Source organism: Xenorhabdus thuongxuanensis, from assembly GCF_001908095.1.
Lineage (GTDB): Bacteria > Pseudomonadota > Gammaproteobacteria > Enterobacterales > Enterobacteriaceae > Xenorhabdus > Xenorhabdus thuongxuanensis.
The window spans coordinates 57,672-100,241 of sequence record NZ_MKGR01000013.1; the positions used below are offsets into that span (position 1 = coordinate 57,672).

The 42,570-nt window shown below is 39.0% G+C and carries 33 protein-coding genes and 2 pseudogenes (1 of these 35 cut by a window edge); 21 read left to right on the top strand and 14 right to left on the bottom strand.

Going from position 1 to position 42,570, the window contains the following annotated elements:
- A protein-coding gene (gene fadE / locus Xentx_RS10395; RefSeq protein WP_074020174.1) for an acyl-CoA dehydrogenase FadE crosses the window boundary here: on the top strand, positions 1 to 904 show its 3' portion. It extends 1,544 nt beyond the left edge of the window; only the last 904 of its 2,448 coding nucleotides appear in the window; its start codon lies beyond the left edge, outside the window; the stop codon is at positions 902 to 904.
- Positions 905 to 974: 70 nt separating this feature from the next.
- Here fadE and lysA read toward each other — a convergent pair whose 3' ends face one another.
- Entirely contained in the window at positions 975 to 2,237 is a 1,263-nt protein-coding gene (gene lysA / locus Xentx_RS10400; protein WP_074020175.1) for a diaminopimelate decarboxylase, read from the bottom strand.
- Between the two features lie 132 nt (positions 2,238 to 2,369).
- Between lysA and Xentx_RS10405 the strand changes: the two genes are divergently transcribed.
- Positions 2,370 to 3,299, top strand: coding sequence for a LysR family transcriptional regulator (locus tag Xentx_RS10405; RefSeq protein ID WP_074020176.1), 930 nt, complete (start codon positions 2,370 to 2,372; stop codon positions 3,297 to 3,299).
- On the opposite strand, the gene Xentx_RS10410 is transcribed toward Xentx_RS10405, so the two are convergent.
- Positions 3,282 to 4,196 carry a LysR family transcriptional regulator gene (locus tag Xentx_RS10410; protein ID WP_074020177.1) on the bottom strand — a complete coding sequence of 305 codons (915 nt, stop codon included), beginning with the start codon at positions 4,194 to 4,196 and terminating at the stop codon, positions 3,282 to 3,284. The two genes, Xentx_RS10405 and Xentx_RS10410, sit on opposite strands and share 18 nt — an antisense overlap.
- Positions 4,197 to 4,335: 139 nt before the next feature.
- On the opposite strand from Xentx_RS10410, the gene Xentx_RS10415 reads away from it, so the two are divergent.
- A complete protein-coding gene (locus Xentx_RS10415; protein ID WP_074020178.1) occupies positions 4,336 to 5,220 on the top strand; it encodes an MBL fold metallo-hydrolase in 885 nt (294 codons plus the stop codon).
- Positions 5,221 to 5,643: 423 nt separating this feature from the next.
- Here Xentx_RS10415 and Xentx_RS10420 read toward each other — a convergent pair whose 3' ends face one another.
- On the bottom strand, positions 5,644 to 6,078 hold the full coding sequence (locus tag Xentx_RS10420) for a prepilin peptidase (RefSeq protein ID WP_074020179.1): 435 nt from the start codon (positions 6,076 to 6,078) through the stop codon (positions 5,644 to 5,646).
- Positions 6,079 to 6,439: 361 nt separating this feature from the next.
- On the opposite strand from Xentx_RS10420, the gene rsmE reads away from it, so the two are divergent.
- From rsmE to ruvX, 4 genes are all read left to right on the top strand, one after another.
- A complete protein-coding gene (gene rsmE / locus Xentx_RS10425) occupies positions 6,440 to 7,171 on the top strand; it encodes a 16S rRNA (uracil(1498)-N(3))-methyltransferase (RefSeq protein ID WP_074020180.1) in 732 nt (243 codons plus the stop codon).
- 9 nt (positions 7,172 to 7,180) lie between these two features.
- Positions 7,181 to 8,140 carry a glutathione synthase gene (gshB, locus tag Xentx_RS10430; RefSeq protein ID WP_074020181.1) on the top strand — a complete coding sequence of 320 codons (960 nt, stop codon included), beginning with the start codon at positions 7,181 to 7,183 and terminating at the stop codon, positions 8,138 to 8,140.
- Positions 8,141 to 8,246: 106 nt separating this feature from the next.
- On the top strand, positions 8,247 to 8,810 hold the full coding sequence (locus Xentx_RS10435) for a YqgE/AlgH family protein (RefSeq protein ID WP_074020182.1): 564 nt from the start codon (positions 8,247 to 8,249) through the stop codon (positions 8,808 to 8,810).
- Entirely contained in the window at positions 8,810 to 9,232 is a 423-nt protein-coding gene (ruvX, locus tag Xentx_RS10440) for a Holliday junction resolvase RuvX (protein ID WP_074020183.1), read from the top strand. The genes Xentx_RS10435 and ruvX overlap by 1 nt, the downstream gene beginning before the upstream one ends.
- A 69-nt stretch (positions 9,233 to 9,301) precedes the next feature.
- Here ruvX and Xentx_RS10445 read toward each other — a convergent pair whose 3' ends face one another.
- Positions 9,302 to 10,300 carry a type IV pilus twitching motility protein PilT gene (locus Xentx_RS10445; protein WP_074020184.1) on the bottom strand — a complete coding sequence of 333 codons (999 nt, stop codon included), beginning with the start codon at positions 10,298 to 10,300 and terminating at the stop codon, positions 9,302 to 9,304.
- A gap of 22 nt (positions 10,301 to 10,322) precedes the next feature.
- Between Xentx_RS10445 and Xentx_RS10450 the strand changes: the two genes are divergently transcribed.
- The 5 genes from Xentx_RS10450 (at position 10,323) to hemW (ending at position 14,283) form a co-directional block, all read left to right on the top strand.
- The gene (locus Xentx_RS10450) at positions 10,323 to 11,018 is read left to right on the top strand and encodes a YggS family pyridoxal phosphate-dependent enzyme (protein WP_074020185.1); all 696 of its coding nucleotides are present in this window, start codon (positions 10,323 to 10,325) and stop codon (positions 11,016 to 11,018) included.
- Positions 11,019 to 11,083: 65 nt separating this feature from the next.
- Positions 11,084 to 11,905, top strand: coding sequence for a pyrroline-5-carboxylate reductase (proC, locus tag Xentx_RS10455; RefSeq protein ID WP_074020186.1), 822 nt, complete (start codon positions 11,084 to 11,086; stop codon positions 11,903 to 11,905).
- Positions 11,906 to 11,937: 32 nt separating this feature from the next.
- Complete coding sequence (locus Xentx_RS10460) at positions 11,938 to 12,501, top strand: YggT family protein (protein WP_074020187.1); 564 nt, start codon at positions 11,938 to 11,940, stop codon at positions 12,499 to 12,501.
- A gap of 65 nt (positions 12,502 to 12,566) precedes the next feature.
- Positions 12,567 to 13,160, top strand: coding sequence for an XTP/dITP diphosphatase (locus Xentx_RS10465; protein WP_074020206.1), 594 nt, complete (start codon positions 12,567 to 12,569; stop codon positions 13,158 to 13,160).
- Positions 13,153 to 14,283 (top strand): radical SAM family heme chaperone HemW, encoded by a 1,131-nt coding sequence (hemW, locus tag Xentx_RS10470; RefSeq protein ID WP_074020188.1) that lies wholly within the window; start codon positions 13,153 to 13,155, stop codon positions 14,281 to 14,283. The genes Xentx_RS10465 and hemW overlap by 8 nt, the downstream gene beginning before the upstream one ends.
- Positions 14,284 to 14,327: 44 nt before the next feature.
- On the opposite strand, the gene Xentx_RS10475 is transcribed toward hemW, so the two are convergent.
- Both Xentx_RS10475 and Xentx_RS10480 read right to left on the bottom strand, forming a co-directional pair.
- Positions 14,328 to 14,879, bottom strand: coding sequence for a LeuD/DmdB family oxidoreductase small subunit (locus tag Xentx_RS10475; RefSeq protein WP_074020189.1), 552 nt, complete (start codon positions 14,877 to 14,879; stop codon positions 14,328 to 14,330).
- Entirely contained in the window at positions 14,876 to 16,174 is a 1,299-nt protein-coding gene (locus Xentx_RS10480; protein ID WP_074020190.1) for a 3-isopropylmalate dehydratase large subunit, read from the bottom strand. Before Xentx_RS10480 ends, Xentx_RS10475 begins: the two co-directional genes overlap by 4 nt.
- A gap of 223 nt (positions 16,175 to 16,397) precedes the next feature.
- Here Xentx_RS10480 and Xentx_RS10485 point away from each other — a divergent pair, with 223 nt between their 5' ends.
- On the top strand, positions 16,398 to 17,315 hold the full coding sequence (locus tag Xentx_RS10485; RefSeq protein WP_074020191.1) for a LysR family transcriptional regulator: 918 nt from the start codon (positions 16,398 to 16,400) through the stop codon (positions 17,313 to 17,315).
- Between the two features lie 88 nt (positions 17,316 to 17,403).
- Here Xentx_RS10485 and Xentx_RS10490 read toward each other — a convergent pair whose 3' ends face one another.
- The 7 genes from Xentx_RS10490 to trmB all read right to left on the bottom strand — a co-directional run bounded on the left by Xentx_RS10490 (position 17,404) and on the right by trmB (position 22,824).
- Positions 17,404 to 18,183, bottom strand: a complete 780-nt coding sequence (locus Xentx_RS10490; RefSeq protein ID WP_074020192.1) for an L-threonylcarbamoyladenylate synthase — start codon at positions 18,181 to 18,183, stop codon at positions 17,404 to 17,406.
- Positions 18,184 to 18,224: 41 nt separating this feature from the next.
- Complete coding sequence (locus Xentx_RS10495; protein WP_139292478.1) at positions 18,225 to 18,710, bottom strand: YbhB/YbcL family Raf kinase inhibitor-like protein; 486 nt, start codon at positions 18,708 to 18,710, stop codon at positions 18,225 to 18,227.
- A 201-nt stretch (positions 18,711 to 18,911) separates the two neighbouring features.
- Positions 18,912 to 19,856 (bottom strand): siderophore ABC transporter substrate-binding protein, encoded by a 945-nt coding sequence (locus Xentx_RS10500; RefSeq protein ID WP_074020194.1) that lies wholly within the window; start codon positions 19,854 to 19,856, stop codon positions 18,912 to 18,914.
- 129 nt (positions 19,857 to 19,985) lie between these two features.
- Positions 19,986 to 20,723: a DUF2884 family protein gene (locus Xentx_RS10505; RefSeq protein ID WP_074020195.1), complete on the bottom strand. Its 738-nt coding sequence runs from the start codon at positions 20,721 to 20,723 to the stop codon at positions 19,986 to 19,988.
- Between the two features lie 37 nt (positions 20,724 to 20,760).
- Complete coding sequence (gene glsB / locus Xentx_RS10510) at positions 20,761 to 21,687, bottom strand: glutaminase B (protein ID WP_139292480.1); 927 nt, start codon at positions 21,685 to 21,687, stop codon at positions 20,761 to 20,763.
- A gap of 91 nt (positions 21,688 to 21,778) precedes the next feature.
- Entirely contained in the window at positions 21,779 to 22,105 is a 327-nt protein-coding gene (locus tag Xentx_RS10515) for a YggL family protein (RefSeq protein ID WP_074020197.1), read from the bottom strand.
- The gene (gene trmB / locus Xentx_RS10520; protein ID WP_074020198.1) at positions 22,105 to 22,824 is read right to left on the bottom strand and encodes a tRNA (guanosine(46)-N7)-methyltransferase TrmB; all 720 of its coding nucleotides are present in this window, start codon (positions 22,822 to 22,824) and stop codon (positions 22,105 to 22,107) included. Before trmB ends, Xentx_RS10515 begins: the two co-directional genes overlap by 1 nt.
- Positions 22,825 to 23,622: 798 nt before the next feature.
- Between trmB and Xentx_RS20105 the strand changes: the two are divergent.
- Positions 23,623 to 23,778, top strand: a pseudogene (locus Xentx_RS20105) (GNAT family N-acetyltransferase); the annotation flags it as partial.
- 219 nt (positions 23,779 to 23,997) lie between these two features.
- On the opposite strand, the pseudogene Xentx_RS10530 reads toward Xentx_RS20105, so the two are convergent.
- A pseudogene (locus Xentx_RS10530) lies at positions 23,998 to 24,162 on the bottom strand (IS1 family transposase); the annotation flags it as partial.
- 290 nt (positions 24,163 to 24,452) lie between these two features.
- Here Xentx_RS10530 and Xentx_RS10535 point away from each other — a divergent pair.
- From Xentx_RS10535 to Xentx_RS10565, 7 genes are all read left to right on the top strand, one after another.
- The gene (locus Xentx_RS10535; protein ID WP_074020199.1) at positions 24,453 to 27,542 is read left to right on the top strand and encodes a non-ribosomal peptide synthetase; all 3,090 of its coding nucleotides are present in this window, start codon (positions 24,453 to 24,455) and stop codon (positions 27,540 to 27,542) included.
- 56 nt (positions 27,543 to 27,598) lie between these two features.
- On the top strand, positions 27,599 to 29,389 hold the full coding sequence (locus tag Xentx_RS10540) for a non-ribosomal peptide synthetase (RefSeq protein WP_074020200.1): 1,791 nt from the start codon (positions 27,599 to 27,601) through the stop codon (positions 29,387 to 29,389).
- 31 nt (positions 29,390 to 29,420) lie between these two features.
- Positions 29,421 to 34,910, top strand: a complete 5,490-nt coding sequence (locus tag Xentx_RS10545; RefSeq protein ID WP_244149852.1) for a type I polyketide synthase — start codon at positions 29,421 to 29,423, stop codon at positions 34,908 to 34,910.
- A gap of 80 nt (positions 34,911 to 34,990) precedes the next feature.
- Entirely contained in the window at positions 34,991 to 39,064 is a 4,074-nt protein-coding gene (locus tag Xentx_RS10550) for a non-ribosomal peptide synthetase (RefSeq protein WP_074020201.1), read from the top strand.
- Positions 39,061 to 40,647 (top strand): DHA2 family efflux MFS transporter permease subunit, encoded by a 1,587-nt coding sequence (locus Xentx_RS10555; protein WP_074020202.1) that lies wholly within the window; start codon positions 39,061 to 39,063, stop codon positions 40,645 to 40,647. The genes Xentx_RS10550 and Xentx_RS10555 overlap by 4 nt, the downstream gene beginning before the upstream one ends.
- The gene (locus Xentx_RS10560) at positions 40,647 to 41,276 is read left to right on the top strand and encodes a hypothetical protein (protein WP_074020203.1); all 630 of its coding nucleotides are present in this window, start codon (positions 40,647 to 40,649) and stop codon (positions 41,274 to 41,276) included. The genes Xentx_RS10555 and Xentx_RS10560 overlap by 1 nt, the downstream gene beginning before the upstream one ends.
- Before the next feature lie 140 nt (positions 41,277 to 41,416).
- Entirely contained in the window at positions 41,417 to 42,424 is a 1,008-nt protein-coding gene (locus Xentx_RS10565; RefSeq protein ID WP_074020204.1) for an HlyD family secretion protein, read from the top strand.
- The last annotated feature ends 146 nt before the right edge of the window (positions 42,425 to 42,570 follow it).

Consider the following 42,570-nt stretch of genomic DNA (forward strand, 5'->3'; position numbering starts at 1 on the left):
TTGCCATCCTTATGTATTGGCTGAAATCGCCGCAGCAGAAAGCAACAATGTGAAACACTTTGACAAAGCTCTATTTGGTCACTTGGGCCATGTTGCCAGCAACACTCTGCGCAGCCTGTGGCTTGGTATTACTAAAGGCAGAACCAGTCGTTCACCAGTTAATGATGCTACTCGCCGTTACTACCAAAAGATCAACCGTTTAAGCGCTAACCTTGCCCTACTCTCTGATGTTTCAATGGGAATATTGGGGGGCAGTCTGAAACGCCGTGAACGCATTTCAGCTCGTTTAGGGGACATTCTGAGCCAAATCTTCCTGGCTTCTGCGGCCTTGAAACGCTATGAAGATGAAGGACGCCAGAAAGAAGATTTTCCATTGATCCAATGGGCAGTAGAAGATAGCCTGAATCAAGCGGAACAGGCCATGAATGACTTACTACGCAATTTCCCTAACCGTTTGGTTGCAGGTTTAATGCGAGTAATTATCTTCCCTCTGGGACGTGTACATACCGCACCATCTGATAAATTGGATCACAAACTAGCTCAGATATTACAGACTCCTTCCGCAACCCGTAGCCGGATTGGACGTGGGCAATATCTGACACCAAGTGAGCATAACCCTCACGGGTTACTGGAAGAAGCATTGCTTGATATCATCGCCGCAGAGCCAATTTATGTTCGCTTGAGCCGCGAGGCAGGCAGAAACCTAAGCTTCACACGTTTGGATGAATTAGCTAAGCAGGCACAGACAGAGAACAAAATCAGCCAGGAAGAAGCAGATATCCTGAAACGAGCTGAAAACAGTCGATTACGTTCAATCAATGTCGATGAATTTGAGCCAAATGCATTCGCTGTACCCAATCCAGCAAAAAAGCCTGAAAGTCAGCGTCAAAATAAAGCTGCCTGATGCTGGCCTGAAAGCCTAATTCATACAACATATGGGACTAAGAAGCGGGGCACCGGCGCCCCGTTTTTATTTAAATGGATTCTAGTGATAACAACTCTTCGATGGTCTGGCGACGACGGATCAAACGCGCCTCTCCCTCAGTAAACAAAATTTCAGGGATCAAAGGGCGGCTATTATAATTTGAAGACATAGAAGCACCGTAAGCGCCGGTAGCGTGAAAAATCAGATAATCCCCGACGTTAACATGAGGCAACATACGTGACACAACCTCCCCACCTTCCAACTGTGTAAACACATCGCCTGATTCACATAACGGCCCCGCAACGATGGTTTCTAACAATGTAGTCGCCGGCAGCGCATTTACCGGCAACACAGAAATACGGTGATAACTGCCATACATCGCCGGACGCATTAACTCATTGAAACCCGCATCCACCAGCACATAATGTCGATTACCCATAGATTTAACCGCCCGTACTTCCGCCAGCAAGATCCCTGCCTCAGCAACCAGAAAACGCCCAGGTTCAATTTCCAGCTCAATGTGATGCCCCAGATGTTGCTCAATACGTTGGCGAGCCTCATGCCACAAGCTGTAATAATGTTCGGTATCGACTGACTCTTCACCGTCCTTATAAGGAATAGATAAGCCACCGCCAGCGGAAATAGCTTGAATATCCACCCCACACAGCATGACCTGCTCCACCATAGCATTACAGACATTTGAGAGATGCTGATAATCTACCCCTGAACCAATGTGCATATGCAATCCCACTAACTTCAAACCATATTGATGAATTTTTGCAATTGCCAGAGGGAGATCCTGAAACCAGATCCCATGTTTGCTATTTTCGCCACCAGTATTGGTCTTTTGGCTATGCCCATGCCCAAATCCGGGGTTGATACGTAACCACACCGGATGACCAGACTGACGTTCACCAATTTGTGCCAACATATCAATAGAACCGGCATTGACCGGAATATCCAGCTCAATGACACGCGACAATGTTGCCTCATCAATCACATCCGCCGTGAACACAATCTCTGACTTATCGCGGCCAGGTTTAAAACCTGCATAAAGCGCCCGCTCGATTTCACCCAATGACACCGCATCAACTTTCACACCCTGCTCTCTTATCAAGCGTAAAATATGGGTATTGGAACACGCTTTCTGTGCGAACCGAATGACGTCAAACTGTTTTAATTTTTTGATTTGTTTGATGATGCTATCGCCATCATAAAGCCACAATGGTGTTCCGTACTGAATTGGCAAACGGAGTAGATTATCAGGGGTAAAATGTTTCCCCATACCATGAATTAAGGTCGATATAGTCATTGAAGCGTCTCACAAAATCAGCAGATTCTTTATTATTGACAATAACAAGACAGGAAGAAAAATATCCATTTAGCCATAGTCTATTCATTTGTGATATTGTTATGCGTATTTTTTATTCAATGAGATAAATCTATGCACTCCTGTTCATGGCGACACATTGAAATTTTCCATGCTGTAATGACCACTAAGAACCTGACTGATGCAGCGTTACTACTAAAAACATCCCAGCCCACGGTCAGCCGTGAACTTGCACGCCTTGAACAATTACTGAAATTTAAATTGTTTGATCGAATAAAAGGGCGTCTGTTTCCCACCGCGCAAGGATTACGGCTATTCGAAGAGGTTCAACGCTCTTATTATGGGCTGGAAAGAATAATCAATGCGGCTGGCAGTATCCGACAATTTGAACAGGCACAATTATCCATCGCTTGCCTGCCCATGTTCTCCCAATCTCTGCTGCCAAAAGCCTGTTGCAGTTTTATCGAACACTATCCTGAAGCCAGGCTGACCATCATTCCACAAGAATCTCCCCTTTTGGAAGAATGGCTTTCAGCACAGCGCCATGATATTGGCTTAACCGAACATTTGCAGACTCCAGCAGGTACTGAACGAGAAACGTTGATAACCTTAAATGAAGTTTGTGTCTTACCCATTAATCATCCACTCGGTCAAAAATCACAACTGACGCCAGCAGATTTTCACAATCAAAAATTTATCAGCCTCTCGATCACAGACAGTTACAGGCAACTCATTGATACAATCTTTACTGAGCATCAAATCAATCGCAAGATGGTAATGGAAACCCATAGCGCAGCCTCAATTTGTGCCATGATTAACGAAGGCATTGGCCTATCCATCGTAAATCCGCTAACTGCATTGGATTATTTAGATAACAGCGCAAAAATTTGCATTCGGCCATTCAGTATCGACATTCCATTCACAGTAAGTTTAATCAAACCCATACATCGCCCCTCCTCAGAGCCCGTCAAGGCTTTCATTACCCATTTAAAACAACAGGCTGCTCTATTTGCCGAAAAATTGACATTAGCGTTTCAACATTAATTGCTGCCAATGAGGTGATGTAGCAAACCAATCCACCAGAAAATCCAACAGTGCACGTAAAGTCGCTGGCATATTCTGGCGGCTGGTATAAATACCATAGATCCCCATTGCTTGAGGTTGGTAATCAGGCAGCAGCTCAACTAACTGCCCTGACATCAAATAAGAAGAAACTGAATAGTAAGGCTGCATTGCAATTCCAGCGCCCTGCAAAGCAGCTTCCATTAATACAGTTGATTCATTGGCACTTAACGTACCACTGACAGGGACTGAATAGTGCTCATGCTGTTTTTCAAATACCCACAAGCTTTTGCCGAAAAAGTTATAAGTCAGGCAATTATGTGATGTTAAATCCATAGGATTGTTGGGAATAGATTTTCCCGCTAAATAAGACGGCGCAGCACAAACGATGGAATGGCAAGTCGATAATGGGCGAGCGATCAGATTTGGCTCCAGATTATTGGTAATACGGATCGCCAAATCAATGCGTTCTTCTATCAAATTGACAACCTTATTATCCATTTGCAAATTGACGGCAATGTGTGGATACATCCGCATAAATTCAGGAATAGCAACAGTCAGCGCACTGATGCCTAACGACTGGGAACAACTCACTCGCAGCAATCCTCTTAGGGTTTGTGCTTCCAAAGATTGCTGTACAGGCATTCCTTCTGCTAATTCCATTAACTTAAGGCTACGTTGATAAGCACTCTCACCCGCCGAAGTCAGGCTAATTTTACGTGTCGTACGATGCAATAAGCGAACACCTGCCCACTTTTCCATTTCAGCCAAATATCGCGATACCATTGCCCTCGACATATCCAATCGCTCTGCTGCTGCAATTAGGCTGCCCTGTTCGACAATCGTAATAAACACTTGTGCTGCGGTGATCCTATCCATTTCGCCAACCTATTTTTCGCCCTAATTAGATCGATTTATGCAACAAATAGTTGCTGATTATGGGGTTTTTAAACCGGAATATGCAACTTATCATATATGCCATTCAAGCACATAAGCTTTTTGCTATAGGAATTCGACGATGGCTCGCAAAACAACATTAAACATCGCTCTGGCAGCGACACTCTCCTTGGGGATGGCCTCAATGGCTCAAGCAACCGATCTAAAATTGGATATCTACAATCCAGGTGAAAAAGGTGTCTTCCCTGTTTCTTCTGAAATTATCAGTGGTGATCATGAAGTTGTCCTGATTGATGCCCAATTTAAGAAAAATGATGCACAAGAGCTGGTAAAAATGATCCAGCAAACAGGCAAAAAACTGACAACAATCTATATCAGCCAATCCGATCCTGATTTTTACTTTGGTCTTGACGTGATCACCGAAGCTTTCCCTGACGCCAAAGTTGTCGCATCACCAGAAACCATCAAAGCAATCAATGAAACCAAAGATGGCAAGCTGGCTTATTGGGGTGGAATTCTTGCAGATCAGGCACCCAAAAAGATCGTCGTACCAGAACCACTAACAGGAAATTCCTTTACTGTTGATGGTGAAAAACTGATTGTTGAAGGCTTAGATGGCCCCGCCGCAGATCGTACTTTTGTCTGGGTTCCTAAATTGAAAGCGGTTGTTGGTGGTGTGACCGTTTCTGACCATATCCATATATGGATTGCTGATACCCAGACCAAAGCATCACGCCAACATTGGCAACAAACATTGGATCGCATCAAGAGACTGCAACCTAAAACTGTTGTACCAGGCCACTATCTAGGGAATTCATCAATGACGTTGGATTCAGTAACTTTCACACAGAATTATCTGACCACATTAGAAAAAGAATTGCCGAAAGCAAAAGATTCCAGTGCGCTAATTGCAGCCATGAAAAAACACTATCCGGATCTGGCTGACGAATCCAGCCTTGAGCTAAGTGCCAAAGTATTAAAAGGCGAAATGAAGTGGCCTCAATAAGTTAAAAATCATCACGGGCGTTGCGGATAGTAGCGCCCGTATAGCAATATTTGAAACATTATCTTAATGAAATTTCCCTATTTAATTTCAATGACTCCAATTCATTAAATACCCCCCCCCCCCAGCATTAATTATTAATAATACTTGTATCAAAATTCATTTTAATACTTTATGTTCACCTCCATAAAAAAACCAATTAAATTCTGGTCTTAAGCTTGAATAAAAATATCACTTTTTTTAATTTGCAGTCAGCGGAGAGGTAAGCCAGCAGCCTAAAGCTAACCAGATGCTTCCAACGTCTAGAATATGCAAGGCAAGCAGCTTGATACTTTTAACGTCTAGCATGTGCAGAATGCGTACCATAGATTAGGTTCTTGTTCTCTCCGCCATTTTTTATCCATTGTCCCACTTTGCAGGTGAATACTATGCTCTACCAATACCATACCCCAGCAATACTATCGCAGATAAACATAAATAAGGCCCAAATGCGATAAATTCAGGAAAAGATTTTCTTTTCACTCCAATTATTACAAAACCAAACAATCCAGACAATGAAGCCATCAGCATCAATATTGGTATCATTTCCACACCCAACCAGGCACCGATTGCTGCAGTTAATTTAAGATCACCATAACCTATTCCTTCCTTATTTAAGGTATATCGACATAACCAATACAAAAACCACAAAAAAAGATACCCTGATATGGCGCCGTATATTGCACTCTTTATCGAAACTAAATTACCATCAACATTAACCAAAAGCCCAAACCATAATAGAGGAAGAGTGATAATATCTGGTAAGCAATATGTTTTAAGATCGATAACAGTCAATAACAATAAGGTACTACAGAAAAACATAATTATTATATAATCCAAGTTAATTAAAATAGAGTTACTTCCTTTTTCTCATTTGTGAAAAATTAAAATCCATTTATAAACAACATCCCTGTTACTGTCTTCTTTCCTTATTTCCTGACATGAATCAGGACAAGATGAATACTAATTTTTCTTTCCGGTTATTGGCAATAAAAATCTAGCTAAAAAAGCAATTATAAAATAAATATGCGAACCAGCTCGCAAGGAGATCTCTTGTATTCCTTAAGTCAAGAGATAACTTGATCACGCAAACAGCGCTCATTTATCATGACGATGAATCAATTTTGTTATGTGGCTGTTTGCGCCATACCGGAAGCATCCGGAAAAAGAAGGAAAGAAGAATATGCGAATACCCCGCATCTATTATCCTGAACTACTTGCAACAGGAGCGGAAATTTATTTGAGTGATGATGCTGCCAATCACGTTGGTCGCGTGCTTAGAATGAGTAACGGGCAAGCATTACAACTCTTTGATGGCAGTAATCAGGTTTTTGATGCAATAATCACGGAAGCCAGTAAAAAAACGATTAAAGTGTCTATCATTAATGGCAAATTGTCTGATCATGAATCACCACTTAACCTGCATCTGGGGCAGGTCATGTCTCGTGGTGAAAAAATGGAATTTACAATCCAAAAATCTGTTGAATTGGGTGTCAACACGATTACCCCACTTCTGTCTGAACGTTGTGGTGTAAAACTGGATACAGAAAGATTGGAGAAGAAATTACAACAATGGAAAAAAATTGCCATTTCTGCCTGTGAGCAGTGCGGACGTAACCGGATCCCTGAAATCCGCCCCGTTATGCCACTTGAAAGCTGGTGTGCAGAAAACGATGGCAGCCTAAAATTGAATCTGCATCCCCGTGCCAGCCATAGCATCAATACCCTCCCACTTCCTGTGGAAAGAGTACGCCTGCTGATTGGTCCTGAAGGGGGATTGTCTGCCGAAGAAATAGAAATGACAGCAAAATATCAGTTTACTGATATCCTGTTAGGGTCTCGCGTCTTGAGGACAGAAACGACGGCACTCACTGCAATTACCGCATTGCAAGTGCGTTTTGGTGATCTGGGTTAAGGAGAAAAAATGATCAAGCTCGGTATTGTGATGGATCCTATTTCATCCATCAACATCAAGAAAGACACTAGTTTTGCCATGCTGCTGGAAGCACAAAAACGCGGATGGGAAATCCATTATATGGAAATGCATGATCTCTACTTGCATCAAGGAGAGGCTCGCGCTCACACACGTTTGCTCACGGTAGAAGAAAATCCCCAACAGTGGTATCAGTTTGGCAGTGAGCAGGAAATAGCTCTCGATACTTTGCAAGTTATTCTGATGCGCAAAGATCCACCTTTTGATACTGAATACATCTATGCAACCTATATTCTGGAAAGAGCAGAAGCCAAAGGCAGTCTGATCGTTAATAAGCCCCAAAGCCTGCGCGACTGTAACGAAAAGCTATTTACTGCCTGGTTCCCTGAATTGACACCCGATACGCTAGTCACCCGCAATGCCAAAAAATTACGCGAATTCCATAAAAAACATAGCGATGTTATTTTTAAACCTTTAGATGGTATGGGGGGCGCTTCCATCTTCCGTTTAAAACAAGACGACGCCAATGTCGGGGTTATTATTGAAACGCTGACTGAACATGGCACTCGTTATTGTATGGCACAAAATTTTCTGCCTGCCATTAAAGATGGAGATAAGCGCGTACTGGTTGTTGATGGTGAACCTGTACCTTATTGTCTTGCCCGTATCCCTGCCCAAGGAGAAACTCGTGGTAATCTGGCGGCAGGTGGTCGTGGAGAAGCACACCCATTGTCAGAAAGCGATTGGGCAATTGCCCGCGCAGTTGCTCCTGTATTAAAAGAGAAAGGATTAATTTTTGTTGGGCTGGATATCATTGGCGACCGTTTAACTGAAATCAACGTGACCAGCCCAACCTGTGTACGTGAAATAGAAGCAGCATTCCCAGACATCTCCATTACCGGCATGCTGATGGATGCTGTCGAAAAACGATTGGAAGAACAGATAGCATAACAGGCCAAACAACGTTCGTTTCTGACAATATTTGCCATTTATAATAAGAGCCCACATACTGTGGGCCAGTCATTCTTATATTGCCCAAATAACTATCAGAAAACACATGAACTTACAGCATCATTTTCTTATTGCCATGCCTTCGCTCTCTGATCCTTATTTCAATCGTTCCGTGGTTTATATCTGCGAACATGATCAAAACGGGGCAATGGGATTAATTATCAATAAGCCAATAGCCCGAGTTTCTATCCAAAGTATCTTACAAAAATTAGATATCACCCCTAAGGATAGAGATAGTGCGATCGATCTCAATCGGCCCGTGATGGCTGGCGGCCCTCTGTCTGAGGAGCACGGTTTTATTTTGCATACGCCACAATCAGGTTTCAGTTCCAGTATTCAGATTTCTGAACACACTATGATCACAACATCCAAGGATATGCTGGAAGCTCTGGGCACATCACGCCAACCGAAAAATGTTTTAATGACCCTTGGATACTCAAGTTGGGAAACCGGTCAGTTGGAAAGGGAAATTATGGAAAACAGTTGGCTTACTGTCAGCGCTGATCCTTCCATCATTTTTAATATCCCTATTGCTATCCGCTGGCGTGAAGCTGCTTCTTTGCTGGGGATTAATATTTATAATCTCTCATCACAAGCAGGACATGCCTGATGAAAAACCGTACAATCATTGCCTTTGATTTTGGAACTCGCAGTATTGGGGCTGCCATCGGGCAAGAAATCACAGGTACAGCCAGAGCATTAACCTCTTTCAAAGCCAATGAAGGTTCCCCTAATTGGGAGCTTATTGGGAAACTACTTAAAGAATGGCAGCCCGATCTGGTTATTGTTGGTCTGCCTCTCAATATGGATGGCACAGAGCAACTTGTCACCGCGCAGGCTCGTAAGTTCGCCAACCGAATACACGGGCGCTTCGGGGTACAAGTTGAACTGCACGATGAACGATTGACCACGGTGGAAGCACGCTCTCACCTGTTTGATCACGGTGGCTATAAGGCACTGAATAAAAGTAAGATTGATTCCACTTCCGCTGTTATTATTCTGGAAAGCTGGTTTGAGCAGCAATATCAATAATAACGATATTTATACCGTAATAGCCATACTCACCATAAGGCATGGCTGTTACCACAAGCCACAAACGGTTTATCCCAGCAACCCCAACAAATTACGTTGTTGTCGGCTTTGCTCGTAAGTTTGCATACCGCAAGCAGCACCGGTCTGCATTAATGATGTTATTTGATGGTTCTTGCCTTCCCTTATCAAATGACTAACAGCCTGATTGATGACCAAAACTTCATAAATAGCTACTCTTCCACCATCTTTAGCAGGAAGCAATTGCTGAGAAATAACTGCCTTTAAACTTCCGGCTAACTGGCTACAAATCCAACCTTTTTCTTCTGCGGAAAAAACATCAACCAGACGATCTATCGCCTGAATTGCACCACGGGTATGCAGCGTCGACAAAACCAAGTGCCCCGTTTCAGCCGCGGTCAGAGCCAACCTGATCGTCTCCTTATCCCGTAATTCTCCCAGCAGGATCACGTCAGGATCCTGGCGTAATGCTCCTTTCAATGCCGTTTGATAGTCCTCAACATCCTCACCAATCTGCCTTTGCTGTATCAAACAGTTTCGGCTTTGGTGAACAAATTCTATTGGATCTTCCAACATGATGATGTGCTTACAAACATGGCTATTCAAAGCATGAATCATAGCTGACAGCGTAGTAGACTTACCGCTTCCCGTCGCACCTGTCACTAATATCAATCCACTCATCTCCTGCAAGGTAAGGCGTTGGATGATGTCAGGCGCATAGAGTTGTTCCAATGTCGGGCATTTATTCGCAATCAATCGCAATACCAACGATAAATGAGATTGTTGATAGAATAGATTTCCCCTGAGTCTCTGTTTATCTGGCATCGTTACCACAAAATCGACATGACCGTGCTTATGTAACTGCTGTTTCTGCACATCCGATAATATTTCTTCACTCCATGTGATAAGGGTATTAGGTTGAATTTCCTCACATTGTCTCTGTGGATATAACACACCATTGATACGCAAAACTGGAACTTGCCCGACACAAAGATGCAGATCGGAAGCATTATGCTTTACACTAAGGGACACCCATTTTTCCATATTCATTTTTTTATCTCCTGAGTCAATTATGAACAATATCGAACAAAATCTTCACGATGTCAGGAACCGCATGACACTTGCAGCGCAAAAATGCGGACGTTCTCCAGAAGAAATTACTTTGCTTGCAGTCAGTAAAACCAAACCTGTGGATGCCATCGCAGAAGCCATAGCCAATGGCCAGCGGGAATTTGGTGAGAATTACGTGCAGGAAGGGGTTGAAAAGATCCAATACTTTACTAACCGTGACGATTTAGTGTGGCATTTTATTGGCCCATTACAATCGAACAAGAGTCGTTTGGTTGCAGAAAATTTTGATTGGTGTCATACCGTTGACAGAGCAAAAATCGCCCAACGTTTAAGCGAGCAACGTCCTGAAAACATGCCACCTCTTAATATTCTGATCCAGATTAATATCAGTGGAGAAGAAAGCAAATCAGGCATTTTGTTGGAAGAATTAACCGAATTGGCTGCAACTATTAATGGGTTACCTAATCTGGTATTGCGCGGCTTGATGGCAATACCTGCACCAGAAAGCAACTTTGAACGCCAAATTGCCATTTTTCGCCAAATGGAAAAAGCATTGATTGAGCTAAAAGCGCAATATCCCCAAGTTGATACACTATCAATGGGCATGACGGATGATATGGAAGCCGCCATTACTTGTGGTTCTACACTGGTTAGGATTGGAACGGCAATATTCGGTGCCCGTCAGTACAAGTCTTAATATAGAAAATGAAAATCACCTAATTCAATACCTGAAATTAATTGATTAATAGACGAGATTATCTAATGGAAAATCGTAAAATCACCTTTATCGGCGCAGGAAATATGGCTCATGCCATCATTGCCGGCTTAGTCAGGAAAGATTATCCTGCCGAACTCATCACTGTCTGTTCTCCAACTACCGCCCGCCGTGATGTGCTGGAAAAAGAATATGGCATTAATAGTCAAGGCGATAATATTCGTTACGCACAAGAAGCTGATGTCATCGTTCTGGCGGTTAAACCGCAAATGATGGCGGAAGTTTGTGGATCACTGCATCCACACGTCGATTTCAGTGGAAAACTGGTTATTTCTATTGCTGCTGGTATTCCAGTATCCCGTTTTTATACGTTTTTGCAGGATAATCTCAATATTATCCGCATTATGCCAAATACCCCTTCGCTTGTAGGGCAAGGAATGAGTGGATTGTTTGCACCTGAGCATATCGGGCAAGCTGATCGCAACTTTGCAGCATCGCTAATGAGCAGTGTCGGGAAAGTCTGCTGGGTAAATGATGAAAACGGTATCAACGATATTATCGCCATTGCAGGCAGTGCCCCTGCTTATTTCTTCCTGTTCATGGAATCGATGCAACAAGAAGCGGAACGTCTGGGATTTGACAGTGAAACAGCCAGAGAACTTGTTCTGCAAGCAGCCATAGGTTCAGCTAAACTTGCTGAAACGCAAAAAGATCTTCCTTTTGCTATCCTGCGTGAGCAGGTAACATCTAAAGGTGGTACAACGGCTGAAGCATTGCGCATTTTTTATGAAGGCAAGCTGCCTGAAATTGTGTCCAATGCCATGCAAGGAGCCATCCGCCGAGCACAGGAAATGGAAAAATTATTTTAATTCAATTGGTTTAATTCAATCAGGGCTGCTACATGCAATTCTTAAACTTCGTCTTTTTCACCGTTCTGGATTTATATATTGCCGTTTTACTACTGCGTGTCTGGATGCAGTGGGCACGTTGTGATTTTTATAATCCATTCTCACAATTTATCGTTAAGATTACCCAACCTGTGGTGCGTCCATTACGCAGAGTCATTCCTGCCATTGGTCCCATTGATACTGCATCCATGCTTCTCTCCTACCTGCTGATTATTATCAAAATCTTGTTGCCAATATGGTTAGCCACAGGGCAATTTCTAGTTCCTTCTGGTGCCATATTCTTGTTTAGCGTGATTGAGTTACTGACTGCTGCCGGAAAGCTCGTATTCTGGTTAGTGATCGCGCGCGCGTTATTAAGCTGGATCAGCCAAGGACGTAACCCTGTAGATTATGTCCTGATTCAATTAACTGAACCACTAATGGCACCTATCCGCCGCATTATCCCTTCTATGGGCGGCCTTGATTTCTCTGCCATGATTGTCATTCTTATTCTCTACGCACTGAATGCCCTGCGCTACGATGTAATGGGGTGGCTGGCTTCAATGTTTGCAGGTTAATTAGATAAACAGATCAATTAGATACGTAGATTAATTGGATATACAGGTTAATAAAATAAATGGCAATGCAAAAAGTTGTTCTCGCCACGGGAAATGCAGGAAAAGTACGTGAATTGGCTGATTTATTAGCTAATTTTGGCTTAGATATCGTGGCTCAAACCGAATTAGGTGTGGATTCAGCCGATGAAACAGGTCTTACTTTTATTGAAAACGCAATCATCAAAGCTCGCCATGCCGCAGCAGCCACTGGTTTACCTGCGATTGCCGACGATTCTGGGTTATCGGTTGACGCATTAGGTGGCACACCAGGCATTTATTCCGCTCGCTATGCAGGCAGTGATGCCTCCGATCAGGAGAACCTAGAAAAATTATTGCAAGTCATGCGTGATGTTCCTGATGAACAGCGTCAGGCTCAATTCAATTGTGTACTGGTCTTCCTACGCCATGCAGAAGATCCTACCCCTCTGGTATTTCACGGCCGCTGGTCAGGCATGATCACCCGTGAACCGGCTGGAAAAGGCGGTTTTGGTTATGATCCCGTTTTTTATGCCCCTGAATTTAACTGTACAGCAGCCGAGCTAACTCGTGAGCAAAAAAATGCCATTTCACACCGAGGGAAAGCATTAGCAATGTTATTGGAAGCCATGCGTAATGCTTAAGTTGCCACCTCTGAGTCTTTATATTCATATTCCGTGGTGCGTGCAGAAATGCCCTTATTGTGACTTTAATTCACATGCCTTAAAAGGGGATGTACCGCATCAGGAATATGTTGATCATCTATTGGCAGATTTGCATGTGGATCTGCCAATGATTGGTGATCGTGAGGTATCAACGATTTTTATCGGTGGAGGAACGCCTAGCCTGTTAAGCGCTGAAGGTATGCAACGATTGCTTGATGGGGTCAGGGCTTCACTACCACTCTCTTCGCAAGCAGAGATTACAATGGAAGCCAATCCGGGAACCGTTGAAGCTGCTCGTTTTAGTGCTTATCAGCAAGCGGGAATCAATCGCATTTCTATCGGTGTACAAAGTTTTGGTTCAGATAAACTTATCCGTTTAGGGCGTATCCACGGCCCAGAAGAGGCTAAACGAGCAGCTAAATTGGCTAACGAGCTTGGATTACGCAGTTTCAATCTGGATTTGATGCATGGCCTGCCTAACCAAACACTCAATGAAGCATTGAATGATTTACGTCAGGCTATTGAGTTATCGCCCCCCCACCTGTCCTGGTATCAACTAACGATTGAACCCAATACCAGTTTTGGCTCTCGCCCCCCTGTCTTACCGGATGATGATGCGTTATGGGATATTTTTTCCCAAGGCCATCAATTACTGACAGAAGCGGGTTATCAACAATATGAAACTTCGGCCTATGCCAAACCCGGTTATCAATGTCAGCATAATCTCAATTACTGGCGTTTCGGTGATTATCTGGGGATTGGTTGCGGCGCACATGGCAAAATTTCGTTTGCAGATGGCCGTATTCTCCGTACCGTAAAAACCAAGCATCCACGCGGTTATATGCAAGGGAATTATCTGGATCAGCAAAATCAGGTGGATAATGGAGATCGTCCATTTGAATTTTTCATGAACCGTTTCCGATTGCTGGAATCGATGCCACGCCAGGATTTCAGTGATTTCACCGGATTACCGGAAAGTGTCATTCGTCCACAAATTGACGAGGCACTGACGAAAGGCTATATCACTGAAAGCGATACACACTGGCAAATCACCAAGCATGGAAAACTATTCCTGAATTCCTTACTTGAGTTGTTTCTTTAGGAAAAAAACTGCACCTTAAAATTCAGGGGTGCAGTTTTTTCATATTATTTAATTCTGCCTGAAGCACGGGCGTAAGAAAATAGCCCTCCGGCAGAGACAATATTGGCAAGTTCACCAATAGGATCGGTTTGATGTTTTTCACCATTTTTCAACAAAATGACGGTCTGGTTTTCAATATCAATCTCAATACTGTCTCCCGTGACTAATTTGTCACACAAGCGCTCTTGGGCTGCAACGGGCAATAACTGTCCGGTTGATACACAATTTCGAAAGAATATACGGGCATAAGATTGAGCAAGAACCGCTTTCACCCCTGAAGCACCTAAGGCTGCCACAGCATGTTCACGCGAAGATCCACAGCCAAAATTCTGCCCTGCCACAATGATCGGATATTTCGCTTTTCCCTTGCTTTCATCAATAAAAGGCAGTGAACCTTCCGGTAATCCACACATCGCCAACGAAGCCAGTTGAGCGTATCCTTCAGGAGTGGAAGGATTGACCTTGAGATATTCGGCTGAAAGAATCTGGTCAGTATCAATATTATCGGTCAATACATAAACCTCACCCCGAATGATATTTTCCTTTAACTCGCTCATAAAAACTCCTCAGGATTTGTTATTTGACCAGTAATAGCAGCCGCGGCAACAGAATAAGGGGAAGCGAGATAAATATTGGCTCGTTTATGCCCCATTCTGCCGACAAAATTACGATTGGTGGTGGATATGACTGATATTGGATCATTGACGCGGCCAAAAGTATCTGGCGGGCCACCACAACAAGCTGCACACCCTGATTCAGAAGAAAGCTTCACTCCGGCATCACTTAAAATCTGGTAGACAGAAACGCCATCGATTTGGGTCGTAATCGTCCGATGGAAAACTTCTTTTGTTGCAGGTACTGCATAAGTTGGAATTGTCACTTTATGCCCTTTAATAACGCGGGCTGCCGCAACAAAATCCTCCAGCTTGCCCCCCGTACAAGAACCAATATATGCCTGAGAAATGGCAACATTGGCTACCTGATCAATGGAAACGACATTATCGGGAGAATGGGGTTTGGCAATTTTTGGTTGCATCGTGGAAACATCAATGTTTAACACACGGCTATATTGCGCATCTTCGTCAGGGTAGACAATTTCAAACGGGAGATTATTTCTTTCTGCCAAATAATCCAGGGTCGCCTGATTGGGAACCATAATGCCGTTTTTAGCTCCACACTCAACGACCATATTGCAAATCGTCATGCGCTCTTCTACCGATAACTCATCAATAACATTACCCCCAAACTCTATAGCCTGATAGGTCGCACCATCGACAGTTAACTCTGACAATACAGATAAAATCATGTCCTTAGCTAAAACATGGGCTGGCTTGGTTCCGGTAAAGTTAACCCGAATGGTTGTTGGCACCTTAAGAGGAATTTCTCCCGTACCTAATGCATAAGCTGCGTCAGTAATCCCTAACCCAATGGCAAATGCACCAAAAGCACCCGCAGTCACAGTATGAGAATCTGTGCCCAGTAACACTTCACCCGGGCGAATATGTCCTCCCTCTGCAAGCCCTATATGGCACACACCTTTATAATTGGGCGTCCCAACATCATAAAAATATTTTATGTTCTGTTCAGCGGCAAATTCACGCATCACCCGAATATTCTGGTTAGCTTGTGAGTCAGCCGAATAGACAAAATGGTCTGGAATTAAAATAAAGCGTTCAGGATCCCATATCTTTGCCTCTTGCCCAAACTCCTTTTTAAATACGCTGGCTACACCTGGCGTGCAGGGATCGTGAGACATCAAAATATCCACTTTCGCCCAAACCACTTCACCCGGAGTGACTTGCGCACGCCCACTTGCCCGTGCAAGAATTTTTTGTGTAATAGTTTGGCTCATCTCACATTGCCCTCCGAAAGATAAAAACAGACTCAATAGACTGCCATCCTAACAAGATTACGACTCCTTAACGTAGGGAAATACCATCGTATGGTTCACTGTTTCCATTATGGGACAGTTGTCCACAAAATGGGAAATTCTTACCCATTGAATCTGACATATCACTATAGGATATGTGATATGTTATAGGCTGGTTCCTACGAGTAAATCATCAGGTTATTGCATGAATAATATTGAGAATCTTACCTCAATGGTGGTCTTTGCCCGTGTTGTAGAGACGCTGAGTTTTACCGAAGCAGCAAGATCGTTAAGGATATCCAAGTCTTCCGTCAGCCGCGAGATTGCACAATTAGAAATAAGATTAGGCACCCAATTACTCAACCGCACTACACGTAAAATTCAAGTAACAGAAGTTGGGATGAGTTATTACCAATACTGCCATCGGATCCTTACCGAAGCCCAACATGCCGAACATTTTATACGTAATTTCCATGAAGAACCGATGGGAAGTTTACGCTTGATTGCTCCAGTATCCTTTGGCAGCCAATGTATTGTTCCTGCCCTGAATCACTTTATCGCCGGAAATATTCATATCAGTGTTGATTTGGAACTGACCGACAGAACAATTAATATGGAAGAAGACCAATGCGATATTGCGATCATCATAGGGCGTGAAACGCCACAATATCCACTTGTTATGCCTTTAATTGATATCACCTGGGGACTTTACGCAACCCCAGACTATATAAACCAATTTTCTCCAATAGAGAAACCCGAAGATCTTCCTCGTTACGATTATCTGCTATTTCGTGGCCCTGCGCATACTATTTCCCTGCCATTCCGTAAGGAAAGAAATAAGCTGGATATTGAAGTACGCAGCCGATTTCGCATCAATAACAGTGTGGCGTTAATGAGTTCTGCTCTGTCAGGAGCGGGTATTGCCTATCTCCCCGATTATGTTACCCATGAAGCCGTGGCAGAAGGGAAATTAGTACGACTTCTCCCAGAATGGAGCATGGATATTTATCAGACATGGATACTGTTTAAATCAGAAAATACGCTATCTTCGCGTGTACAACAGTTTGCCAGCTCTTTGCAACGCAGGCTAAGACAAGATTTGGAGAAAGGAAAAAAAGCGTAACTACAGCTATCAATGCGGGTACAACAATACCCGCCAAAGATATTATCTGCCAGAGGTATCAATAGCCATTACTCTTAATCAACAATAATTAATAGTAATTGCCGTGACGGTAATCCCAGGTAGTGAAAATGTCGGACATCATCGCCATGATTTTATGTACATCCAACCCTTTGCGGATTAATACCGGACATGGAGTCATATCACGTTGCCCCTGTTGCAGCGGAACTAATTTACCATTTTCATCTACCATTGAAACCATCACACCTTGTTCATAACGAGTTTGCTCAGTTTCATTTGGCTGGATAGATTTGACATAGTCATTAGCACAGATAATCAGATCGGCCCGCTCCTCTATCCTCTCGCCGATACATTCAACCAGTCCGCGATTCCCCTTACCTGATGGGTTAGCTGAGCTGGCAAAAGAGAACTTGCCATATTTTTCCCACAGTTCTTTTGCCAAAATTTCGCCGGGTTTGCCAAATTTAATGACAAAACAGCTCGTACCACGCCGATCCATCATCAGTTCTTTAGAACCATCATCTGGAATACGGGCTATCGCTTCTTCTTTCCACGGCAAGATACAACCTAATAATACGTCTTCATCCCAATGTCTTTGATAAAGTTCTTCAATTTCCGCGTTAATCTGAGCCAACTCTTTCAATTGTTCCAAAGAACCACATAAAACAACACCAGGCTTGTTGCGATTACGCAGCTTAGCCTCAAATTTACGCTCCAAACCTTGCGCATCAGATGTCATGATAATGTAGCCAACTTTGGTTGGGCAGACGATCATGCCCCCGTCATTAGCGAGGATCTCTACCGCTTCCGGCTGTAATCCATAGTTCCATTGAATTTTTTTGCTGCTCATATTGATACCCCTTACTGGAAACGGAAGAATTATTAATTCGGTTAACGCTGGTAGTAGCCGGTAATAGAAGCTGTTGCCAAGGTATTGGCCTGGATCATAAAACGCGCAACGGCATTTGTTGTTTCAGCATCAATTCCTAGTTTCTCTACCGATAAGGCATGTACAGTGAAAACATAGCGATGGGCTTTATCTCCCACAGGTGGACAACAACCACCGAAACCAAACAGGCCATAATCATTTCTGCTCTGAATTGTACCGGTTGGTAATTTGCTACCGTTACTTTGCCCTGCATTTGCAGGTAAGGATTGTGTTACAACGGGAATATCGAAAGCGACCCAGTGCCAGAAGCCACTACCCGTTGGTGCATCAGGATCATAGACAGTAATCGCAAAACTTTTGGTTCCGGCTGGTGCGCCCGCCCAGGCAAGTTCGGGGGAACGGTTATCACCATTGCCATCAAATTGATTAAATTCATGCTCTTTTTTCAAGAAATCATTATTCTTAAATTCAGTTGAACTAATAATCATGCTTATGTCCCCCATTGGATGCCTTTTGAAATATCCTAACGTAGATTTTCTGTACCGCAAGGCCAGGTTATGATTTTGCTTGATTGTTTCAATTTAGGAACAATAACAGGTTAGGGATAATAAGTGAGTCAAAAGTACCCCGAAATGTGACTATTCAGATTTCAGGGTAAATTCAGAGAAAAAGAATTTTAATTTGTGAAATTACAATGCATCAGCAACCGCTTTGATTTGTCGCGTCATGCTGTCCAAACCACCGCCAGACAAGTACCAGAGATCAGGTTGTAAATACACTATCTTCCCATTTTGATAGGCATTAGTTGATTTGACTTGATCATTTTCAAACTGATCTTTTCCTAATTTACCTGCACCAATTGCTTCACTACGGTCGATAATAAAGATCACATCAGGGTTAGCTTGTGCAATCATATCCGCTGTCACAATTCGACTTTTGTCTTTATCCGATTTAGTCGGTAATACAGCACTAGGCGCTTTAATCACATTGTAAACAATAACCTGATTATTGGGATATAACTCACCCGCATTATGCAGTAATACCAATACCTTACTGTTTGCTGCTTTTGCTTTTTCCTGAGCGGATGCAATCGTTTTTTCCAAATCAGCAAATTGCGCTTTCACGATATCCTGCTTATTGAATAACTCACCCAACAATTTAAGATTACTATCAACGGATGACAGGTAGTTTTTATTGTCCGTGTTTAAATTAATGGTTGGTGCTATTTGTGACAGACGATCATAAAAAACACCTTGACGTCCGGTAATGACAATTAAATCTGGTTTAATTTCCGCTAATTTTTCCAAATTTGGCTCTTTCATTCCTCCGGCATTGTGCATAATTGTAGGCACGCTATTACGCACATATTCAGGTAAATTATTAATGGGTAATGCAATCACTCGATCAGACAATCCCAGTTTCACCATTGAATCGTAAGTTCCGAAATCGAATAAAACCACCCGTTTTGGATTCTTTTTAACCTGGGTTTCGCCGGAAATATGTTTCACCGTGGCATAATCACCAGATTGAGCTGTCACTAAATTTGGCGTAAATAATTCTGGTGATTGGCTAAATGCAGAGTAACTGGTAGCAGAAAGCAGTGATGCAATAACAATTGGCAAGATTTTTTTCATTCGTTACACCTAAATTAAGTCTATTAATAAGAGGTGACTTGCATTCTAGGTAGCAACATTAATATGTCAACAAAACAAGAATCAATTTCATATTGATTCTTGTTTACTTTAAGGGTGAGCAGTCTATTTTTACTTAATAGCATTCATAAGACTAATGCGCTGTTGTTCTAATTGACTAGCTTTGCTACATACTTCCACTTTTAAACGCTTTAATTCTTGTTCCTGCTTTTTCCATTCTGCATCAAAACCATTTTGCATGCCGCCTAACCCACCGAGAAGAGACATTATCATTTGTTTGCCGTCACCATTTTGGTCACTATTTTTACGGCTCATTTCGTTAATGCTATCTTGCAAAATACCACCAAGACTCTGTTCAATGAGTTTCCGGCCTTCAGGTTCTACCTGTTTGACTACCTGGGCATTAAAGGCAAAACCATTAGCACGGGTTTCAATCACTCTATCAATCTGTTTAATGAGGCCAGATTCCAATTGAGATAAACGGTTACGGATATTACTTTCCTTACCCATTGTTTCGACCACCACTTTATCCAGTGACTGGCGCGCATTCGTCAAATGACTTAGTGCTTCTTTCTTAACCCAAGGTAAATCCTGACGGAGCGTCTGTTGATATTGCTGGGCTTTGCTACGTTGTTCTGTATTTAGCGATAACGCCTTACCATTTCTGGTTATGGAGCCATCAGGCAATATTTTTAGGTTTCCACTCGCCCCTGTGATCTGAACAGAATTTGGTGTGACAATAATGTCATCATTAAGCGTCGCCTGACATTCAGAATTCGCCTGTGCCTGGGTGACAATGAATTGAGATACAAATAATAGTGATGCAGCAATCGTGATCCTGCGTAACATACATTCTCCTGATTTTTAAGGTTAAAACACTGACAGGTTAAAAGATAGAGCGTCCAATACGCCCAGCTAATTTCTCCAGTGCTGCACAACCTGCCAATGAGTTGCCGGATTTATCCAGTTCAGGCGACCATACCGCAACAGTGAATTCTCCCGGAACGACACAAATAATGCCACCACCAACACCCGATTTCCCTGGCATACCGATCCTGAAAGCAAACTCGCCAGAACCATCGTACATACCACATGTCAACATCAGCGCATTAATCTGGCGAGTTTGTCGAAGGCTCAAAATTTGTTGGCCGGAATCCATCATTCGTCCTTGGTTGGCTAAATATATAAAACATTGAGCTAATTCAACACAATTCATTTTCAAGGCGCAGTATTGGAAATATGTTTGCAGAACGGTGATAACATCATTCTCAAAATTACCGAATGATTTCATCAAGTAAGCTATCGCGGCATTGCGGCTGGAATGCTCCATTTCTGAACGGGCAACGATATCATCATAAGAAACATTTTTTTGTCCTGTGAGGCTACGGACAAACTCCAGCATTCGATGTTTAGGTGCACTCAAGCGAGATTGCAGCATATCGCAAATAATCAATGCTCCCGCATTAATAAAAGGGTTGCGGGGAATTCCCTTTTCCAACTCCAACTGTACCAATGAGTTAAACGGCTGTCCCGAAGGTTCCGTACCCACCCGTTGCCAGATATCCTCTTCCTTATAACGTGTCATCGCTAATGTTAAGCTCAACACTTTAGAAATGGATTGGATGGAGAAGCGTTTTTCTGCATCTCCCGCTTTAAAAACTTGCCCATCTACCGTACAAATGGCCATTGCCAAATTATTTGCCGGAACTTCTGCCAGAGCAGGAATATAATCAGCTACTTTTCCTTGACCAATCAAAGGGCGCACTTCTTCTAAGATATCTGCCAACAACGAATTAGATAACCTTACCTTCACCACTTTTTCTCCAGACAAACAGGGGCTCCTAAAGAGCCCCTGTATACAGCGCTATTTTTACGTAATACGCTTTTTCTTATGCAACAGCGAATCAATCCCACCATACATCAAACAGTTCTGATGTGATAACGTCTTCCATGCCGCGATCTTTCAGCCAATTCTCAACCAATTGACGATGTTCTTCCGTACATTTGCCGATTTTTTGCAGGCAGACAATGCCTTCCCATTGCAAATAACCGCTGGCATCCAGAGCAAGGCCATTTGGCTCGATCAGTTCTTCAATCAAGGCATCAACTGTGCTATCGACAACCTCAACGGATGTATCAGCCGGAAAATTCCACTTTACTGAAAAACCCAACTCCTGAAACTCATCAATACGCAATTTTTTACGCAGACGACGACTACGGTTTTTAGCCATTATTTTACCCTCTCAAACATTAGATCCCATACACCATGACCCAACCGCTGACCACGCGTCTCAAATTTTGTGACCGGGCGCGACTCAGGACGTGGCACATAATCACCGTTTTCCGATAAGTTGTGATACCCTTCTGCTGTGCTCATCACCTCCAGCATATGCTCTGCATATGGCTGCCAGTCAGTCGCCATATGGAAGACACCACCGATTTTCAGTTTACTTTTAATTAATTGGGCGAATTCAGGCTGCACAATTCTACGCTTGTTATGGCGCGCTTTATGCCACGGGTCAGGGAAGAAAAGTTGAACCATTGCCAGGCTCTGCTCTGGGATCATATTGTTCAATACTTCGATAGCATCATGGCACATCACTCGCAGGTTACTAAGATTTTCATCTTCTGCGGATGCCAAACAAGCCCCAACTCCCGGCGCATGAACTTCGATTCCCAAAAAGTTTCTCTCTGGATTTTCGCTTGCCATTGTGACCAATGATGCGCCCATACCAAAACCGATTTCCAACACTACAGGTGCTTCACGGCCAAAAATCTCTTCCATATTGGACAATTCTGTCTGATAGTCCACTCCCATCTTTGGCCACACATTATCAAGTGCTTGTTGCTGGCGACTCGTTAACCGCCCCTGCCGACGCACAAAACTGCGGACACGGCGCAACGCCCTGCCATTTTCATCATATTCCGGTGAAATTACATTATTTATCATGGTACTTTTTGTCAGTTTCTAAAGGCATTTTTTTCAGGCGTCTGGGACTTTATGTACCGCAGGATTGCCCAAAGAGAGCGCAATTATGCAAAGATGGCTGAGTTTATCAAGTTCAGTGTCCATAAACACATGCGTAATGCATAGAACTAATTATTTAACTAATTGATATTAAATATAAATATTTATACTGTTTTAATTCTACACAAACTCCTATACAACTTACTTTGTGCTAAGACGTTCCACCAATATTATTATTCTATTGGTATTTTTTCGACCTGTGATCCGGCGCTTCCACAATCAAAATCAGGTCAGTACGCTAACCGCTCCAACTCTATGAAGCGGTACAGCGTATTGTATCAGGAGTTATTGAGAATAATAGTAATGACTGTTTCTACGAGTGAGAAGATATCCGACCATTGTGTGTTGGTACCGCTGGCTGAATTATATCGGTAACCTATTTTTAACCTGAACTCTGGATAAGGAATTCAGATAACTACATAATGATAATAGCCCTAAAATGGAAGGTGCGATCCTGATGAAATGGGTATGGCTAAGCAAGATAGGGAAATTGGGCTTGTGGTTGGCGTTTCACTAGAAGTGGATCCTAAATAAATATCAAAAGTGAATCTTATACAGTACCAGATTGGTAGGTAGCATAGCGCCATTGTCTCAAATATCTCGATTTTTAAAATAATATATGATGAATAACAATGCGTTGCCAGTTACTGTTGAATTTATTTCACCTGAACACTATCCACAATGGTTAGTTTATTGGCTGCAATATCAAGAATTTTATAAGGCAAAAGTTTAATTGAATCTGTACAAGCGCAGGCTCAGCAACAAGCGTGTGGGCGTTTATATTGGCACACACAAGAAACTAATTTACGTGGTCAACGTTTATATAATTGGGTGGCTGAAAAGCCTGGTGTAATTGAGTATAGAATGCCGTTGTAAAAACGGTCATGTGTACCAACTAAGACTCGATCTGACACTATTAATGATCTGAGCAAAACCTAATCAGATAGTTGGCTTTGTGCCAAAAGCTGTTGTCTCTTTTAGATAACACTTCCATATATGATCATATAATTTAAAATAAAAAAGGAGAAATAGATAATGAGTGTTGTAACTGAAATTCCAGCAGCCATCAAAGAAAAAGCCATCTCCCACTTCCAACAACGTCTTGCGAGTCAGTCTTGCTAAGTGTTGACGAAGATTCAGATTATGTCTCTCTATGCGTTGTGCATAACGCTTACTGACCACATTCAGTTTCCCTGTCAGGGTTTTTTCATAGCTTCTCCAGCCATCGGTCATATAGATCATAATGTTGAAGGGAGCCAGTCATCCATTTCGCAACAGACAATCTGCATTTTTAGTGTGGCATAGATTGCCTCCAGATTAATAATGCAAATTTTTCGTAGAAAGTGAGGGTAGATGATGTTTTGTTGAGATTATATTTATCTGGTGTGTTTATAATATAGTTGTATATCTTTATAGTATGTTTTTGTTATGGTCTGGAATAATTATATACAAAGTGTGAAATATAATCATATAAATATGTGATGTTAATTTATTAATGATTTCCCCCTTCCTATTAAGGTATTTTTTATATCTTTGATGGTAAAAAAAATATGGAAAAGAAACTTGTATTTGAAATTATTTCAGATAAAGCCTCTGAAGATCCTGAAAAGGTTGCCGTTAGTTTTTGTGATAACACGCTGAGCTATCGTCAATTGGAACATCAATCGAATTTATTAGCAAGTTATTTAGTGTCAAATTACCCAATGTACGGTAAAGGAAGCATAGCGATTTATATTGACCCTAGTTTAATGTTGCCAGTCGTTTTATTGGCCGTTTTAAAATCCGGTTGTTCGTATGTTCCTATTTCTTATTTTTATCCAATAGAAAGGATTGTGAAAATTTTAGATGACTCTTCTGTTTTTTTGTTACTCTCTACACGCTCTATTATAAATAAAACAGGTATAGACAAATGGTTTCACTTAACGCTTGCTTTAGAAGATATTGATTTATCAGCTCAAAGAAATCCAGTAAATTTACCTGCTGTATTTAATCATGATTTAGCTTATATTTTATATACATCGGGTTCTACAGGAATACCTAAAGGTGTTGCTATAGAACATAACAATTTGAGTTATTATTTAAATTGGTTTAATCAAGAATTGTGGTCTCAAACCCAAGCATTATTACCATTAACGTCTTCAATCTGTTTTGCAGCAGCAGTAGCACAATTGTATGCTCCATTATTACGTGGAGACACTTTGTATATTATGCCAACTGGAAGTTTGTATGAGCCTGAAATTTTATTTAACTGGTATCAAAAGCATTCAAATGGTGCAATTTATTGTGTTCCTACTATTTGGAATGAGCTTCTGAATTATACAAATAGAACTGAGGATTCATTCGGTTTTCCTAAAGTTGTTTTTCTCTCTGGTGAACCTGTTTCGGAAGATTTAAAAGAACGTACTTTTCAGCAGATCCCTGATGTAAGAGTTTTTAATCTCTATGGACCTACAGAAACAACTGCTAATGGGATATTTACAGAGCTAATAAAAGACAAGCCTGTTACGTTGGGAAAAGCTTTGCGTGGTAGTGAGGCTATTATTATAAATGATAAATTACAGCCAATTCCTGCTGGGCAGAGTGGTGAAATTTGCATTATTGGTGAAGGTGTTGCACGAGGTTATGTCAATCTTGATCTTCTCACTAAACAGAAATTTTTCGATTTTGCTACAAAGAATGGTTTTAGGAGAGGATATCGCACTGGAGACTTGGGAAAAGTTAATTCCCAAGGTGAATTTATTTATTTAGGGCGTCTTGATCGTCAAATGAAAATTAATGGCGTAAGGATTGAACCGGATGAGATAGAGAAAGCTCTACGTCAGTTTCCTAATATTAATAATGTATTGGTACGTTTAGTTAGTGAAAAAGCGGGTCGGGAATATTTAATTGCATATATTACCTGTCAAGAAAAAAATATATTAATCAACAGAGTTAGATTGTTCTTAAAAAATAAATTACCAGAGGTGATGATTCCATCCCATTATATATTAATTGATAGTTTTCCTAAATTACCAAATGGAAAATTAGATATAAAACGATTACCGTTACCTAGTCCAATTAGACCTGCTGAATTGGAGTATCCTTTTGTTAAAGCTGTGAGTAACTTAGAGCAAGACCTAATAGATATTTGGCAGGATGTATTGGGATTTCGCGAGTTAGGTATTCATGATAATTTTTTTGATTTAGGTGGAAATTCTTTACAAGCAATTGAAGCAAGGAAAATAATTAGAAACAAATTATTTTATGATGTTGATTTTTATATTATTTTTAACAATCCAACTCCTTATTTATTATCTTCCATTATTTCTTCAAATATGAGTAATGGCATTGATGGTTTTAATGAAACTAAAATAGATGGAGATGATGATTATTTATTATCTTATGAGCAAAATTATTTTTTACTACTAGATCAAATCAGCCCAAATCCTGCATCTTACCATATTAAATTTTATCTAATTATCAATGGGGAATTAAATGAATCAGCAATAAAATGGAGTCTCAATCGCATTCTTGAATATAACCCAGTACTACGAAGTGTTTTTGATCTTGATAAATTTTCTCGTGTTGAAGAGAGATATTTTTTAGAGGATATGCCAATATTTCAACTAGTTAACACTAACTCTATACCTTTGACTGACGAAATAGACATTAATAATCTTCTGGATTTAGTTGATTTTCCAAAGATAGATTTAGAAAAAACTTTACCTATTTCTTTTAAATTACTCTCTTTGAAAAAACAAAAGCATATATTATTAGTTAGAGTTCATCATGTGGTTTTTGATCATGACTCTATTAAATTGTTTTTTAGCCAATTTATTAACTATATGCGAGCATATATAGCTGGAGATTTTTATTATAAATTAGATAATGGAATGCAATATCAGGGATATTGTAAATGGCAAAAAAACATAAAACCTATGTATTATCAGAAAGAGCGAAAATTTTGGATGAATACTATGGAAGGTTACTTACTTGCTGGTGCAAACGCACCTGACTATAGAAACAATAAAGAAATAAAAAGTAATAATTATTGGTTTTCAATATCAGAAAAATTAACTTTGGCTCTAAAGAGATTTGCAAAAAAACAACAAATCACTATTTTTGTTTGCATGTTAACGGCATTTAATAAGTTACTTAAATTTACTAATCGTTATAAGAATAGTTCTATCGGTATTCCAATATCTAATCGGATGCAGTATGAAGATAATTTATTATTAGGTTGTTTTATTAATATGGTTACTTATTATGATGTTATAAATGATCACGATAATTTTAAAACTATGTTGTTACGGTGCCAACATAAAATGTACTCTATCTTGGATAACCAAATATTTCCCTATTATGAATTAGTTAATGAAATGCATTCTAAAGGATGGAATGAGAAGTTACGTTTTCCTGTCTGTTTTAACTATTTATCATCAATGCCTGAAAAAGTAGAATTAGACAATTGCGAATACAAAATCGATTATATTATAAATCAGCAAGCTAGGTTCGATCTGACACTTTCTGTAAATGAGGGTGAGGGGAAGTCTTTTTTACTTTGCTTTAACTATCTTGAGAATGAGTTTAACTTAAATGAAATAAAAGAATTAGCTGAACAATATTATTCTTTATTATCGGAGATGATAATAATTGAATGAGCAATAGTTTTTTATAAATCATTGAATTTAACAATTAATGTATATAGGAAATGAACATGTCATTTGAGAAAACTATTCATTATAAGGTCCTACAGCAAGCAAATGAGACCCCAGATTCAATTGCACTCAGATATGATAAAGAAACAATAACTTACCAACAATTAGAACAACGATCAAATGCCTTAGCTGATTATTTAATTAAACATGGTATAAGACCAGGTGATATTGTTGGTGTTTATATCAATAAAGGTATTGATTTAGTTATAAGTTTGTTAGGGATATTAAAAACGGGAGGATGTTACTTACCATTAGATCCATATTATCCTTATGAACGGATAATATTCATTATTAACCACTCTAAAACAGAAATTATTATTACAGATAATGATGAAATATCAATATCCCTTCAATGTGATTGCAATTTTATTAATATTAATAAACTAGACTTAAGATTTAATAATAATCAGGTAATACTTCCCAATGTGAATGGTGATAATCTGTGTTATGTCATGTACACATCTGGATCAACTGGGGTACCTAAAGGTGTGATGGTAAGTCACCGAACGGTCATTAATTATTTGGATTGGATGCAAAATGAGTTTAATTTAAAGCATGATGATATAGTGCTTAATCAATCTACTTTTAGTTTTGATGTTTCCGTTTGGGAAATTTTCTGGCCACTGATGATTGGTGCAAGCTGTGCATTAATTACGGAAGAGGTAAAATTCGAACCATTACTAATGGCAAAATTTATTATTCGACACAATGTGACAATAGCTCAGTTTGTACCAACAGCGCTAAGAACGATTGTTGAAGCTAATGTACTACCAAATTGCTTATCATTAAGACATCTATTTTCAGGCGGGGAAGTTCTTGATCAATCCTTAGTGAATGAATTAACTAAACAATTTAAGGGACAGATCCATAATTTGTATGGGCCAACTGAAGCAACAATTTTTGCTTGTCACTGGTATTGTCAAGCAGGTGAAGAAGAAAAAACAGTACCGATAGGTAAAGCTATTTCGCATGCACGTACCTATGTCTTGGATGAGTATCTTCAACCCGTCCCAGTTGGTGAATGTGGTGAACTTTATTTAGCTGGAGATATTCTTGCCAAAGGATATCTCTATGAAGAATCATTAACGCAAAAATACTTTATTAAAGATCCTTTTTCCTGCGATAATAACCAAAAAATGTATCGAACGGGAGATTTAGTAAGACAAGGTCATAATAACATATTGGAATTTATAGGTAGAATCGATAATCAGATAAAAATACGAGGACACCGTATTGAATTGGAAGAAATAGAAAGACATCTTTTAGCACTTCCATATATTATTCATGCTACAGTGATTCTTGAACATTACTCAAAAAATAAAACCCCATTATTATCTGCATATTATGTATTGCATCATAATAAACAATCAATTAATGCTCAGGATATAAAAAAACACCTTTTGAAATCATTACCTTATTTTATGTTGCCTTCTTGTTTTACTAAGTTGGAGGAAATACCAACTCATCCTAATGGAAAAATAGATAAATCAAATGTTAGTTTATATGTAAGTGAAAGCAATAGATATTTTGTTGATGAAATCTCATCTTTAGATACAGATGTTGAAGGGATAATAATTTCAATCTGGGAACTGGTTTTGGACAAAAAAAACTTTTCTATACAGGATAATTTTTTTGATATTGGTGGAAACTCTTTACTTATGTCAAAGGTTTATAGAAAAATCAAGAAAAAAATTCCCGTCCCAATTTCAATAATGGATTTATTTCAATATCCATCAATAGAAATGCTGAGCAGGCATATTTTTGAAAAATATAAAAATATTCTGAAATAGAATAGATAACCTCTACACATGGTGACATAAAATGATAAAACAACAAATGAATTTACGCGAAAAAGATATTGCTATTATAGGAGTCTCAGCCCGTTTTCCTGGAGCTGAGGATGCTAATACATTTTGGAAGAATCTATTAGAGGGTATAGAAAGTATTAGCTCATTTAGTGATGATGAACTAAGGGAATCAGGAATAGGAGAAGAAGTATTAGCCTCATCAAATTATATACGCCGTCGTGGTATTTTAGGTAATGCTCTAAATTTTGATGCCAATTTTTTTGATATTACTCCAAGGGATGCCGAAATTATGGATCCGCAACATAGGGTCTTTTTAGAATGCTGTTGGCATGCATTTGAAGATGCAGGTTATGTTCCTGACTCTTATGCAGGCAAGGTAGGAGTATTTGGTGGTACTGGTACTGCATGGCATCTAAATACAGTAAACTCACATCCTGATGTGCTGAAATATACCAGTGGTGCTTCAATCGTTACTAATAATGATAAAGATTATGTCACAACGCGAGTTTCATACAAATTGAATCTGAAAGGGCCAAGTATTAATGTCCAAACTGCTTGTTCTACATCTATGGTTGCTGTGGTGATGGGCATTAATAGTTTGTTGAATAGAGAAAGTGATCTGGTCATTGCAGGAGGAGTCTCTATCGATATACCGGAACGTAGGGGTTATCACTATATGCAGGGGGGAATGGAGTCTGCTGATGGTCGCTGCTATTCATTTGATTCTCGAGCAAATGGTACGGTATTTAGTCGCGGTGCGGGTGTAGTTATGCTGAAGCGGCTACAAGATGCAGTAAAAGATGGTGATCATATTTATGCAGTATTGAAAGGAGGTGCAATTAATAACGATGGAAATACGAAAGTCGGCTATACCGCACCAAGTATTGAAGGGCAAATTGCAGTTGCTAAACAAGCTATTATTAAATCACAAATAGATCCAATAACAATCAATTTCGTGGAAGCTCATGGCACGGCAACGACATTAGGAGATCCAATAGAGTTTACTTCTCTATGTCAAACTTTTCGTGAATTCACAGATAAAACTCAGTTTTGTCGTTTGGGATCAGTTAAGACCAATATTGGTCATACTGATGCAGCTTCTGGTATAGCCAGTTTGATTAAGGCTTCTTTTGCTTTGAAAGATAGGCTGTTACCAGCTTCATTGCACTATGTATCACCGAATCCTCATATTGATTTTGAAACCAGTCCATTCGTCATGAATACTGAGTTACATAAGCTGGAATTAACTGATACACCTCATCGTGCTTTGGTTAATTCATTTGGTGTAGGGGGAACAAATGCGTGTGTTATTCTTGAAAGTGCACCTGATATAATCCCCAGTGATCCGCATGACGGTTTGATAATGTTACCTTTTTCTGCTAAAAGTGCTGCCGCACTGGAAATAATGAAACAGAGAATGTGTGATTATTTGAAACATCATGAAAATATAAATTTAGCTGATGTTGCCTATACCCTGCAGGTTGGTCGTAATCACTTTTCTCACAGTACAATATTGGTAGGAAATAATCGTGATAATTTATTGAAGAAACTGGAACAATCCAGTCCAATAGTTCACTCATCAAAAAAATCGCCGAGGTCTGTGGTATTTATGTTCCCTGGGCAAGGCAATCAATATATTAATATGGCTCATGATCTATATCTTACCTATAGTGTGTTTAGAGAAATTATGGATTATTGTTGTAGATATCTGGAGCCAATTCTTGGATTGGATTTAAAATTAATTCTTTTTCAAGAAGAAAATAGTCCTGAAAAAGAACGTATCAATAATACTCAATTTACACAACCTGCATTATTTATTGTGGAGTATTGTTTAGCTAAATTATGGATTTCTTGGGGCATCAAACCTGATGTAATGATTGGTCACAGTGTTGGCGAATATGTTGCCGCTTGTATTTCTGGAGTATTTTCTCTGGAAAATGCCTTAAAGGCAGTAGCGTTAAGGGGAAAACTTGTACAAGGGTTACCAACAGGTAGTATGTTGGCAGTATTGATGGATGAACAGGTATTAATTTCCCAAATACAAAGTTACAAGTTAGAAATTGCAGCAATCAATTATCCTGGTCTTTGTGTAGTGGCAGGAGCAACTAATGAAGTCATTCGTTTTCAAAAGCAATTAGAAGATAATAATATCTTTTGCAAGCAATTGGACACTTCACATGGATTCCATTCTTATATGATGGAACCAATATTACCTGCGTTCAAGGAGTTCATTGATAGCGTTGAATTACATTCACCACTAATTCCATTTATTTCGACGGTAACTGGTGAATGGATGACTGATTCATTAGCCAAAAATAGTGATTATTGGGTTAAACATGTACGAAATCCGGTATTATTTTCCCATGCTTTCAATACATTGATAACTTCAAACGAACAAAATTTTATTTTTCTTGAAGTTGGCCCAGGTAACTCCCTAAGTTCAGCAGCCAGGCAACATTTTAAATCACAGAATGAAGTATGTATTTATTCCTCTTTACCTACTGCAAAAGACGTTGTGATTACAGGGGAACATTTTCTCATGGCGTTAGGTAAGTTATGGGCTTGTGGCATGGTAGTTTCTTGGGATAGTTTTTATACTGGAAAACGGCGTTTACGTCTGCCTTTGCCTGGTTATCCTTTTGAACGAAAGGAATTTAAATTACCGGCTATTGATCAAAACCAGAATAGTTCTGGTACATATGAGGAGAAGTTAGTTAATGCCTGCAAACGGAAGAAAGCTGATATAGGTGATTGGTTTTATATTCCAAGATGGAAGCAAACTATTCCCGCTAAATTTATGAAAAATAAATTTGTTAATGATGAAACAGAATGTTGGTTACTGTTTGTTGATAAAATGGGTATTGCTGGAAATATTCAACAGTTATTGACAAGCTCAGGGCATATGGTACTGACTGTTTCTCAAGGAGATCAATACCAGAAAGATTACAACCATGGAAGCTATGTTATTTCATCAGAAACTCGCGGAGATTATATTCACCTTTTACAAGATATTAAGAAAAGAGGTTTGCGACCAACCCGTATCATTGATCTATGGAATTTATCATCAGAGATAGACAAATCACAGTTTTTAAGTTGTGTCGATTCATTATATATCAATAACTTTTTTAGCCCCCTTTACCTACAGCAAGCACTAGTGAGTGAAAATTTGTTGGAAAATCTACACTTACTTTTTGTAATAAATAATACTTTCAGTATAACGGGAGAAAAACTCTATTCACCGGAAAAAGCCTTGCTCATTGGTCCCTCAAGAGTGTTTTATCATGAATATCCACAAGTGCAATGTCATTTGGTCGATATAGAGATACTTAGTAATAAGTTACCGGAAAATATTGCCCAATATCTGATTGATGAAAGCAATATTTTAACCCATGGTAGCCTTGTGGCTTACCGAGGAGGAAATCGTTGGGAGGAGGATTATCAGGCAATTCAACTAACACAAGATAATGCAGATCAAATAATTACATTGAAAGATAATGGTGTATATCTTATCACAGGAGGGGTCGGGGGATTGGGGGCATTAGTCGCAGGTTATTTGTCTGAAATTAGCAATGCTACTTTGATTCTCACTTATTTAACTGACTTACCTAAAAGAAATGAATGGCAATCCTGGTTGCAATCGCATCCAATTGACGATGTTACAAGCAGAAAAATTGCGACGATCATGTCTTTAGAATATAGAGGTAATCAAGTGCATCTTGCACAAGTTGATATCTGTGATTATAACGGTATGTACGATTTATTATCACAATTCCCACAAATTGATGGTGTATTTCATTCAGCAGGTATTGCTGGAGGTGGAATTATCCCATTGAAAGATAAAATGGATTGTATCCGTGTGTTAAATCCTAAAGTGATGGGTAGCTTAATTTTGCATGAACTTCTAAAGGATAAGCAACCTGATTTCTTCATTATGTTTTCTTCAATCACTTCTATAGTCGGTGATACTGCTCGTATCGACTATTGCTCTGGTAATGCGTTTATGGATGCCTTTGCTCATTATCGTAATCAATATTGTGGAGGTCGTACAGTTTCTATTAACTGGGGGCAATGGGGTGATGTAGGAATGGCGGTGAATTGGCGTAATCAGAAAAAAGATCGTAAAAATACAATGCAAGAAGAAGTAACCCGAGGATTACTGACATTTGTGAGACGTGAAGGATTACAAGAAATTTATAGAGTTAATCTTGCAGTACAGGATTGGGTAATTAACGAGCATAGATTAGTCCAGCAGCCTACATTGGTAGGAACAACTATTTTATCCTTATTATATGATTGGATAGTCCATTTCAAATCGAGCGAAAGTTTACAAATCAAAAATTTATTTCTAACTCAACCAATTATATATCATTATGGTTGGCCTAGGTTAGTGAAGATTTTTATTATATTTGAAAGTAATAGCTATAAATTTAGTCTTAAAAGCCGTGGTATATTAGATGTGCAGTGGCAAGAACATGCGTTTGGCACAATTGGTTTTAGTGATAATGTTTCTGATAAGGTAGTAGACCTCTTTGATTCTATACACACTCGTTTTACAATAAAAACTCCATTCATTTCATTAATAACCCATTTAGATACGAGCAGGCTCCTTTCGTTAAGCAATCGTTGGGATAATCACCAGGAAATATTTCAGGGAAATAATGAATGGTTAATAAAAATAGCACTAGATCCTATATACTCGAATGATTTTAAACGCTATAAATATCATCCAGCTATCATTGATGCTGCATCTATTTGCTGTATCGCCAACATAACTAAGGATTATTTCTTACCTATTAGCTACGGTAATATAATTTTCTACTCTCCATTAAGTTCTGAATGTTATGCTCACGTTAAATTAAATGGAGAGTATAAACCTAGAGATACTTCCGTTAGTATGGATATTACTTTCTTTTCAACAGAAGGTGAACTGTTGTTGAAGTTAGAAAAATATACTCTTATCAAATTATTTCCAAATAATTCGTTAGTAGAATCCAGCCATATGTTGGCCAATAAAGAAGAGCCTTTATCAGTAAAAGTTGACACGACAGATAAAGATATCCTTTTTTATGAAGGAGTTGATGCGTTAAAACGCCAATTTTCACATCTGGAATTTGAACAGTTGGTTGTGGTAACCAGTGATCTTCATCAGCTGATTGATGAATCAATTCCGAAATATAACGATAATATTATTGAAACTGCGAGTGAGATAGAAAGAAGTATACACACCAGGCCTGTGTTATCAGTGGACTACGTGGAGCCAGAAAATGATATTGAAAGAGAAATTGTTAAGATTTGGCAATCCATTCTCGGTATTTCTGGAGTTGGTATAGATGATAATTTTACCGAGCTTGGTGGTAATTCGCTATTAGCGGTACAAATTATATCGGCAGTGTCTAATGTTTTTGAAGTTGATATTCGCGTTGATTTTTTTTATAAAGATCAAACTATTAGAGGATTATCGGAATTGATAATTTCCAAATTAGAAGAATTATTAAAGGATTAAGTAGATCAGTTCAAATTACTATCAGTAAAACTGAATGGAAACCTAATAAAGATGTTTAACCAGACAGGGGTGGATAGGGGATGACTAATATTAAGCACACCGAAATAAGATCATTGAAATTAGATGAATTAAAAAAGTTAGTTAGACAAAAACGGATAAAATCCGATTCGGAATCAAGAGAAATAATTAAGAAAAATGCTGATTCATCCAGAAAGTATTTTCCTTTAACCAGTGCACAAAAAAACATTTGGATGCTTAACCAATATCTTGATGATAAAAAAGTTTATAATGTTCCGTTAGCTATAACATGCAAATTTAAATATGAAATGGATTTACTGTTAGTGAAGCAAACTCTGACATATTTAACCCAAAAACATGATATTTTACGTACAACTTTTCAGCAAGTAGAAAAGGAAATATATCAATATGTATCTGATGATGCAGTGTTTGATCTTTGTTATGATGATATCACTGATTTGCCAGAGAGAGACAAAAAACAACAAATAGAAATAATAGCTAAAGCTGAGGGAAGTAGGTATTTTGATTTATCTTGTGGCCCTCTAGCATATTTACATATTATCAAATTTCATAGTCATGAATACGTATTCTTACTGACATTTCATCATATTATTTCTGATGGATGGACAGTTAGTCTTTTTTTAAAAGAGTTTATAGAAACGTATCTGAATATATTTAGCGGAGAAATAACACAGAGGGAAGAAGAAAATCTACAATTCTCAGATTATTCTTTGGCTGAAAATCAATGGAGTACTGAAGGGAAATATCAACAAGGGCTGGAGTACTGGGTTAAAAAACTAGGTGATGTGCAAGGCATGCTAGATATCACGACTGACCGACCTCGTCCCCTAAAAATGGATACTGCGGGAAATATAATAAGTCTATTTTTTGATGGTGATTTTTGTCAACGTTTGCAAACTTGTGCAGCACATTATAAAGCAACTCAATTCCATATTATTCTGGCAGCTTATGAGCTTTTGTTGCACAAGTATAGTAGGCAACAGGAAATTATAATTGGTATTCCTTTCGCAAATCGTAATCAATCTGTTACACAAAATATAATGGGATTGTTTATGAATACCTTACCATTATGTTTCAGGGTAGATCCAGAAATCACTTTATCTACCCTAGTTCAAATAACCCGTAAAGAGTGCGAGCAATCTACAGCTTATCAAGATATTCCATTCAATTGCATTTTAGATAAAATTTCCTACGTACGTAATCCCCAAGTTAATCCGATATTTCAAGCAATCTTGACTTACCAGATATTTCCACATTACCAAGAAACCTCTTTATTTAAGTACCAGCCACTAAAAATTGATTACGGTGTGGCAAAACTGGATTTAAATTTATGGGTAGAAAAAGAACGTGATGGTTTGTTGTTTACTATGAACTATAGTACAGCATTGTTCGATTGTGACACTGTTCAACGTATGTTAGTTGATTTACGAACCATTCTGGAATCTTTTATAGATCAACCACAGTTGATAGTACGAAAATTGTCTCTATTAAGTCACACGGAACGCTCTAATTTATTACTTGGTTGTCTCCCTAAAACTAATATCTCACCAACAGCTGTACACCGACAGTTTGAGCAGCAAGCATGCTTAATTCCTGATGCAATAGCGGTGCGCTGTGTTGGTCGTACACTCAACTATAAACAACTTAACCAGAAAGCGAACCGTTTAGCTCATTATTTATTAGAGAGCGGCTTATCTTGTGGAGAACGCGTAGCATTGTTTATGGCGAAAAGTGAATACTGTGTTGTAGCTTTGCTGGCGGTATTGAAAGCGGGGGGATGTTATGTGCCTGTTGATATTAACCTTCCACAGCAGCAGATTGATTTCGTTCTAACTAATGCATCTGTACGTTATATTTTGGTCGAAAATGAAGAACTAGTTACAAATATACCATGTATCAAAGTTAATCAAGAACTCAATAACATGCCAGAAAGTAATCCGAAGCTAGAACAACTACTGGATGAGTTCCCAGCTTATATCATTTATACCTCTGGTAGTAGTGGTAAACCTAAAGGAGTTAAAGTTAACCATTCACATTTAAGTCATTATTGCCAGGCAATTACTCCTATACTTGCTCAAAAACCTGGTGCTCGATATGGTATGTTTTCATCTTTTACCACCGACTTGGCACATACGATGTTGTTTCCTGCCTTGATTAACCAAGGGCAATTGGAAGTTATTCATTCACAGCATCTCAGTAATCCACAGGAACTGTTTGATTACCTTGCAACATTACCATTAGATTGTATGAAGATTACACCAACATATTTAGCAGTATTATTGAGAGCACCTGAAGCGAGTAAATTGATACCGAAAAATTTGTTGGTATTAGGTGGAGAAAAGGTACCTGTGTCGTTGATTCGACATGTCCGTGAACTTAATACAACTTGTTGTATAGTGAATCATTATGGACCAACTGAATGTACTGTTGGAGTAACAACATACAAGGTACCAGTTGAACTTGATAAATTACAAAATGATTATCTCCCTATAGGCACTCCACTAAAAGATAGTCATGTTCTTGTGTTAGATGCTGATCAAAAACTCGTATCAGGTAAATTGTCTGGTGAAATTTGCATTGGTGGCGCACATTTAGCGGCTGGTTACATTGACGATACAGAAGAAAATAAAGATCGTTTTATTCCACATCCTTACCTCATAGGTGAGCGCCTCTATCGTAGTGGTGATAAAGGGCGTTTATTGCCAGATGGAAACATTGAATTTTTGGGGCGTATTGATCGGCAGGTTAAAGTTCGTGGATATCGTGTTGAATTAACAGCTATAGAAGATGTGTTGAGGCAGCTACATGATGTGACTAATGCAGCCGTAGTCCAATGCCAATTGCCTACAGGAGAAACATCTCTGGTGGCTTACCTGTGTGGAATAGACGAAAGACATCAAGATATAGTGCAATCTGAGTTACAAAAAAAATTACCACATTATATGCAACCAGAACAATGGATCTGGTTAAAATCGATGCCCCTTACTGCTAGCGGAAAAATTAATTATGCAAAATTACCGCTTCCTAGTTCTGAAAATAATCTTTATATACAAGATCCAAAAAATGAAATAGAACATCGACTACATGATATTTATTGTACAGTTCTCAAATGTAGCAAGGTTGATACACAGAAGAGTTTTTTCAGTCTTGGCGGGAACTCAATTAATGCGTTACAGCTTATTATTGATATAAATAAACATATTGGTTCAACCCTATCACTAGGGCAGCTACTTGAGAACAGCAGTATTATCCAACTGGCAACTATATTAAAGCAAACTGCATCCTTGATGAATTCTCCATTAGTAATGTTTAATCAGGGAGTACCGAATAATAAACCAACTTTACTGATGATTCATCCAGCTGGGGGAAATCTCTTGTGCTACCAGCCGCTAATGAGGGAACTAGGAACTGACTATCCCACTTATGGGATACAAATAGTAAATTTTAATCAGGATGCTCCTCATAATCATAATATTAAATCACTGGCAGAATTTTATTTGGCACAGTCTGAAAATATTATCCAGCGGACAAAATTGGTGTTAGGTGGGTGGTCACTTGGAGCCACTATTGCTTTTGAAATGGCTCAACAGTTAGTTCAGAAAACGGGAGTAGCACATACGGTGTTGGTACTGGATCAACCAGCCCCTCAAGTAAATATTGACGATTCTGTGCAAATGAATAAGTACGAGAGATTGGTGAATTTTATTCGTAAAGTGGAGTTATTTCTCGGTAAGTCTTTTAATATTTCTTATTCAGAGCTAGTAAAAATGTCAGAAATACAAAGATCAGAGCTATTTTTGGCAGAATTCAAACGAGTTAATTTAGTGCCAGATAATATTAGCCATAAGGAATTTCAGTATTTCTTAGTTATTTTACATGCACATATTAATGCGACAGACCAATATCAAGGGAAAATATATCCCGGAGAAATTTTGGTAGTAGAAGCAGAAGAATCTTTGCCCGGGCGCAAGAAATTGAATGAACCAGGGTTAGGCTGGCAATATTTATCTCATAATCGTTTAAGAATCATTAGTGCAATGGGTAATCATGTTTCTATGATGCAAGAGCCTAATATCACTTATATTGCTAACCAGCTTCGGAAAGTTCTTCTATGAGAAGTGATGTTATAACCGTAGAACCAGAATGTCCTAAACTTACTTCCCGCCAATGGTGTACTGTTGTCGGTGGGTTAATTGGTGGCTTTATGGCTATTTTAGATATTCAAATTACCAACTCATCAATGAAAGTGATTCAGGGGGCATTATCTGCTAGTTTGGATGAAAGTTCGTGGTTGATGACTTCATATTTTACATCAGAGATCATTGCTATCCCTTTATGTGGTTGGCTTTGTCAGGCTTTTGGGACGGGGCGCTATGCTCTGTGGTGCATTATCGGGTTTTTAGCTACATCATTGCTTTGCTCCTCCGCGTGGAGTCTCAATTCAATGATTATTTTTCGCTCATTACAAGGATTCTGTGGTGGTGCATTGATTCCTATTTCATTTCGTTTGATTATTGAATTTTTTCCCCAAGAAAAACGCCCGTTAGGTATGTCATTGTTTAGCGTCATTAGTACTTTTGCTCCTGCTGTTGGACCTGCACTAGGAGGATGGTTGACCGAAAATTTGTCTTGGCACGCGATATTTTATATTAACGCAGTTCCTGCATTATTATCATTAGTATTAATTAATTGCTCTCTCAAATATCAAGAAATTAACTGGAATGTTATTCGAAAAGGTGATTTTATTGGTATTATTTCTATTATGTTGTGCTTAGGATCATTGATAGTTGTTTTAGAAAAAGGTAGTATATTAAACTGGTTTGAATCTGACATCATTTGTATATTGACTGCTATTTCCACGGTTGGTTTAATTGTATTTATATATAATCAATCCACTTATCGTTACCCTCTAATAAACATAAGATTGTTTAAAGATTTTTATTTTTCATTTTCCCTTGTTATTTTTTTTATATTTGGATTGGCAATTTATGGTACATTGTTTTTAGTATCATACTATTTAACTAGGATATATGACTATAACGCATCCCAAATTGGTGGTGTAGTGGTTTTGATGGGATTACCACAATTAATTGTTTTACCATTTATTCCTTTTTTAGTTCAACGATTCAATCCGAAATATCTTATTTGTATTGGTTTTTCTGGATTAGCGATAAGTGCTTTTATGAACAGTAGCATGGATGGAAATTTTGCTGGATCACAAATGATTTGGTCTATGCTGATACGTGCACTAGGGCAACCATTTATCATGGTTCCACTTTCTTTGTTAGCAACTCGTCATATACAGCAAAGAGACAGTGCTTCCTCTGCGGTCTTAATAAATATTTTTCGTAGTTTGGGTGGTTCATGTGGTACTGCTATGTTGACCACTTTTTTTATTTCGCGTTTCAACATTCATATTTATGATATTAAAACATCTTTACTATCTAGTGACAGTGTATTTATTTATTATCTTAGCAGTGTCAAAAATCTGATGGTTCTTCATGGATTACAAACTAATTCTCAGAATGTTAAACATACGGCTATTGCTATATTGGGGCAGAAGATGACACAACAAGCCCAAATTATGGCATTCAATGATTTGTTTTTGATCATGGGAGGAATAATGCTGATTACAGTTTTTTGGGTATTATTTTCCACCTATGATTTCAAATTATATTTGATTAAGAAGGAATCATAATGAATCAACAAAAACCAATGACTATTTGGCATTACTTATTATCACGTGATGCGATAATGACTATTATTATTCCTATTGTTCTTTACAATATCATGTTTTGGATAATGGGAGTTGGTACTGCTGTACTTACAGTTGCCTTTTATTCTGGGGGGGTACAGTTGGTTAGTCGGCAGAGAAGTTCTTTAGCCATTGCTGTTTTTATAATGGTATCAGGGAGTAGCCACTACCTTTACCTTCATGGATATACTTTGTTTAACATTAGTAAAGAAAATGTTTTTTTATCTGTTAGTGGTGCTCTTTCTGTAGTAGTAGTATTTAGCTTTTATTCTTTAATGGGACAGCCAATCATACGGACAATAGCTGAAAAAGCTATGCCAAGATTGAAGAGTATTCCTGCTTATGGCACAACATTGTATACCAGAGTCTGGCATGAAGTTACAATAGGTTGGATTTTGATCTTTTTATTGAAAGCCATGGGAATCTATATTCTTTCTCGTCAAAGCAGTGTACCTATTGATGTAATTATTTTTATTAGTGGCTGGCCATTAACATTTTTGATGATATTGTTTAGTTTTCATTGGCCAAAATATCGTTGGAAATCCAATAAGCATAGTAATCACATCAAGTAATATATTAAAAGTTTTTTGATGAGTCTGATCTATTATCAAACTATGTTTAATCTTAGATTATAAAGGTTAATTTTAATAAATATTAATTTTTCTATAATCCATAGATAATGTAAAGGAAAACAATTGCATTGGAAGTGATCATGATGAAAAGCATTAGAATAATTATCATTATTTTTATTTTACTCCTATTATCAGCTTTTTATTTTTATTGGTATTTTTATTGGCGTTTTTTTCAAACCACAAATAATGCTTATGTGCAAGCTAATATTACAAATATTAATTCCCGTTTAAGTTCCATGGTATTGGAATCTAATATTCAAGATAACCATAAAGTGAAAAAAGGAGATTTTTTGGTACAATTAGATAAGAGTGAATTTGTGCTAAATAAACAAAAAGCTATGGCAAAATTGGAACAGGACAAAAGTACATTAATTAATGCACAGGCAAGCTACCAGATGCAAAAGGATGTAGTTGAAGAATATCGTAATAGTTTGATTTCGGCTAAAGCAAGTTTGGAATATGCTGGTCAAAAACTAGAACGTTTTCGGATTCTAAAAGAAAGACATTATGTTTCTCAAAATGATTTAGATAATGCTATTTCAAATTATAAAATCGCTATATCTAAATATCATGAATCACAGGCAAAACTAAGAACACAAATTGGCAAACTTGTTGTGCAAGAGAGTCAGATCAAACAAGCTAAAGCCAATATACAACAGGCTATGGTTTCTTTAAGCCAAGCGGAACTCATGTTGAGCTATGCACGGATAATTGCACCCAGCGATGGTGTGATCAGCAACCGTAGTATACAAGTTGGTACGATGATACAAGCTGGGCAAGGTATTGCCAGCATTGTATCGAATCAAACACCATGGATACAAGCCAATTTTAAGGAAACGCAAATTTCACGTATGCATAAAGGCCAGCCAGTGAAAGTTTCTATTGATACTTATCCTGATAAAATTTTTTCCGCAAAGATAGACAGTATTTCACCTGCAACTGGGGCTACTTTTGCCTTACTGCCTCCAAATAATGCGACAGGAAATTTTACAAAGATAGTTCAGCGAGTATCAGTAAAGATAGTCTTTGATCTGCCTGAAGAAATTGATAGTGGATTATCTGCCACGGTAACGGTGGATACTCGTTGATAAGGTTCACTCAAATGCCGTTAAATTAACATATTAAGTACACAGGTAGGGCAAACGGGTCTAAATTAGACTGACGTAAAACCCACCGTGAGGACTTTCAGCATGTAACCATTATCCCATCCGGCTTTCTGACGCTTAGTTTTCAC

Coding starts and splice junctions, on each gene's coding strand:
- lysA (WP_074020175.1), bottom strand. CDS start 2,237: ATGACTATATCGACCTTAATTCATGGTATGGGGAAACATTTTACCCCT.
- Xentx_RS10405 (WP_074020176.1), top strand. CDS start 2,370: ATGCACTCCTGTTCATGGCGACACATTGAAATTTTCCATGCTGTAATG.
- Xentx_RS10410 (WP_074020177.1), bottom strand. CDS start 4,196: ATGGATAGGATCACCGCAGCACAAGTGTTTATTACGATTGTCGAACAG.
- Xentx_RS10415 (WP_074020178.1), top strand. CDS start 4,336: ATGGCTCGCAAAACAACATTAAACATCGCTCTGGCAGCGACACTCTCC.
- Xentx_RS10420 (WP_074020179.1), bottom strand. CDS start 6,078: ATGTTTTTCTGTAGTACCTTATTGTTATTGACTGTTATCGATCTTAAA.
- rsmE (WP_074020180.1), top strand. CDS start 6,440: ATGCGAATACCCCGCATCTATTATCCTGAACTACTTGCAACAGGAGCG.
- gshB (WP_074020181.1), top strand. CDS start 7,181: ATGATCAAGCTCGGTATTGTGATGGATCCTATTTCATCCATCAACATC.
- Xentx_RS10435 (WP_074020182.1), top strand. CDS start 8,247: ATGAACTTACAGCATCATTTTCTTATTGCCATGCCTTCGCTCTCTGAT.
- ruvX (WP_074020183.1), top strand. CDS start 8,810: ATGAAAAACCGTACAATCATTGCCTTTGATTTTGGAACTCGCAGTATT.
- Xentx_RS10445 (WP_074020184.1), bottom strand. CDS start 10,300: ATGAATATGGAAAAATGGGTGTCCCTTAGTGTAAAGCATAATGCTTCC.
- Xentx_RS10450 (WP_074020185.1), top strand. CDS start 10,323: ATGAACAATATCGAACAAAATCTTCACGATGTCAGGAACCGCATGACA.
- proC (WP_074020186.1), top strand. CDS start 11,084: ATGGAAAATCGTAAAATCACCTTTATCGGCGCAGGAAATATGGCTCAT.
- Xentx_RS10460 (WP_074020187.1), top strand. CDS start 11,938: ATGCAATTCTTAAACTTCGTCTTTTTCACCGTTCTGGATTTATATATT.
- Xentx_RS10465 (WP_074020206.1), top strand. CDS start 12,567: ATGCAAAAAGTTGTTCTCGCCACGGGAAATGCAGGAAAAGTACGTGAA.
- hemW (WP_074020188.1), top strand. CDS start 13,153: ATGCTTAAGTTGCCACCTCTGAGTCTTTATATTCATATTCCGTGGTGC.
- Xentx_RS10475 (WP_074020189.1), bottom strand. CDS start 14,879: ATGAGCGAGTTAAAGGAAAATATCATTCGGGGTGAGGTTTATGTATTG.
- Xentx_RS10480 (WP_074020190.1), bottom strand. CDS start 16,174: ATGAGCCAAACTATTACACAAAAAATTCTTGCACGGGCAAGTGGGCGT.
- Xentx_RS10485 (WP_074020191.1), top strand. CDS start 16,398: ATGAATAATATTGAGAATCTTACCTCAATGGTGGTCTTTGCCCGTGTT.
- Xentx_RS10490 (WP_074020192.1), bottom strand. CDS start 18,183: ATGAGCAGCAAAAAAATTCAATGGAACTATGGATTACAGCCGGAAGCG.
- Xentx_RS10495 (WP_139292478.1), bottom strand. CDS start 18,710: ATGATTATTAGTTCAACTGAATTTAAGAATAATGATTTCTTGAAAAAA.
- Xentx_RS10500 (WP_074020194.1), bottom strand. CDS start 19,856: ATGAAAAAAATCTTGCCAATTGTTATTGCATCACTGCTTTCTGCTACC.
- Xentx_RS10505 (WP_074020195.1), bottom strand. CDS start 20,723: ATGTTACGCAGGATCACGATTGCTGCATCACTATTATTTGTATCTCAA.
- Xentx_RS10515 (WP_074020197.1), bottom strand. CDS start 22,105: ATGGCTAAAAACCGTAGTCGTCGTCTGCGTAAAAAATTGCGTATTGAT.
- trmB (WP_074020198.1), bottom strand. CDS start 22,824: ATGATAAATAATGTAATTTCACCGGAATATGATGAAAATGGCAGGGCG.
- Xentx_RS10535 (WP_074020199.1), top strand. CDS start 24,453: ATGGAAAAGAAACTTGTATTTGAAATTATTTCAGATAAAGCCTCTGAA.
- Xentx_RS10540 (WP_074020200.1), top strand. CDS start 27,599: ATGTCATTTGAGAAAACTATTCATTATAAGGTCCTACAGCAAGCAAAT.
- Xentx_RS10545 (WP_244149852.1), top strand. CDS start 29,421: ATGATAAAACAACAAATGAATTTACGCGAAAAAGATATTGCTATTATA.
- Xentx_RS10550 (WP_074020201.1), top strand. CDS start 34,991: ATGACTAATATTAAGCACACCGAAATAAGATCATTGAAATTAGATGAA.
- Xentx_RS10555 (WP_074020202.1), top strand. CDS start 39,061: ATGAGAAGTGATGTTATAACCGTAGAACCAGAATGTCCTAAACTTACT.
- Xentx_RS10560 (WP_074020203.1), top strand. CDS start 40,647: ATGAATCAACAAAAACCAATGACTATTTGGCATTACTTATTATCACGT.
- Xentx_RS10565 (WP_074020204.1), top strand. CDS start 41,417: ATGATGAAAAGCATTAGAATAATTATCATTATTTTTATTTTACTCCTA.